The organism is Chitinophaga silvisoli (assembly GCF_003412465.1).
GTDB lineage: Bacteria > Bacteroidota > Bacteroidia > Chitinophagales > Chitinophagaceae > Chitinophaga > Chitinophaga silvisoli.
In genome coordinates this window covers 1,441,785-1,488,488 of the sequence record NZ_QTJV01000001.1, presented here as the reverse complement: position 1 = coordinate 1,488,488, position 46,704 = coordinate 1,441,785, and the positions used below count along the sequence as shown (strand labels likewise).

The 46,704-nt window shown below is 40.3% G+C and carries 32 protein-coding genes and 1 pseudogene (1 of these 33 cut by a window edge); 13 read left to right on the top strand and 20 right to left on the bottom strand.

All coding sequences use genetic code 11. The annotated features are described in order from the left end of the window. Nucleotides 1-434 precede the first annotated feature (434 nt). Nucleotides 435-1,613 (bottom strand): phage exclusion protein Lit family protein, encoded by a 1,179-nt coding sequence (locus tag DXN04_RS06020; protein ID WP_116852375.1) that lies wholly within the window; start codon nt 1,611-1,613, stop codon nt 435-437. Between the two features lie 837 nt (nt 1,614-2,450). Between DXN04_RS06020 and DXN04_RS06010 the strand changes: the two genes are divergently transcribed. After that, entirely contained in the window at nt 2,451-3,545 is a 1,095-nt protein-coding gene (locus DXN04_RS06010) for a site-specific integrase (protein WP_116852373.1), read from the top strand. A gap of 46 nt (nt 3,546-3,591) precedes the next feature. Here DXN04_RS06010 and DXN04_RS06005 read toward each other — a convergent pair whose 3' ends face one another. The 5 genes and pseudogenes from DXN04_RS06005 to DXN04_RS35740 form a co-directional block, all read right to left on the bottom strand. Next, nucleotides 3,592-3,840 (bottom strand): hypothetical protein, encoded by a 249-nt coding sequence (locus DXN04_RS06005; RefSeq protein ID WP_116852372.1) that lies wholly within the window; start codon nt 3,838-3,840, stop codon nt 3,592-3,594. 195 nt (nt 3,841-4,035) lie between these two features. Continuing rightward, nucleotides 4,036-4,224: a MerR family transcriptional regulator gene (locus tag DXN04_RS35745; RefSeq protein WP_394337835.1), complete on the bottom strand. Its 189-nt coding sequence runs from the start codon at nt 4,222-4,224 to the stop codon at nt 4,036-4,038. Nucleotides 4,225-4,404: 180 nt separating this feature from the next. Beyond that, nucleotides 4,405-5,871, bottom strand: a complete 1,467-nt coding sequence (locus DXN04_RS05995; RefSeq protein WP_116852370.1) for an aminotransferase-like domain-containing protein — start codon at nt 5,869-5,871, stop codon at nt 4,405-4,407. A 373-nt stretch (nt 5,872-6,244) separates the two neighbouring features. Continuing rightward, a complete protein-coding gene (locus DXN04_RS05990) occupies nt 6,245-7,795 on the bottom strand; it encodes a T9SS type A sorting domain-containing protein (RefSeq protein WP_116852369.1) in 1,551 nt (516 codons plus the stop codon). 13 nt (nt 7,796-7,808) lie between these two features. Then, nucleotides 7,809-7,997, bottom strand: a pseudogene (locus tag DXN04_RS35740) (T9SS type A sorting domain-containing protein); the annotation flags it as partial. Nucleotides 7,998-8,219: 222 nt separating this feature from the next. Between DXN04_RS35740 and DXN04_RS05980 the strand changes: the two are divergent. The 7 genes from DXN04_RS05980 (at nt 8,220) to DXN04_RS05945 (ending at nt 15,179) form a co-directional block, all read left to right on the top strand. Beyond that, a complete protein-coding gene (locus DXN04_RS05980) occupies nt 8,220-9,344 on the top strand; it encodes a hybrid sensor histidine kinase/response regulator (protein ID WP_147319849.1) in 1,125 nt (374 codons plus the stop codon). Nucleotides 9,345-9,646: 302 nt separating this feature from the next. Continuing rightward, nucleotides 9,647-10,216: a hypothetical protein gene (locus DXN04_RS05975; protein ID WP_116852366.1), complete on the top strand. Its 570-nt coding sequence runs from the start codon at nt 9,647-9,649 to the stop codon at nt 10,214-10,216. A 1-nt stretch (nt 10,217) separates the two neighbouring features. Next, a complete protein-coding gene (locus DXN04_RS05970) occupies nt 10,218-10,541 on the top strand; it encodes a hypothetical protein (protein ID WP_116852365.1) in 324 nt (107 codons plus the stop codon). A 451-nt stretch (nt 10,542-10,992) separates the two neighbouring features. Beyond that, nucleotides 10,993-12,234, top strand: coding sequence for a hypothetical protein (locus tag DXN04_RS05960; RefSeq protein ID WP_116852363.1), 1,242 nt, complete (start codon nt 10,993-10,995; stop codon nt 12,232-12,234). 2 nt (nt 12,235-12,236) lie between these two features. Continuing rightward, entirely contained in the window at nt 12,237-13,235 is a 999-nt protein-coding gene (locus DXN04_RS05955) for a hypothetical protein (protein ID WP_116852362.1), read from the top strand. Nucleotides 13,236-13,373: 138 nt separating this feature from the next. After that, the gene (locus DXN04_RS05950) at nt 13,374-14,105 is read left to right on the top strand and encodes a TIGR02391 family protein (protein WP_199414988.1); all 732 of its coding nucleotides are present in this window, start codon (nt 13,374-13,376) and stop codon (nt 14,103-14,105) included. Nucleotides 14,106-14,222: 117 nt separating this feature from the next. After that, entirely contained in the window at nt 14,223-15,179 is a 957-nt protein-coding gene (locus DXN04_RS05945) for a hypothetical protein (RefSeq protein ID WP_116852361.1), read from the top strand. 41 nt (nt 15,180-15,220) lie between these two features. On the opposite strand, the gene DXN04_RS05940 is transcribed toward DXN04_RS05945, so the two are convergent. The 4 genes from DXN04_RS05940 to DXN04_RS05925 form a co-directional block, all read right to left on the bottom strand. Then, nucleotides 15,221-16,513, bottom strand: coding sequence for a hypothetical protein (locus tag DXN04_RS05940; RefSeq protein ID WP_116852360.1), 1,293 nt, complete (start codon nt 16,511-16,513; stop codon nt 15,221-15,223). Between the two features lie 66 nt (nt 16,514-16,579). After that, nucleotides 16,580-17,389 carry a hypothetical protein gene (locus tag DXN04_RS05935; RefSeq protein ID WP_116852359.1) on the bottom strand — a complete coding sequence of 270 codons (810 nt, stop codon included), beginning with the start codon at nt 17,387-17,389 and terminating at the stop codon, nt 16,580-16,582. A gap of 748 nt (nt 17,390-18,137) precedes the next feature. After that, entirely contained in the window at nt 18,138-18,860 is a 723-nt protein-coding gene (locus DXN04_RS05930) for a LytR/AlgR family response regulator transcription factor (RefSeq protein ID WP_116852358.1), read from the bottom strand. A 1-nt stretch (nt 18,861) separates the two neighbouring features. Next, entirely contained in the window at nt 18,862-19,908 is a 1,047-nt protein-coding gene (locus DXN04_RS05925) for a sensor histidine kinase (protein ID WP_116852357.1), read from the bottom strand. Between the two features lie 397 nt (nt 19,909-20,305). Between DXN04_RS05925 and DXN04_RS05920 the strand changes: the two genes are divergently transcribed. From DXN04_RS05920 to DXN04_RS05910, 3 genes are all read left to right on the top strand, one after another. Next, nucleotides 20,306-22,681, top strand: a complete 2,376-nt coding sequence (locus DXN04_RS05920) for a TonB-dependent receptor (protein ID WP_116852356.1) — start codon at nt 20,306-20,308, stop codon at nt 22,679-22,681. Nucleotides 22,682-22,712: 31 nt separating this feature from the next. Then, the gene (locus DXN04_RS05915; RefSeq protein ID WP_116852355.1) at nt 22,713-23,534 is read left to right on the top strand and encodes a DUF4249 domain-containing protein; all 822 of its coding nucleotides are present in this window, start codon (nt 22,713-22,715) and stop codon (nt 23,532-23,534) included. A 133-nt stretch (nt 23,535-23,667) separates the two neighbouring features. Beyond that, entirely contained in the window at nt 23,668-24,417 is a 750-nt protein-coding gene (locus DXN04_RS05910; RefSeq protein WP_116852354.1) for a phosphatase PAP2 family protein, read from the top strand. A 1,072-nt stretch (nt 24,418-25,489) separates the two neighbouring features. On the opposite strand, the gene DXN04_RS05900 is transcribed toward DXN04_RS05910, so the two are convergent. The 5 genes from DXN04_RS05900 to DXN04_RS05880 form a co-directional block, all read right to left on the bottom strand. After that, nucleotides 25,490-31,060 (bottom strand): DUF6443 domain-containing protein, encoded by a 5,571-nt coding sequence (locus DXN04_RS05900; RefSeq protein ID WP_116852352.1) that lies wholly within the window; start codon nt 31,058-31,060, stop codon nt 25,490-25,492. A 6-nt stretch (nt 31,061-31,066) separates the two neighbouring features. Next, nucleotides 31,067-35,308, bottom strand: coding sequence for a DUF5977 domain-containing protein (locus DXN04_RS05895; RefSeq protein WP_116852351.1), 4,242 nt, complete (start codon nt 35,306-35,308; stop codon nt 31,067-31,069). A 548-nt stretch (nt 35,309-35,856) separates the two neighbouring features. Beyond that, nucleotides 35,857-36,279 carry a VOC family protein gene (locus DXN04_RS05890; protein ID WP_116852350.1) on the bottom strand — a complete coding sequence of 141 codons (423 nt, stop codon included), beginning with the start codon at nt 36,277-36,279 and terminating at the stop codon, nt 35,857-35,859. Nucleotides 36,280-36,333: 54 nt separating this feature from the next. Next, nucleotides 36,334-37,752 (bottom strand): SDR family oxidoreductase, encoded by a 1,419-nt coding sequence (locus DXN04_RS05885; RefSeq protein WP_116852349.1) that lies wholly within the window; start codon nt 37,750-37,752, stop codon nt 36,334-36,336. Nucleotides 37,753-37,826: 74 nt separating this feature from the next. Next, the gene (locus tag DXN04_RS05880; RefSeq protein ID WP_116852348.1) at nt 37,827-39,050 is read right to left on the bottom strand and encodes an FAD-dependent monooxygenase; all 1,224 of its coding nucleotides are present in this window, start codon (nt 39,048-39,050) and stop codon (nt 37,827-37,829) included. Between the two features lie 500 nt (nt 39,051-39,550). Between DXN04_RS05880 and DXN04_RS05875 the strand changes: the two genes are divergently transcribed. Both DXN04_RS05875 and DXN04_RS05870 read left to right on the top strand, forming a co-directional pair. Then, complete coding sequence (locus tag DXN04_RS05875; RefSeq protein WP_116852347.1) at nt 39,551-40,579, top strand: DNA/RNA non-specific endonuclease; 1,029 nt, start codon at nt 39,551-39,553, stop codon at nt 40,577-40,579. Between the two features lie 231 nt (nt 40,580-40,810). Then, complete coding sequence (locus DXN04_RS05870; RefSeq protein WP_116852346.1) at nt 40,811-41,179, top strand: hypothetical protein; 369 nt, start codon at nt 40,811-40,813, stop codon at nt 41,177-41,179. Between the two features lie 148 nt (nt 41,180-41,327). On the opposite strand, the gene DXN04_RS05865 is transcribed toward DXN04_RS05870, so the two are convergent. The 5 genes from DXN04_RS05865 to DXN04_RS05845 all read right to left on the bottom strand — a co-directional run. Continuing rightward, complete coding sequence (locus DXN04_RS05865) at nt 41,328-42,185, bottom strand: hypothetical protein (protein WP_116852345.1); 858 nt, start codon at nt 42,183-42,185, stop codon at nt 41,328-41,330. Nucleotides 42,186-42,592: 407 nt separating this feature from the next. Further along, on the bottom strand, nt 42,593-44,158 hold the full coding sequence (locus tag DXN04_RS05860; RefSeq protein ID WP_147319848.1) for a DUF6770 family protein: 1,566 nt from the start codon (nt 44,156-44,158) through the stop codon (nt 42,593-42,595). 19 nt (nt 44,159-44,177) lie between these two features. Beyond that, nucleotides 44,178-45,539, bottom strand: a complete 1,362-nt coding sequence (locus DXN04_RS05855) for a M48 family metallopeptidase (RefSeq protein WP_116852343.1) — start codon at nt 45,537-45,539, stop codon at nt 44,178-44,180. A 157-nt stretch (nt 45,540-45,696) separates the two neighbouring features. After that, a complete protein-coding gene (locus DXN04_RS05850) occupies nt 45,697-46,239 on the bottom strand; it encodes a dihydrofolate reductase family protein (RefSeq protein WP_116852342.1) in 543 nt (180 codons plus the stop codon). 165 nt (nt 46,240-46,404) lie between these two features. After that, a protein-coding gene (locus DXN04_RS05845; RefSeq protein WP_116852341.1) for a flavin monoamine oxidase family protein crosses the window boundary here: on the bottom strand, nt 46,405-46,704 show its 3' end. It continues 1,362 nt past the right edge of the window; 300 of the gene's 1,662 nt are visible here — the last part of the coding sequence; its start codon lies beyond the right edge, outside the window; its stop codon occupies nt 46,405-46,407.

The following is a 46,704-nucleotide window of genomic DNA, read 5'->3' as shown; positions in this document are numbered from 1 at the left end:
TCTTTTGCATAAAATTGTTTTTGCAAAAGTCTGTAGTTTTTAATTCAATTTGGGAATGGTCAGCTCCGAATCATTACCTAGCTATTAACTACTCCCAATTTTCTAAGAGGTAAATTCGATGTCATTAAAACTAACCTCATGACAACATAAGTTACAAGCCAAGCTTGAATCAGTTCAGAAATTTGTATTACAACCTCCGTATGAAGCGATTGAGTACCAATTCAAAGACGGTTATCTTTTAAAAGAGGGAAAGCCATTTACTGAATATTCAATAACTGAAGGACGTTTCCTAAAAATTGGATCTTGGGGCTTTATAATCTGATTTTCTGAACTGGTTATCATCAAATCAAAAAATCTATAAAAATCAATGTTATAGTAGAGGCTAAAATTTGTATAAGCGAAAGCATAGTTATTTGTATCTCACTAAATCAATATCACTGCACTTGATCGCCAGAAGAACCGTTATCAATTAGCCCTGAAAGAGCGGTTATAAAATCTGAAATTTTCGTCGGATCAATATACTGGTCGTTCATTATGGGTTTTACTGTCCCTCGTAATTGGTCTGCTTCAAACCAAACACCAAAGCCATCTATTTTGGTATAAAATTGCCTTCTATCTCCCACATCATAGCAGGTAACGCCATAAGTTCCTTCCGGTACAATAACTTCGCAGTATTGAACTAACGTTTCCTCTTTAAGCTGTTTGCGAATTTCGTCATATATGAGCTTTGCCGAATCCAGGTTTTGAAAAAAGAATATACCATGCCCATAATGATCTGCCCAAAGGCGGTAAGCAAGAACAGCGATACCCCAAAGATGGCTATGATTGTCAACAATTATATGTTCTATGAAAGCGCCAATACGGTCGTCACTATCAGGATGCCCCCCTCCAGAAAGTTCGGATTTCATAAGTAGTAGAGTACATAGAGCCGCAAGTACTCCAAGTTCAGCCGTGTCTTTATTAATTGTAGTCATGCCATCTTTTATCAATTCGACACTGCGGGCATCAGCCTGTATTTCCATGTCAAGTTCGGTTAGGTCTAAAGCTGCATTGTCAGTAACATGATCGAGCTCGATATGTGCCACTTCATGAGCGATAACGAAATTCATCGCATGCAGATATACGGCATTCACCTTAGTAATCGTGTCATGCATCTCATCCGAATAGTATGCCGGATTAGGTAAACTAATATCCCAAGGATGATAGCCTTTTAATAGACTTTGTGCATATTCCATCAATTTCATGGCAGTTTTCAGTTTCTCCATATCGACACCATCCATAACATCATCATTTTCTTCATCTCTGTTTGCTTGTCGTTTTACGGTCATTTCGGAATGATACACGACAAAACAATAACACATACACCAAAGGTACATCTGAAATCCATCATACAGCAATACCATGCCGACTCCCGCCGCTGGTCCCTTCGTCGCAGGGTATTCACTGTCACTAAATTGAATATTACTGGGATCCAACTTGCCTTCCGCAGCTGCTTTACGGAGCACCGCAATAAAGGAAGGACTTAGTCTAGAAAGTTCCTGGTAAACATTACCGCGCAATACGCGAATCGGATTTTCATTAAGGTTGTCTGGATCGGAAAAGAAATTTTTCATTTTATTTTTTAAATATTGGCTTTAAAAAATCTACGACAGCAATTCAAAACTTATTCATGATGGACATATAACTCATTCCAATCACATATTGGCCATACTTCCCTGAAAGACTGTTTCTAGAACATGCCCTCGCTACGTCCTTACAAAATTGTAATGAGAGAAACATTACGTTGGGCCAAATTTTATCAATTGCATTGATGACTTTAACGTAACACAATTTATTCGAGTTATTGAAATTTTATTTAATCTAAAAAAGGAGACGCTGTAACTTGCAAATACAACAAAAATAAATTATATGAAATATCTTATAGTTGTTGATTTCCAATCCTAACCATTGAGCATCTATTGAAGATATATATGCATGCAATTTCTTTATAATCAACACAAATTGGTTCGAAAACCTACCGTTACTGGGCACGCTATAGGGTTGTAAGTCTTTGATTTACAACCCTTTTTTATTTCTTTGGGTGTCAAAAAATCACGCATTTTATCGCTTCTTCCCACTATTCTTGACACTCAAAAGACACTCGCAATGACACTCAGTTTTGCAAGCATCTTATCTGCTCTCCGCAGATGCACCGGGAAAAAGTTACAATCAAAGCATGTCGTAAAGACCCCATGCACAAACTTCATCCCTATTATTATTTTTGGCAGTTACAGAAACGCCGAAATGTCACATCTGACATGTGTTACAGAAGACTTTTTAAAAAAAATCTTTTGTTCGCCTTTTCACAGATTCTACCAGCAACAAATGAAAGTGTTAGCAAATGATCTTTCTTTATTTGGCATGGCACATCTGTTGCTCATCTTCTTCAATAACCTCAAAACAGCTAACCTATGAATATTGGAGAAAAACTTAACAAGAAGGGAGACAAAATCTTTTATTTCTATGATTATGGTAGAAAGCGCGGGCAGCGACCATCAACAGGAATTTTTACCTACGTTAATCCCAAAACTCAGGAACAGAAGAATTTCAATAAAGAAGCATTAAAGATTCTTGAAACCAAGAAAGCGCAACGAACAATCGAGGAACAATCTATTGGAACTCCAATTATTCCGGCACATAAGTTTAAGACTAACTTTCTTGAATACTACGAAGAATATGTGAAACTGAACAAAAGGAAAGGAAACAGGCACCTGAATAATTCATTCACTCATTTTAAGGCATTTATCGGACAGGATTTTATTTCTCCCGTCGATATTACCGAGAATTTATGCAAGCGCTACCGGCGATACCTGCTTGATCATTTTACAGGGTATACTCCTGCAAACTATTATGCCCGATTTAAATGGGTGCTAAAAGCGGCAAACAAAGACAAATATTTTACTATTAATCCTACAGAGGAGATTGCAGCTGAAAGTAACCCGTGTACGAACCTGAAAGAAAATCTTGAAGTGGATGAATATATTGCTTTATTGAATACCCCTTGTTTTAATCAACAAGTGAAACTGGCCTTCTTGTTTTGTTGTTATACTGGTTTACGATGGGTAGATGTAAATAGAATGGAATGGCAGGATATTCAGAACCGTAAACTAATTACAAGAATTATTCAGAAAAAGACGGGCAGACCGGTGGTACTTACACTTCATCCAGTGGCTTTAGCAATACTGAACCAAGTTAGAGGGTTAACATTTGGTGGCTCTGAACTTACAGGAAATATATTCGACCTACCTACAGCAGACGGAGGTAACAAAGTTCTTCAGCAATGGGTAAAAGATGCAGGGATCAACAAATATATAACATGGTCTTGCGCCCGGCTTAGTTTTTCAATTCTACTAAAAGATCAGAATGTTGATGATCCAACAATTGCCTATTTATTAGGGCATACAACCACAGAACAGGTACAGAAAACATACAAGAGGCACAGACCCAAAGACGAGGTAGAGGCAATTAGTCATTTGCCATCGCATAAATCTGCGTTACTTATATAGAATGAAAAAATTGGGCTATTCCGGATGGAATAGCCCAATTTCATTTTTATGCAGCCTTCGGGCGGCTCCTTCTATCGGATGCTATCATAATTACTTTCTCACCAGCAAGCATTTTATCAATATCGTCTTTCTTATAATACCCGCTGTTATTCTTGTACACGCCAGATTCTTCGCATTTCTTGGCAAACTGTGTTCTGCCAAGATTAGTATAAATGAGTGCTTCTTCTGGCTTCAGGAAGGGCTTGAAGCATATGGCCACTGCCTTCATAATAATAAGCTCATCAGGTTTTATCATACAATTAGTGTTTAGCTTGCTAATGTATGGCAAGTGGGAAAACCACTTTACAATACATGCGCTGTTTTGCCAACAATGTAAAACAATATTGCTTATTGGTAGATAATTGCTGATGGCCAGGTAAGGCTGTAAGCAGTAGTGTGGAAAAGGGGCGTAATAAATACTTCCTTACATCGGCATTAATGAATAATGAAATCACATTGGCGGAGGGCCGATCTTTGAGTATATAATAGTTATTTGTGCAACTGTATAATAGTAGCCCTGCCGTGGGCCAATCTCAACTTCAAATGGCTTTAACCATGTTTTAATAATAGCCCGGCTGACCCCATACAAATCGGCGAGTTCCTTGATTGTGTGCGCAGTTACTTTGTAGCTGTTAGGCATGTGGTTACGTTGAACATTGTTCATCTTCATAGTTTAGAATATGATTAGGAATGGTATAGAAAAGGTGCATCGTCAGCAACGGTTGACGATCAGATAAGGTTTACATAACGGACATAACTAAAGGATGCGTCAATGAACGCGCAGGCGAGATACAGTCAAAATTTAGGGGGCGAGGTCAGACTACTTTTTAAAATAGTCTGCAATAGCTATAATAGTATTTTCGGCTTCACTTCGGGAAAGGGAAGCATACCCTATTCGTAACGCATTTGGTGATATGCTTTCATATGCGACAAGGTTTGTGGGTGGTAGCCAAATGTTTTGTTCTGACAAACGTTTACGCAGATTTTCGATATTACTTTTTTTGTCAAAAGTTAGCCAGAAAGAAAGACCGCCGTCAGGTAAATTATAAGAAACATAAGGACGCAGATATTTTTCGATGTATGATGCCATGTTATTACGCTTCTTTTCGTAAGCTCGCTGGCTGGAACGGGCAGCGCGTCCTATTACGTCAGTGCGCATCATATCTGCAACAGTTAGCTCCAGCACTGCATCAGCCCTCTGATAAATACTGTAAAATAATAGGCTTAGTGATTTGATAAAGGCTGCTGGGCCAGCAACACAGCAGATTAGATTTAATGGTGCCATCATCCGGCTAAGATTACCGATGTAGATAACGTTACCTTCAATGTTTTTCGTTGCAAGTGGTAAGGTTATAGTAGGACTATAGTAAAATTCATGGTCATTATCTGTTTCTATAATGGCAAACCCATATTGTTCTGATAGCTTTAGAAGGTGATCCCGTCGTGGTTTTGACAATGTTACCGTAGTTGGGTACTGACAGCCGGGCGTAACATACACAGCCTTGATTTTCTTATTCTGCAACTCTCGTTCCAGTATATCAGTCCGAATGCCCTCATTATCCACAATGATCGGAAACAACTCAGCACCAGCCCGCTGAAAGGTCTGCCAGCATATTGCTGCGCCGGGTTCTTCCACTACGACAATATCTCCTTTCTGTAGCAGGACTTGTGCTACCATGTATAAAGCCATTCGACTACTAATAATTAAGCAAAGGTTGCGATCATCCATATTTAGGCTTCTGCGGCTTTGCAACCACCGGCATGTTTCTGATGTAAGTTGCTTGAAACTATTACCGCTATTGTATTCTGCCTTCTTTTGGCGGGTAGTGCGGAAAGCCATTTGCTTATAGGTCGCAACAAATCTACCGCTGGGGGCCAACTTTGGATCAGGATACCCATCATCAACTTTTATGCGCCAATGCCCTGGCGGCACTTCTGTATTTATTATATCCCCTGTAAAATTATTAAAGGGAAAGGAACAGCCTTTAGGATGTTCAATTTTTTTAGGCAGAGAATTCTTATTAAGCATTGCTTCAGCAACAAATGTCCCTTTTCGTTTAACGCTTTTAAGTATCCCTTTACTCCCAAGTTCCGCATACACCAAGGCAATTGTATTGCGGCTTACCCCCAGGTAGGCTGCCAACTCCCGATAGCCCGGTAACAGCATACCAGCTCTTAGTCTGCCATTCTCGATTTCACGCGTTATACCTTCTTCGATTTGATTGCCAAGGTTCTTTTTTCTGTCTAAGTCAAAATATAGGATGTTTTTCCACTGTCTTAGTGTCATGGTTAAACTCGGGCTTCATGTTAACAAAATAAAAGGTTATGGTACTTTCTACGTAGTTGTATTCTTTCGTTAAGACAGGGGGGAAACGCTCCAGGTGATAGGGGAAAGTTATGTCCCTGATTCCGGCTTTAGATTAACTGACCTGCTGATAGTCCTGTTTTGAATATTCTCATCGAAAGAATATGATTTTCAGATACAAAGCGCTGGCCCAAGTTGGAAAATGTGGAACTGGCCCAGCCATGTAAGGTATTTTCAGTGGAAAGTGGTATAACAAAAAAGGAGTGCCGGTTTGTTGGCACTCCCTCGCTACAGTATAGCGATCAGAGAAAATTTTAAGTATTAAGTTTCCGGTCTTGATAGAGCAGCATGTGGATTAATGCACCAGCACCAGCTTGCCGACGTTTTGGCTCCTGTTAGGTACAATGTAGCGATAAATATAAATGCCGGAGGATAAATCCTGTAGGTTTACATATTGGGTACCTGCCGCCTGTGGCAATAGTATACTTCTTACTACCCTACCTGTTAGGTCTGCCAGTTCCAGTATCCCTGTCTTACTGTAGCGGATGGTAATCTCAGAACGTGCAGGATTAGGATAAATACTAAATACTACGGGTTCCGGCTGCACTTCTGTAATACCTACCGGACAAGGATTGCCCGGCAGTGGGCCTAAACGGTAATTTGGCATACAAGGTGGGGCATCTACCCCGCCACCTATTACTGATGGAGTGAAATGGAATTTTGGGAACCGTAAACATTTGGGACAAAAGGAGCATCCAATGCCTTTAATATCTGGATTGTTAATCACGCTCATTTCCGATCCCAAGCCGTTCCAGTTACTGATATAAAGTCTGTTATCCGGGCCGAGATACATAGAAGAATACATCTCAAAAGCGTTAAGTACAGTATCCGTATCCGCGACTTTTACCCATGAGGATTGAGGATTTGAGGCCAGTAAATCTATCTGCTGTATGTTACTCCAGCCGTTAACGTATATAAATCTTCCACTGGGAGAAAATGCCAATCCTTGCGTTTGGTCATTCTGCGTCGTATCCGGCGCGTATTTTTGTGTCGGTACATCATATACCTGAGGGTTAGAAAGAGTACCTGTACACCTGTCAAAATCGGCAACAAATATTTTATATGCTCCCCGACATGTTGTCGCGTATTTAGTCCCATCCTGGCTGAATATAGATTGCCCACTCTGATCCCACTTAGAAAAGTGAGGATCGGGAAAACCCTGTATATATGGCCCATACATGCTATCCTGCGCAAACAGAAATTTATAAATCATATTGGTATCGCTGGCCTGTTTCAGCAACCACCAGCTTTTCCCATCCGCGTGTTTACACGCCATCATCTGCGTTTTACTCAATGTAACATTCTGCAACATCGGCACCATTCGGCGCGTCACTTTACCCGCTCCATTATTGGCATGCATGTCAATAGTATTATAGTACATTACATCAAACAACGCTCTACCAGAGTTCGGATTATTCCAATAGGTATTTATCTCATGGTCACTGGCAGTTGGTGTAATAAAATAATATTTCCCATTGTCCATTGGTAAAAATATTGACGATTGTGAAGCCGGGCTCCAGCCATCTTGCCGGTTGAATATGGCATGCGGCACTAGTGTATCACTGCCATCGATCACACTTACATTTTTATCGTACACTTGATACCCGTCACTACATAAAAGAAGGTTGCCGAATGAGTCACAAATGTTGGAATTTCCATCAGCAAAATAAGGACTGTATAAGGTATCGAGATATTGGTTGACTATACCTGTCGAATTGAATGTTGTTGTAAAAGAAACACCCCCTCCCTGTACCCAAACTTTATTAAAGTTGCTGGCAGATTGGGAGATAACCGTGCTGCTGTACAGCAGCACGGTTATAATAAATGAAAGATTAAAGATTCGCATAGGACGAAACGGATTAACGGGCAATGACTAATTTACCACTTTCCATTAACTTTCCCGCTACTATATACCTGTAAAAATAAACCCCTGGCGTATAGCCCGCTACGTTAAATGTGACCTTACTATTTGCGCCGTTGAGTCCAACGGTCTGCATCAGCTGTCCCAAAGTATTGACCAGCTCCAGCTTCCCGCCCTGTAAATATTTAGCAGTAACCTCAAAAGAGCCAACATTCTAAATCGTCTCTGTTGGCTCCTTATTTCCTTAGTTCTTATCTATTATGTCTTTCTTCTGCCCAGGCTCTCCCTGTCTTACCTGATTTATACCCGTCCTTGGCCTTTGCTCTCACTATTGATATTGATTACTTGTTTTTTGTTTGTCTATATCTATGAGAAAGAGAAGATCAGGCAATCCATAGAAAAGGATGAGATGATTAAGGAACAGGCGATTGCTTTGCAGCAGGCAGATGCGAAAATAGACCACCTGCTCAAATTGATCCACGATTTGCGTTCACCACTGTCAGCAATTTTGAACGCGCTGCCACTACTGGAGAGAAGCCAAAATATTATTTCTTGGTTGAAAGGTATCCGATCAAGTTGTACTTACCTAATAAGTCTTATCAGCAATATAACAACAGCTGCCAAGATAGACGCTGGCCAAACGGATATATTGCATTATGAGCCGTTGTTGTTGCGTTGTTGGATAGAGAACGCATTGGACATGATGACATCCTCTGCAAAGGCAAAAGAAGTGACATTAGAATTGGAGATTGACCAGCAACTCCCTGACTATATTAATACCGATCGAATCGCCATAACCCGCATACTGACTAATTTATTAGACAATGCTATTTCTTTTAGTCCCATAAGGAGAACCGTAAAAGTTAGCTGTCAGAAGGAAGAACAGTCATTATCGCTGCGTATAGTTAATGAAGGACTTACTGATTTGCCACGGGATTTATTTGAGCCATATGTATCCCAAAAGGAGGGAGGAACAGGTTTGGGATTGGCGATCGTAAGAAACTTGGTACAGAAAATGAATGGTGAAGTAAGTGCTTATAAAACAGCTGGTGGCGACTGTACCACTTTCTTGGTAAACCTGCCATTGGAATCCAATGAAACGCTGATACAATGCGAACCGGCAACAGAAGAACCGGTTACAAGGCACATGGGCAATAATGGACTGAATATACTCATCTTTGAAGACGATCTATTTCTGCGATCTGTAATTACAGAACATTTGCTTCAACATCCTGCTATTAAAAAAGTAACTACAACAGGAAGCGGGCAGCAAGGGCTACGTCATGCAACCCTTACGCCTCCGGACGTAATAATTATTGATGACAAGCTCATAGACATGGATGGTCTTACAGTTGTCAAACAATTTCAACTTAATAACCGGCTGGCAAATATCCCGATAATTATTGCAAGCGGTGGTCTAAATGACCAAGACCAAATTAGGTATTTGGAATCAGGTATACAGGAGTACCTGCAAAAGCCATACAATATGGATATACTGATCAATACTATTCAGCGGATAACTTCAATAATATAAGGTCAGATGATTTCAAAGCATCATTTTTATGGCCCAATACCCAAATTGCTTTTGGTTAGCATCAGAGAAAAGCCATCTGCTGATGAATCACAATAATCTTTGAATAAACAATGGCCAACGGCTCAATTAAATTAAGAATGAAACTTGCTTGCGCAACCAGCGTTTCCATTTAATACAATCAGCTTACCCATGTATTCAGGTAGATGGATAAGTGTCTATATAAACTTTACTGTCTTCTTTCCTGCTTTCTTAACAGTATAGCATTCATAAAGTAAAGCAACTTTTCAAAAACCTACTTTACAATGAAGCAAATGAATAGTGAAATTTTCGCATTCTCCCTCGATCTGGGAGCAAAATATCCTGATGCCATTGAGTACATGGCCCAAAATCTGAACATAGATACAATTGAAAAGGATATAAAGGAATTACTCGATTATGTATTTTATCACGAATCAGCGCCGCTGGAAAGCACAAGGAAAGATGAAATTCTTTTTACCATGATATGCCTGCTGAATGTTTCTAAACAGATTATCGCAACAAAGGGGATTTTTTGTTTTGATGATGAGGCTGAAATGGAAAAATCAGCAGATGATCAGTTAGACACAAATGTAGAAGGAAATATTCTTCAACAGGTACATACTTTACTTGTCTGCTGTTCTTTGTATTTTAGAAAGAACTTAATAGAGAGGTGTAAATGGACTATTCCCGTCTATTATAGAAAGATGATCTCTTTCACAAATGAGAACAGAATGATGATCCAGCTATTAACTGAAGATGAAAAAGGGCCTATCATTTATGGATTGGATACTATTGCAAATTGCCTGAAAGGGTTCTCTGATGAGTTAAAAAAGAATAACAACATACATCATTAATATGAAACTAACACCAGAGAAAAATGCCCTTTATATTATACAAACAAGGCTAAGTGAGATTCCTATTGCTTTCAGGAGTCTGGTCTGTAAGGATAATGATTGGAGCATTCCAACTTTTTACAGGAAATTCAGATTTTACAAGGGTAAAGAAATCTTGATGATAAGATTAAGTCCATCCGAAACTAAAAGTATAATAAGTCAAGCACTGGTTACTTTTAACGATTTAGGAGAATTTTTAAAAGAATCCAGCTCCACGGTAGGTATAGACTTCATGGAAGAAACTAAATTGCTTTGGGACGCAAACAAAATTATTAAGAAGAAATAGATTGAAATAAGTAGTGCCCCAATATTTTAAACTCAATAATCGGGATCGGGATAATAGTTATTCTAAAACATATCCGCAAATTATAAAAGCAAGGGTTTATGCACCCTTAGCGTATGCAGCTTCAAAATGTAATAAAGTGTACAACAACGACGATTGTCCCCAAAGCCGCCCTCTTCGTAATCGTCATAAGAGGTAACAAATTGCCCTATAACTTTGAATTCAGTCAAAGTAATCACTTATTAAACAAGGAAGAGGCCCATTTTGGCCTCTTCCTTGTTTATCCACTTTAATTGAATTTTATCAATAAAAGTGAAAATTATTGATATGGGCAAAGCCATTTTACATTTTCCAATTGTCAGATATCCCCTTTTGACCGATAGTCTTTTTTTTTGTATTTTAGTCAAATGGTTGTAAATCAACCACGTCATGAAAACTATATAATTCCTTAACCATGAACGAAAGAACCAAGGGGGCATGGATAATACATCATGCAAACAAACTAAAGCAAATTGAGGATCATGATTTTGATGATATCGATATTGCAGGAAAAGCAGGTAGGTTATTATCTGGCTTAGTGGCTTCTAATGAAGAAAGTACATTAAGTAGCGAGAAAGTAAATGTGATTGCTAAGGGCGCTGGGGTTGGTAAGGCCGAACTTCCTACAATTCTAAATCACTTACACTCCCAGCATCTCATAGATCAATCATCTACGGGAGAAATAGTTGCTTTAGGTGTAACAACTTCTTCTGTATTGTCACATACTACAAACATCTTTGACAATTTAAACCCAAATGAGACCCAAATGGCGGCGTTGTCTCTCGCGGAAATAATTTCTTCGGAACCCCAACAAGAGAGTTGGGCACGAGAATATGTTTCAGACAGTCATAGCCTCACAAAACAGCAAGTCAGTGACCTGTTTCAACAGGCTGAAGAAATAGGTTTTATCGACAGCGAATTAGTAGATGATAAAAAATTATTATTCAATGGCAATCTGTTCAAAACTAACAGTCTTCAAAAAGCGAGAAAGGTCTTGGATTCACTTACTCCAAAAGAACGGAATGACATTGCCAATATTGATACTGAAATTTCCAAATCGGGAGTTATACCATTTGATACAGCAGTAAGAATTGCCGGTCAAACGCTGCTTGAGAAACTCCAGAGCATAGGAATGTATGAGTTTAATAAGGTAAGTAACAACGTTGAAACAAAACTATTTGTTACAAAACCAGAATCCTTCTCTAAGTATGGAAATCCTTTTGAGGATGATGCTTTAGACTTAGCGAAGGCATTTGTCGCTTCATTATCATATGGAATGAATTATAGTAGTAGTTCCAGAGGACGTATTGACCTGCTTGAACTGTTACTAAGGGCGTTAGTTAACGGTCGGACTGTTGGACCTGTTCGTGCAATTGGACATGATTACAAGTATCTTGAAATTAAAAGGGTCGTACAGATAATTCCAGAGATTAATGGAAAGTATTCTATGAGATTGCTGAAAAAAGAAGTGGGTGAATTAGCCTTACAAGTGATGCAACAAGGGAGTGCTACAGAAAGTGTACTATTCAATTCTTCAAGTGATGTGTCCATCTATGATGGACCAGAAAAAAATAGAAGAAGAACAAGGAAAAAAAGGCAGATAATGCAAAGCGATGCCGAAGTAGCAAACATTTTAAGAACACTTAGAACTACCTGACAATGGAATCGAAGACAGATGACTTATTTAAAGGCGAACAAATGGAAGAGCTATTAAGGTTATACTTCCTTGATTTGGGTTATTACGTTATTAGGGGAAGCAAATTGCGATTTCATGAAGTTGAAGTTACGGATGTTGACCTTTGGTTATATCATAGGTCAAATCCAATCAGCAGAGAAAGAATCAATGTTGATATTAAAAATAAGGTCAGGCCTATGGCTATTGAAAGAATTATTGTTGCGAAAGGTATAATGGATATTTTGGGCTTTGATAGGTGTATAGTTGCAACTTCAGACAAAAGGGATGAGGTTATAGAATTTGGGGAAAAACGTGGAGTGACTGTGCTAAATGGAAATTTTCTAAACAAGATTAAGTCATTAACATCTCAAAGGCTCTCTGAGGAAAAATTAAATTCACTTTTAAAAGATGAGTTTACAAAATTCACAACAAACTGGTATCTGAAAAATGAATCTGCCAAAAGTGGAATTTTAGAAAATTTGGATTTTGTAGGTGCAAACAGCCTGCTGATTGATATAAAGGAGATTTTAATACAATTTCATTCTACACCTTTAAAGAGAGAAGGATTAACGCGATTATTATACTTGTTCGTCTCCTATATTCTTATAACGGTTGATTTCATTTTAAAAGACATGGCTTTTATTGAAGCCAGTGCAAAAAATAAACACCTGGAAGACGGCTTTCGTTACGGTATTACAGGGAAAACTAAAATAAAAATTAGGATAGAACAAATGGCTACTGCTTCCAATCGTAGTCCCCAGTCTATAATTGGTGCAGTCGAAACACTTCCTGTAGATATTTTGAGAGATTTTTTCGGGAAGAATGATAATGCAAAAAACTTATTTAAACTTGCTAAAGAGTTTGAGAATTATGCGTATTTAAATTCTTTAACTAAGCCGCTTGATTTACCTCCTGAGCTTAAAGGAGTTATTGGTCTTCTATGTGATTTTTCCGGGATTGATCGAAAAATGATTTTTGGTTAGCAATTACGTCTTTTGATACACACATTTTAAATAAATTACACATAAAAACTGATATACATATGTGGTTTGATATCTTGTTTCAAAGTCAACTGGTCAGTTCCCCGGCTGTATGTTTATCAGGATTAAATTTAAACATTTATGCAAACTATCAATTACAGACATATTGCTACCCAGATTGGTGATGCTCTGAAGTACTCTACTTCTGTTAATGAAATAGATCGAATAGGGCAAGCAATTCTTCAAGTAAATAAAGAAAGTTTTCCTAATACCTCAATTAGCTCTGTTCGAGCAAGAACGCTATACGATTGGGTACTTTCTCTCGCCAAAACGCCAATGGATAACACAGAGCGAACCAAAAGGCTTATCGGATTTTGTTTAGAGTTAACCCCAAAGGAGAATCATGCAGGCACAATAGAGTTTTTAGAAAAGAATGGTTGTCCTTATAGCCTATTATATAAAGATGGCCTTGATGAGTTTCTAAGAAGGAACTTTCATTCTGAAGTTGTAAGACATTCTCAGAAACTCTTTATCCAAGGCAATTTTTTTCACGCAGTATTTGAAAGTGCAAAGGCATTCAATAAAGATGTAAAGATAAAATCACAAAATGAAAAAGACGGTCAACCTCTAATGCTTAACGTTTGGGGCTGTGATAGTGGCGTGTTAAAGATTACGTCTTGTCAGACACAAACTGACAAAGATTTCCAAGACGGCATTAAATTTCTTTCAGGTGGGCTTATGAGTGCGATCAGAAACCCTACTGCCCACGAACCTGCAATATCATGGCCTATTGACAAGCAGGACTGTCTCGATATACTTAGTCTAATATCCTTTTTATACAGGCAGCTTGACAAGGCAGTTTATTTTAAATAATGAATACTATTCAATCTTCCTCCGAACGCTCACTGCAATATTTTGTAATAAAATGCGAAATCTTGCTTAGGCCAGTGTTGGCTCCCCTGTTTTATATCTAATAAACTGGTAATAAAAATGATAAAGAAACAGAGATATGTAATCAGTTCTACTCATGTGGACAGTCAAGGACAACGAATGGCAAAGTCTGCACTTGAAAGTGCTTTGCCGCAATTAAATGGAAAAAGGAAAGTAAGATTAGGCTTAGAACATATCAGAATTTTCCCACCTTTCGGCGTTATGATGAATGCTGAGATTTTTCAAGGGGAAGACGAACATTTCTATTTAGCTGCTGATAGTGTATTTTTTGACAAACAAGAAATTTTCAAGTTAGATGACGGAACTAAACTAATGAAAGAATGCTTCAGTGAAGGTGCTCACCCTTTCATAGAGTGCGATGAAGATGAAGTGGATAAATTAAAAATTTCGACAGACCCCGCAAACTTTGAAAGCGTCCGGGAAATTTCAGAGATAAATAGAATTGTAGCTGAACAATCCGGTATAGAATTTACGCCATCAGTCTTTGGGAGAAAATCGGCGTTACCTGATCCTGAAACAATAATCACAATAACGAAATCGTTAGCGATTGCCCTGGGAATTATTAAGTCAAAAATACCTGAAAAGATTGGCGAAGCGATTGGGGATGATTTAGCCAAATTCTATAAATGTATTTCAACCTTAGCTATTGAAACAATCAAAAGGGTGAAACCAGCCAATAGACCTAAGAACTTCGTTATAGAATATCCAAATACAGAATGTATCATCGAGCTTGTGATAACAACGCATAAAGCAGATAGAGTATTAAACGCACTTGCAATAGACAAATTGGCAATAATCGAAAAAAAAACAGAGCAACTTAAAAATCTCAATCCGGAGAAAATTCAGTTTGTATACAACGATGATGACAATTGGGAATTTAATTATTTACTTTCAAGAGATGGTGCTTCTATTGGAACCATCAAGGCATTTAATAAAAGGAATATGCTCTATAATCAAATATTGAAGGCTCAAAATGATCGAGAAGAAATGCAGTAGCTTTGATTCTATCAGATGTTCAAACAGAATTCATTCAAAAATTATTGCAACATAGCGTGCGCAAGATTGTTCCATTTGCTTAAATCAGACATGGTTTTATTCTTGCCAAGCATTTTTGCTAAGCCGTCATAGGTTTTATCGTCTGGATAAATCATCCGTCTATAATTCGCTCCAATGCCTGAAAATGATATTGGAAACATGGAATGCCAAGATATTCCTGAATTGGGAAATTTATAAAACCATCCTCCATTTCGGGGAAAGAGTTTATTAAAGCAATCAAAGGCATTGGGAATTTCGTCTACAGGAATTCCGGTCTTTTTAGAGAGCACTTCATATTCCTTAGCTTCAATATCTGTCAAAATAAATCCCCCAAATACGTAGGTGAAAAATTGCCAAAATCGCGGGTACAAATAGAAATACTTGTCTTTAATTATTTCATTTAGACCTTCCTTAATAGTCTTAGGCAAAACTAAATAATTAAGCCTATCGATTAAGTCATTTTGATTATAATCACCCTTTAACTTGTCAATTAGGTGTTCTATTGCACATTTCAATATAGTTACACGAGCTAAATGTTCTACATAAAGAGATATTTGTAGAATATTGTTCTCAGCTTTATAAAACGTATTAGCATAGCATTTCACTGAAAGATTAGTTACATTTTCATCAAAGTCTCCACCATTGAGCTCATTACATATTTTTGCAGTAATATTCTTATATTTTATAAATATTTTAAAAAGCTTATTTATTCGATCAATGGGGTCACGAGAAAAGAATGAGCCACTATTTATTTTAAAAAAATAGTCATCTAAAGCAACATCACTTTTCCGAGATAATCTTTTCTTCAGGGTTTTAATTGTTTTAAGCTGCTTTCTTTCTAATAAAAATGCAAATCTTATCGTTTGAATCTCGGCTTCTTCCGGCTCAATTTGCAAGAATTGTTTTAAGGTTTCTTTGGTTTTACTTAAATTAGAATTGTCTACTAAGTTTATATCAAGCTCACGGGCTTTCTCGCGAAAATAGTCAAAATGCTCTCTTGACTTTTGAACTATGAAACAACCACTCTGAAAGTTTAAGTATGTTAGCCAGCCCCTAATTTTAAAAATGTCAGAAAACCCCCAATCTCCACCTTTAATCTCAATCAAATTATTTTCTGCACTACTCGGTTGGAAATCTGTAGTCAAGATATCCAGTTCTAACAATTCTTCTACTTCTCGATGAATTATACTACGTTCAACATAAAGACCGCCAGCTTGCATAAATGCGCACAAATAGTCTTCATAATCTTTTTCTTTAGGGATTTTTGGAAGTTCTATTGCTGTCGATTTCTCCATTTTTAAACGTGGTTTTTATAGTTTTTTTAAATAAATGGGAACTGCAAGTCTGTTGTTGTCGAAGACCTAATTAGGAATTTTCCGAATGATCATACGCAGCATTATACAGGATAAATATAAGAAAGATTCTACTTCTGCATTATCAACAGAATGCCGGTCAGGATTTCGTCCATGTCGACCAAAATCATTTGCGTATTGTACGAACTTTACTAAAAATTGTCGCCAACTATCTGATACTAACATATTTTTAAACAGCGCTTCCTGTAACTTATTTTCGTGTAAAGGAGACTTTAATCCAGTTTTCATATGGATTACATTTTCGAGAGCCATGTAACATGGTGATAAGACCTGTTCCGTCTTACCACTTGAGAAATTGGAAAAAGCATTTTGCATATCTTTTTTTGCCGCCGGAAAATCGGAGAGCCATGATAACGTTTCATCAACAACAGCGTAATCTATTTCAGGAATATTGTTAGGATAGAAGAAACCATCGACCCAGCGTACACCAATGTCTGTAGTTGAAAGGCCAATAATATGGGAGATTGCCACATCGATTTCATAACAGTTCACCGATTCACCAATTCTTTTAAAATAATGATATAAAGCACACGTAACTTTCATGGCCTCGTGGAAGTCTCCTTTTGCGAGTGTTTGTAAGTCCGGGTATCTGGCAGGTCCAGTCAATTGTGGTTGTTCAAAAGTTGCTGGATTTAGACCAAGCTCAAAACAAACACCCTTGAATATATTACTATATATGTATCTATCATTGAAGCTCGACGCTTCATCAAGAAAAAAAAACAATCTATTCAAAAATTCAGCTCTACCTTGGTCCTCGGAAGATTTTATATTAAATGTTTCGTAAAATTTTTTCAACATATAACTTATATTACCCTATAAAAATACCACTTTTAGGAAATCAAATTGGTAACTTATCAATGTACTTACTTATATTTGCTCTGACAGGTGAAGAAGTGATAAAAAGTATGTGAAAAGAACATGCTTTCAGGTATTTGAAATATTGCGACATTTATTTGACGCTCAAAGAATATAACTCATTATAAACCAGCGTGATAAGAATCCAGTTCTGTTTTACCGTATTTATAGCCATTTTATAAGTCATTTACAATCATGCTCCTGTGGGTTCGATTCCGGATTCTCCACTGCTCTCCAAAGTCCCCTCTGGAACTGGTTCTAGTTGAATACGTTTATATGTGGAACCTAATCCTTTGGCATAAATCCCCTTCTTTCAAACAACGCTTTTGGAATACTTTTATCTCTTTTTCGAACCGATTCAAGCCAATATATTGCTTCCTCTCCCAATGAGGGCAATTCCTCTACCAGTGCATAATCATAAAAAAAGTAATCTTATCATTGCGTCTAAATATTCCTCAATGAAATGTTCAAATTCTATGATTAAATCATCGTAATAAAACATTTGTAATTGCTGGCTTACATAGATCGCCATACACAATTGATCCGGGGTAGGGCGATTCGCTGCCTCCCCGCTCCCCACAGCCACATACCGTAATTACGGAATATCAGGTGATAATCTTCTATAAGACATAAGCTATTCCATACAGCATGCTTATTATCTTTCCCATCGACATACTTCTTTATAAATTTATCACTTACTTAAAATTTTTCTAGTTACAAATTCACTAAAGAAGTAATCCCGGTAAATATTACCGATCGGAATTTCGTTCTTCCCTATGTAAACTGTATTGTTATCTACAGAATCTATGTTGTTTACATTAATGATGTAAGATTTACTGACCCTGACAAAAAAACTTTTTGGAAGCAATTCATGAATAGTTTTAATATTCATAAGCGTGATCACTTTTTGATTCCCTAAGTAAATGATCACATAATCTTTTAAGCCTTCAATATAAAGTATATCGCTGAAATGTATTTTGAATATTCTGCGTTCTGATCTTACAAAAATATAATCAGTGGTTATGTTTTCTATATTACTGTTGGTATGATCAGTACGGAATAATTTACAATACGTGTTTGCTTTTTCGACCGCCTTTTGAAAGCGCTCCAGTTTTACAGGTTTGATCAGGTAATCAATAGCATCGACCTCATAGCTCTCAGAAGCAAATTCATGATAAGCTGTGGTAAATACCACTAAGGTGCTTTTGGGAATGGTTCTGGCAAATTCGATCCCATTCACTCCCGGCATTTGAATGTCCAGAAACACCAGATCTACGGCATTTGTTGCCAGAAAATCTTTAGTAGCTTCTGCTCCGTTAAATGATGCGATAACTTCCAGATTTTCTGTCTGATGAACCAGTTTTTGGATCGCCTTTCTTGCTAATGGCTCGTCATCTACTATTATGCAGTTCATTTTATAGTTTTAAAGTTAAGGTGACGCAGTACGTTTCCGAATTGTCTTCTATTATCAAATCATGTAAAGATGGGAAGAGCAGTTCTAGTCGTCGTTTAATATTGGCCAGACCTAATCCTCCTGATTTATTTACGGCTTTCAACGCTGGTTTCGAGTTTACGCATTTGAAAAAAAGCTCATCATGGCATACATCAAAATACAAATTCAAGTAGGATAATTTCGCAGAGTCGTTATTATGCTTTACAGCATTTTCGACAAATGAAATAAATAATAAGGGAGGAACCTGAATACCGCTCAATTCGCCTTCCTTTGATATTAAAAAATTGAAATTATCCCGTCTGACCTTTTCCAGGTTCAGAAAGTCTTCTAAGAAATGGATCTCTGAAGTGAGTAGAACCTTTTCTCTAGAGCTGTCATAAAGCTGATAACGAAGGAGGTCACTTAGTTTCACCAAAACCTGAGAAGCTTTTTTAGGATCATCCTCGATTAACACGTTAGCATTATTAAGCATGTTAAAAAGAAAGTGTGGATTGATTTGATTCTTGAGCTGTTCCAATTCACCATTGGCATTTGCCAGTTCCAGGTCATGGATCAGTCGCGTATCAGATATCCACCGCTGAAAAAACTTAACTGCGGCTGATGCTACAATAAGCACTAATGTCATAAAGGAAAAGGTAAAAAAGTTAATGTTATCATCCTCGTTAGGTAATAGATCTCGTTCAAACGAATCAGCAAAAACTTCGTGAACGTAATACGAAAGGACCATGCCAGAAAGCAGGAAGAGGCCATAGCTCAGGTATTTGTTCCTAAACAGGAATTTAGGAACGAAAAAATACATATTACCGTAGGCTAACAGAATTATCTCGAAAAAAATAACCAGTCGATTGTAGGTCTCGAAAGGTTCTACATAGTCGGCCGGGCTATAATACAAAACCAAAATGCAAAAGGCAATCAGCGACAGATGCCTTTGAAACCGGTATTTTTCCGAAATAACTAACTGAAGAATCCAATTGGCATCCATTGTTTCTTTATGTAAAGGTTTATACATAAGACTAAATTTAGAGCAAATCAAGTGATACCGCAGAAATAAAAAAACTTACTATACGAAAGTGCCTTAATAATATACGAAAATATGGTTTACAGGTGGTATAATGCCTTTAGGGTTTGAAATAATGACTTACAGCCCATCATCCCTTGCGTGTGGGTATATCGGGCCGGCCGTTTCCCTGGCCTTTAGACTTGCTGCAACACGACCTAAAGTATTCTATTACTATGGAAGACCTTCTGTTTCGCTTTTTTGCTGCAATCTCAGGTCGTATTTATTTTACTATACGTAAAAGCTGCTTTTCTATATAAAGAAATACCTTTTGTATATATAAAAATTGCGGGTTCTGTAAAAATATAGTTTAGCCGAAAATATAGCATTTAATTCTAAACTCTTATAAATGAAAAGCAGAATCCTATCCATGCTGGTATTCCTTTTTGCCTCGGTATTCCATGCCTATTCGCAGGAAAAAGTCACCCTCAGCGGCACGATCACTAACAAGTCCAATTCCGAAACACTCATCGGCGCAAGCATTTACATTCCGGAAGCGAAAGTAGGTATTACGACCAATTCCTACGGATTTTATTCCACAACATTGCCTAAAGGAACTTACACCATTATCATAAGCCATGTGGGTTATGATCGCCAGGAGGAAAAGATCACGCTGACCGAAAACACAAAACGGAACTTCGGAATGACGGAAAACAGTAAGACGCTGGATGAAGTTTTAATTAAGACCAATACGCCGCAAGTGAACATCCGCAAACCTGAAATGAGTACCAATAAACTATCCATCGCCACGATCAAAAAGATGCCGGCCGTTCTGGGAGAGGTAGATGTCCTGAAATCGATCTTACAGCTTCCCGGGGTAACCAATGCCCAGGAAGGTGCGACGGGATTCAACGTAAGAGGAGGATCTGTTGATGGAAACCTGGTATTGCTTGATGAAGCCGTTGTTTATAATACCTCACATCTATTCGGTTTCTTTTCTGTCTTCAACGCTGATGTGATCAAAGACCTGAAACTTTACAAGGGTGGTATACCCGCTAATTTCGGAGGACGTATATCATCGGTACTGGATATTTATCAAAAAGAAGGAAACAACCAGAAGTTCCATGTTAACGGCGGGATCGGATTAGTTTCCAGCCGATTGCTTGTTGAGGGTCCCATCGCTAAGGATAAAAGCTCTTTTGTTGTCGCGGGAAGAGGATCATATGCCCATCTTTTTTTAAAAATGGCCAATGAACCCAATTCAGCCTATTTCTACGATCTGAACACCAAGTTCAATTACAAATTCAATGATAAGAACAACGTATTTGTTTCAGGATACTTTGGCACTGACAACCTGAATTTCAATAACAGTTTTATCAACACCTATGGTAACAGACTTTTCAATCTAAGATGGAACCATATATTCTCCAATAAGATATTTGCCAATGCATCTGCAATTTACAGTGACTATGACTACCAGATCAAGATTAAGACCATCGGTATGGACTGGAAAGCAGAGGTAAAAAATTATAATTTCAAATATGATTTCAAACATTATGTTTCGAATAACCTCACTTTAAACTACGGTATTAATTCAATTTATTACGATTTCAATCCCGGAACGATCAAGCCATATGGAGTGAGTTCAGCGATCAATCCGGACCAGTTAGCCAAAAAGTACGCTTATGAAAATGCAGCATATATTAGTGCCGACCAACGCCTCAGCGATAAATTGTCCGTGAATTATGGACTCCGTTACAGCAACTTTCAAAGAGTAGGCGCGCAGGAAGTCTACACCTATGCCAATGATCAGCCGGTCATTTACAATAAGGAATTTCATATTTATGAAGAGGCTGATCCAACCGGAGCGATCAACTATAAGAAAAATAAAAAAATAGCCAGCTTCGGCAACCTGGAACCAAGGGTCGCCATTGCCTACTCGCTAAACAATGATAATTCTATAAAGGCGAGCTACAATAGAATGAGCCAGTATGTTCATTTGATCTCCAATACCGCATCTGCAAGCCCACTTGATATATGGGCCCCTTCTGACAAATACCTTAAACCAGAAATTCTGGACCAGGTAGCACTGGGCTACTTCCACAATTTCAAAGACGACAAGTATTCTCTGGAAGCTGAAACATTCTATAAAAAAATAAAGAATAAAGCAGATTATATCGACGGCGCAGATCTGTTAGGAATCGATGCTATAGAAAGAGTGCTTTTGAATGGCGAAGCAAGGGCTTATGGCCTGGAACTGATGTTGAAAAAAAATACAGGTAAGCTGACCGGCTGGGTTTCCTATACACTTTCTAAAGCGCAACAAAGAACACCGGGCAGAAATGCAGATGAACCTGGTATCAACAACGGAGAATGGTACAGGGCGAATTATGACAAATTGCATAATCTATCTGTTACAGGCGCTTATTCAGTAAGTCCGAAATGGTCTTTGGGAGCTATTCTCACTTTCCAAACCGGAAAAGCGGCGACATTCCCCAATGGAAAATATCTATACCAGAATGTTACTGTTGCGAGTTACGGCGCAAGAAATGAGAATTCTTTATCTGCTTACCACCGTTTAGATGTCTCTGCGACCTACACACCTAAGCCCAACAAGAAAAAAGGATGGCAGGGAGAGTGGAATTTCAGCATCTACAATCTTTACAACAGGAACAACGCGGCATCCTACTCTTTCAGACAGAACGAAGAAACCGGAAGAAACGAGACAAGAAGAATATCCATTTTCGGCATTGTTCCAAGCGTAGCCTACAATGTGAAACTTTAAAACAACTATCCAACTTTAAAAACGATACTTCATGAAACTACTTAAAATAATGCTCGTACCATTTGTATCATTGCTTGTAACAGGATGCGAAAAGGTTATTACTGCGGATCTTACAACAGCAGCACCAAGACTGGTTGTGGATGCCTCTATTGACTGGGTGAAAAATACCACCGGCAATGAACAGAAGATCGTATTGTCGACAACAACTGGTTATTACAATTCCGAATTCCCGAGTGTTTCGGGAGCAGTGATTACGGTAACCAACGCGACAAATACTGTTTTTAACTTTGTAGAAACGCCCGGAACAGGGCAATACATTTGCAGCAATTTTATTCCTGTTATCGGCCAGACCTATAACTTAAAAATCGTTTTGAACGGAGAAACCTACACCGCCTCAGAAACCTTTACCCCAGTTTCTAAGATCGAGGATAACATTGATCAGAATAACAAGGGAGGCGAGGCCGGTGATGAGATCGAAATAACATTTTACTATCAGGATGATGTCAATCAGAAGAATTCATATCTGAACAGCATTACCCAGCCTCATTCAGTGTTTCCCGAACTGGAAGTTGAAGACGATGAACACACCAATGGTAATTTAAATCAGGAATCGTATTCGCATGAAAAATTAAAGACAGGGGACCGGATAGACATTAAACTGTACGGGATTTCGAAAAACTATTACAACTACATGTTCAAATTGATAGTGGCTTCGGGTAATGATGGTAATCCTTTCCCTACTATACCAAGTGCCGTTCGCGGAAATATTATCAATCAAACCAATAGCAAAAATTACGCTTTGGGATACTTCAGGCTGGCAGAGGTAGCTACTAAAAGCTATACGATCAAATAACCAGGTTTAGTGAGCGAAGTAAAGGTCACAGGTCATCTGCCCGATAGAAACTTCGCTCACTCAATAATTAGAACAGGTTCAGCAATATCATAATGCTTAGCGACATAGTATGCTATGTACAATTGGGTAAAAAATGAGTAAGATAATAATTGCCCTTTCCCTATTCTTTTCCGTCTTTAGGGTTAATGGACAGAACGCTTCAATTGACTCGACAGGTTACAAAGGCGACATCCGATTCAATTACAGATCGCTCATCATTCCAACTGTTTTGATCGGGTATGGCGTTGTTGCCCTTGCAAGCCCTGCTTTGAAAGATGTAAATACCTGTATAAGAAAGGAGTTGAGAGCGCAACATTTCAGGAAAGTTAAACTTGACAATTTTACTCAATACGCACCGTCCCTATCTGTATATGCCTTAAATGCGTTCGGTATTCATGGAAAGAATAATTTTGAAGACAGAACCATCTTGATGGCAACAGCCTACATCATTATGGGGTCCTCAATTGGCATCATTAAAAATATCTCAAAGGTAAAAAGACCAGACGGGTCGAACACCAAGTCATTCCCGTCGGGACACACTGCTAACGCTTTTTTGGGAGCTGAATTTTTATATCAGGAATATAAAGATGTATCGTTTTGGTACGGTATCACGGGCTATGTGGTCGCTACAGGTACAGGGATTTTAAGAATGACCAATGAAAAGCATTGGCTTACCGATGTTGCCACAGGGGCAGGGATCGGGATCTTAAGTACCAAAATCGCTTATTGGGTACATCCATTTTTTAAAAAAACTTTCTTTAAAGACAAAGAGGACCTAAATGGTATGGTTATGCCATTTTATAATGGAAGGGAATATGGTTTGGGATTATCAATGACATTCTGATATTAGCTACTATTGGAAAACATCTCAATAGCCTGGTTTATGATAATCTGAATTAATTGGTTCGACAACTTACCGCTACCAGGCACTTTTAGCCTTACAATTCTTTGATTTGTAAGGCTATTTAATTTTTTCGAGTGTTTGATTCTCCTACTTTATAAGAGATTAGCACTGTAAAACGATTAATTAAGGCATACTTGACGGTAAAATAATTATTTAAAATTTTTTTAACTGTAAAATGGTTACAACAATAACAATTTTACCGAGAAGAAAAGGAATTTACTGCGAATGCTGATATAGTTTACAAATTATCAAACTAACCTGGTTCGAAAACGCTCCGCTAATGGGCACAAAATATCTCCGTAATCAATTGATTTACATGGCCATTTTCAATTTATGCCTGTCAATAATTCATAGGTTTTAACACATTCTACCACTATTATTGACAAGCAGCATGACAAACGGATATACGCTTAATTTTTAATAGCCTGTCAGGTCTGGTTGTAAATGAGATGAAGATCCATTTCAGTGTGGAGCGCTCTATGCGTTTTTCAATCATCGCCGCAGGCAGGTCTGGAGTTTAGGTTGGGATATAGATGGTCTGGGCATCTTTATAAGAGATTGTTAAGAGGTATGAATATTATATATTAACACAAAACCTGTTCGCATTACTGAAAAAGTGAATAGAATAATAAAGAGGGCGCTTCAAAACTTTTGATGCCCCCTTTATTTAGCACTAAACTATTGGAATAATTGGCTATCCACGATTGTACATGTTCTCTTCGAAATCTCAAAAATCATTCCTCCTCCGTTTCTGATATTTCCATCTGAGAGTAAACGTAATACAAAGATGGATGTATCGTTTTCATATACCTGTGTTTTATATAAACCTGCCGGTGTTTTACGTTTCTTATCCAGCTTTTTAAAAGCTATCTCACTTTGCTTCCTGACAGAGTCAATGTTACATCCTTTGGAAATAAATCTATCCTCAAAATGACGCGATGAGCTACAGGATAACAACAACAGAAAAGTAAAACATATCAAAAGCAATAATAAATTCTTCATAAAAAAAAGGCTAAAATTTAAGGAATGTATTATATGGAAATGGATTAAAATATCTGATACGCAGGAAAGGGTCAGATAAATAAGGGAACTCAAAATTTGTAACATCATGATAGTATATTTGAGTTCTGCCAATAACTATTGAACTATATTGGTGGTCGGGGTGTAGGATGTCTTTAAAATCCGTTGCCATATCACCTACTCTTATATCTCCTTCTCCTGGAAGATGTATTATACGGTCACTATGCCCAACAGCGTATGCTTTATCAGGATCAGTATTAGGAGGAGATAAATTAGGATGCGTATGCCAGGATATAGAACCGTTTCCACCGGCAGGCGTTCCATCCAGATACTTATCATATACGTTACTTTTTGAAGCATAAATAGATCCATCTTCATTAAGCCATCCCCCATATTCTTTCCCGTTTACAAGAGAACGTTGATTAAGCCTTGACATAACATTAAATTGTTTTCTTGAAAGATTCCAATTGGCTTCTTTTTTGAATGCTTGTTTGGCAATTTTATAATCGAATGCTGCATTAATCTGGTATGCTCCCCATGCCATTGTGCCACTTGCCAGGCCAGATGTCAATATACTGCCAAAATCACCTCCACCCGTCAATGAACTATTAGTTATACTACTTGCAAATCCACCTACGAATGCTCCTCCACCACCAGCTATACTCGTTCCAACAGCGCCGCCAACAGCACCACTTAGGGCACTGATAGCTGTCGTTTTTAATAGATTGTCAGAACCAGATAATATACCAAATCCAAGACCTGAAATAGCGCCTCCCGTTGTGCCACCTAATATCGCGGCGTACAATCCGGCATGTGCTACAACACCTGTTGCATTTGTAATAGATAACCCGGCAGCAATTCCAACAGCACTACCCGCATAAGCCGAAGCCCCTCCAATCACTGCACCACCACCTATATACCCAAACCACTCCCAGAAACCCTGCGCATGCTTTGCTTTCGCAATACTATACCCTGAAAATGCTCCCATCGCCGCACCAATACCAATTATTACCCACACAAATCTGCCATCCGGATCCACAAACATAGCAGGATTATTCCCCATGCCACTATACCCATTCGCTGTGAACTGCCTGCCGGGATCTATACTGATAAAACGACCCAACTGCGGATCATAATATCTATAATCAAAGTAATTATAATTTAAGCTATTTTCCTCATCCAACTCCTTACCCTGATAAACATATTCATTCGCCGCTTTCATTAACGCCCTGCTACTCTGCGCCGCAATATTGAGACCATACGGATACAACGTATTCTCCTGTAATAACGGACCACTCCGGTGACTCACCGCCAAATCATCAAACCACACATCCACCGGACTCTCATTACTTTCATACACATACAGGAACCCATTTTTAGGAATCTCCAGACTACCCGCATAATTCAGCAACGCATCTGATCCTTTATTCACCCGCAACACATTCCCACTTACCATATTAAAATCCTCATCAAACAACACGTAGTTAATATAAGCCTTAGGATAATTCACCGGTGTATTATTATCCTGCTGTGTCTGATTCAGGAACGTATTCATCGCCGATGTATTCAGAATCGTATTGTTCCCCTGAACCAGGTTACCGTGCCCATTATCAATCACCGCAGTACTACTCCCCAGCATTGCATTCATCAACGCACTAATCATTTCATTCGCAACGGCACCGGAATTGGAAGCTTCCATTTGTTTATAATAAGCCTTTGCTGCTACATCAATCACATCACCCGCCATCACTTTTAAAACGATAGAAGTCCCCACGCGTTTTGAAGGATCACTACCATTCAGCTTAGACCAAAGCTTATTTGTAGATGAATTATAAAATGAATAGGTAGTCGGGATATTATCAATCGTTTCATCCCGGTTTGAAAACAACGCATTTTCTACCGCATCACGTGCCGTTTCAAAAGTTGATACATATACAGCAGTATCTTTTTGCTCTGTAATTACCGTACGGATATTACCCAAATGATCATACAGGAAATAATCATTTGCATAAGTATACACCCCACTGTTAGCTAGCTTCGCCCAACGTACGCGGCCTGTTTCATTTGTATACTGTATCAGAGAGCTGTCATTTTTGTAAAGGAACGGTCCATTGTAAGTATATACATCTGTATTGGTACCATCCTTCACAATCTTTTGCCAGCGATAACCAGACGCATCATACACATAACTGATCGTCTTATTAGTGTTGCCATCAAAAGTAATGCTGGTTGGCTTTTCAATGATGTTATTCCATTCCAGCTGAATGTTTTTATTGGCATCTGCAGTCAATGCGCCATTCGTATTATAACTATAATCATCCGCATCACCATTACTCAATTCTTTAAAATCCTGCTGCTGATTATCACCCGCTATATCTTTTACTTTGATCAGTTTATTTGTATTCGCCTGATAAGTATAAGTCAGATCATCCACTGCTTTTGTCATACCCAGATAGGTTGACTTACTCCGCATAGTAAGAGTATTCCCGTTTTCATCATATTTCAGATTATCAACGGAATAATCCTTCTCCTGGGACCAGCCACTACCTTTGTTTTGCGTAAAATAGGCCTGGGATAAACGTTTTACATTGTCATACTGATATCCGTAGGACATGGCTGCATCCGCATCTCCTTTCCTTCTCCACGTTATCCCGGAAACGGTACCGTCCAGCGTGATATTTGAATAACCTTCATTGTGATGAATGCTCGTACCGAAATAATGATTGCCAGTTTTATTCTCAGCATAGTCAGCATTGATACCTTTCAGCATCCCATTGATATCATAAGTATAATCCAGGGTTTCAATACCATTACCCAGTATCTTTTTATTTACCTGGCCAAAATCATTGTAATAGTTCGTCTCCATCAATTGTTCAGGATTGTTATTGATGGTCATCCAGCTTTGTAATAACTGTCCGTTGTCATAATAGCTATACCTCTTCACAACATCGTATTGTTTATTAGGTATCCCAAACGGATTATAATGGCTGGTATGTGTACTCATCGCTTTTCCCGAATAACTGTATGCCGTGCTTTGTATATCTGTACCACCTAAAATATTATCTGCCTGAGTCTGGATGATTTTTCCGCTTCTATCATAATAGTTGACAGTGGTTAACCATTCAGGTCCTGTTACGCCGGTCGGATAAAACACTTTGATTCTGGAACCAGTGATAAATCCTATGGGAATCAGCACACGTTCTGGTGTCACCGCATCTGAGCCTCCTTTCAATTTGGAGATACTGGCTGTATTATATGCTTTGCTACCCGCACCCGGAAAATCATAGTTATCGTAGTAATTGTAATTTAACGGTGTTGCATTTGCACTAGTCGTTAAACCCAATACATCCTGGTCTGCGATGATCTGTGAGAGTGTCACGACATCCGGTAAATTAGTATTAATGTTGAACTGTATTTCTGCCCCATCCACTGTTTCAAATCCAGTCGTCAATGAAATACTATTCTTTGCTTCATACAGACTTTTCCCTGTATACTGATTCAGGACTAAATCGACAGCACCGGGTTCTGTCAACGTAATAGCGACTGTACCGGGCGTTGCCTGATCTACCTGGGTCTGTAATTGGTCCCGTGTAGCAGTATTCTTATAAATACCTGATATGATGATATGACCTTTCAGATCATATACCAAATAGCTCCACTGACCTGATTCACGTTGAATACCTGTCTGGGTAAGGATTGGCCGGCGTTTTTTGTCATATACAACAACGCTTTCTTCCGTACCAGGGTCTTTTCTCGCGATACAACGATTTAAATAATCATAGCGATAACCTGTACATAAGTTCTTTCTAACATCATTATCCAGATTCCATACGGTAGCAGTTGGAATCGTACTATAATTATCCTGGATCCATTTTACCGCTTTGGGAGAGATTTCCTGTGCTAACCTGCCATATCCATCATATACATAATACTGGTACAACCAGCTGGCACCATTCTGTGAGATGTCCAGTAATAGCTGTCCCTGCCGGTCCCTGTACTTTATATTTTTCCGGCCATATACATCTATCAGTTCTGTTACTTCTATTTCACCGGCATCATAGAAACGGTCTGTGCCAGCTGCGAGTGCTGGCGTATTATCATCTACCATTACCCAACGCCATACCTGCTCGCCACTATTCAGTGCTCTGGTAATATTGCTGCTACCTGTATTGGAACCAGCCCAGCTATTACCCGGGATAGTGCTGATAAGTGTATTACCTGCACCGTCGGCCGCACTTTTACTATAGAAGAAGTTTTCCTGTGGGAATACATTCTTGTAGAATGTTTGCTGGCGGGTACCCGCCGTCGTGCGTAATTGTCCGATTTGTGTGCTGTCTATATAAGGAAGATAGTGTTGTCTTATCCTTCCCAGATCATCATAGTTGACCTGATGTATGACATCTTTATTTCTGCTGGTTGCCTGTACACTTATACTTTGGATCTCTCTGCCCAAACCATCCTGCCAGGTCTTGGAAATACCCGTTTCTTTTGTCGTGAGAGCAGCTACGCCGGCAGCGTCTTTGACATTTGCTTTCAATATGTCGTATTCTATCTTAAAAGTACTATTGAATGAAGTAAGCGTACCTGGAATGTCAGGTTGCGTTTGCAGTGGCTGTGTGTAACCGGTCGTTACCGCAGCAGGTGTATTATTGTCACCTGTTCCTGCAATAGCGACGGCAGATATATTACTGTAAAGGGTAGCGGTGGTGGCAGCAAATGCAGATACTACTTTCCGTCTGTAATATTTGGTTGTTGTAGCCGCTGCAGGCGTATAATCCAGGGAGGTCGCGTTGGCGATGTCCGTCCATGTACTCTTATCCGAAGATTGCTGCCACTGATAGCTGAATTTACCTGAATCACCTACAGCTGGCTCCCCTTTAATGGTATTGGGAGTAGCATTTGCTGCTACCCGCTGATAACCATATATATCTCCTGCAGCAAATTGTTTATGTACTGTGACAGCCACCGGTTTACTATAGACAGTCGCATCATAGGAGGTCACTGCTACGCGATAGTTGGTATTTCTGGTAGCTGCCGGTGGTGTAAAACTAATACTGGTTGCACCGCTCACAGTTTCCCAATCCAGGTTATCATTCTGGCGCTGCCATACATATGTATACGTACCGTTGCCGCCTGTTGGAGATGCCATGGTAAATGCCGTGCCGGCTGTATTATATTTTACATCCTGCGTTTTTGGGGTAATATCAGACAGCACTAAAGGTGTTACCAATATTACATTGAGGGTAGCTGTAGTCGTACCGTAGGATGCTTTGACCGTACCACTGGTGCCAGATGAATTCCAGGTTACCTCTACTGAATTACATTTGGTACAAAAATCTTCCAGGCCCGGTTCATTGCAGCCCGTAGATGGATAAGCCATAGACCCTCCGTTTGCTTCAAAGCAAATAATAGGATTGGCTACAGTGGAATGCAGTATTGCATTATAAGTAGCCTTCTGACCTTTCCTGACGGTGGTGGGGCCATATATTTCAATATCCTGCGCATAGGTGACCGCACCTAATAAGCTGAATAGTATGAGTAAACAATATCTTCTAAGTATCATAATGATTTATTTTACGATATAGTTAGCATTTGGGGCCACAGTATATGTATAAGTGTTCTTATCATAATCCGGGCTTGGGTTTTCCTGGCCGTTTACAAATTCGTCATATATAGCCGATTGCTTTTCTGTAACACCAGTTGCCACAGTAACGACACTACCATTACAGGAGTAAGTATCCTGCGAAGTAACTGTACTATTGTGAACAGTGCCGTTATAAAAAGACTCTGTATCTCTTTTTACATTGATGTATACATTATACCCACTTACAGAATATGGGATCGTACATGCGGCATCAGAGAAAAAACTCACTACAAGGTCTACAGTTGTGGTACTTCTACTTACATTGGAAGTAGAAGTGGAAGTCGTTTTTCGGTTAGCTAATGCAAACTTGATATATAATATACCTGGCATACAGGTCCCAACAGTATTTGCATTTGTCTGACCATATGCTGTTATTTCCGCAAGTGCTTTATTATTCGCGTCATTCAGTGAGATATTGGAACTATAGGTATGTGCAGCCACAGTATATTTTACCACAGAGCCCTTATATCCCGTCGTACATGCTTTGGTAAAGTCCTGACTCTGCACCTGATTCCACCAGGTACAGGTACCATTTGTATTGGCATATTCCTGTCCGTACAGCCGCATGTCTTCCTGCGCCATATCATTCGCATCATCCTTTGAAATGTAAGACTTATACTTACCTGCAGCAATGTTATAGGTGACCGTAGAACCTTCCCCACCTGGACAATTTTTCACAAATGCCTGGCTCAACGGATCGTTTTCAAAAGCCGGTTGTATGGTATTATATTCATTCCATTTTACGATATTTCTATCCTGATCTCTTACGGCTTGTAACCTGTTTACACCATCAAAGTCATACCACATGATTCTGTCTGTAATATCACAGGAAGTAATTTTACCTATGCCCTGTACATAGCAGGAAGTCTCCATGGTACCCACTTCCGGATAAATACGCAGTTCATCTATTCTGGCTGTACCGCTAATGGAGATCGCTGTACCGCCGGCTACTTTATAGCGACGTAGTTCCCATCCAGTTGCACTATTGGCAACACTGTTGAGGAGTGTACCGCCGCTTACCGTGACGGTGCCGGATTTGGTCCAGAAGGACATGAGATAGTTTTTACCCGTCGGTAATGCTGCCTTGGTGATGGTGCCATTGCTCAACACATAATCTTTTATACCGGTTGCTGCTGTCGCATTTGCCTGAGGTGCTCCGCTATATGTCCATTGCCCTTTTGTATCCGACTCAAAACTTGTATAAGCGATTTCAGAAATAGTGGCATTTGTGGCTAAAGCAATAGGTGTCTGGAAAACATCATCTAAAATGTTTGAGCTGATAATGCCGGTTTCTGAATTAGTAATCTGAAGTGTATTCCCTTTGCTATTAAATGCATCGAATGATGCTTTCTGTTTTACATAGGTAGGAATGCGATTCAGTGTGGCTGCGCTGAAATTTGGCACAGCAGTACTTTCCAGCGGCGCTTTGGCATATAACTGATATACAGCTGACGGTCTTACCATAGTGGTACCTGACACCACTTTGTAGTCAGTGATATTCATGTCATATAGTTTACTGACACCATTACCTGTGAGCCATGTTTCAGTAGCAATGGTTGCAAATATGCCGGCAGTTTTTAAACTGGCAATACCACCCGATACGGTATAGTCATAAGGATAATAAAATGCTTTTTCCAGCTTCAATCCTTTGGAGCGGTCGTAATCCGTAATAACTTTTTTAATGGTCAGATAGGTCGGATCATAGGTATAGTTCGTCTGACTGACCTTACTTGTTCCATTGTTGTAATAGATCGTTTCTGAAGCCGTATTGAGTTGCGCATTTCCGTACAGCGGATAATATTCTTTTGTCACGTAATTATTGGTACGTGTAGTACCGGTTAGAATTTCCCTGTCTACTCCAACTCTGAGACATTTAAAATCGGCGTAGGTGTAATTTATCCGCGTAGTCGTATAGTAATTAATAGTTTTATGGGTTATTTTCCCATCAGGACCATAGGTGGATGTCACAGTAGGCAGGCCCAGCATCCAGTCTGCTTTATCTTTTGGTATAAAGGGAAAACTGTTCGGATCCGTATAGTTTTGATAGAACCAGGGAGGCGTATCTCCATCCATCAGATCTTTCAATGAAGTAAACTCATACACCACCCTGCCGTTATTTTTTTCCGGTGTACCACTTATTACTTCCACTCTTGCATAACCGGAAGGACTGCCCTGTACATAGGTCAGTCCATTAAATGGTTCGCTCATACGCACATCTGCGGGATAGTACTTGTCGGCAGTTACACCCGTGCGGTAGTAGTAAATGGGGGCTTCGGTGTCATAACCGGAGCTTTTACCGTTTTCATTTACATACTTGTATTCGGTGACGATGTCATTATTATGAGAAAGTCCGTCATAAGCTGTCTGTCGCTTAATGCGCAGACCACCGACTATTTTCTGATCATCTTTTACTACATCATTTTTCCAGGTAAATGCCAGGGAAAGATAGGAGCGTTCGGCAGACGTGAAGTTGTTGATTGCCAGCCGCGCAATATAGTTGCCGTTGTAGGGCAGATTCATGGTGATGTAAATATCCGTCTGGGACAACTGTATAATACTGATGGTACCGGATGATATAACAGAGGTCTTATCACTACTATAGATCGTATATTGGATCGTACCGGGGTGAGAAGTATTGTTACGGAAATACTGTTTACCTGCATCATCTGTCAGCTTAAAAGTCAGTCCCACGTGATTGGTAAACAGTTTGTTGATGTTCATGGTCAGATCGACATTGTCTGCATAGTAGAAGTTCAGGCTTTTGTCTTCTGTTTGAACACTGAAGTTCTCATTGCCTTCATACTCCAAAAGGGTATAACCACCGGTGGGATGATAAATCTTTCTGAGACAGCCAGCGCGGGCATAATAGAAGTCGGGAGATCGGTCTGCCCCGGTTGTAATGGTACCATAAGGGGGAACCAGCGTTGTATTTTCTTTCCCGTTGTAATATCCCCAATAGTCAATAGACCTGGAATCCCGGGAAGGTAGTACTACATCTTTTTCATATTCATAGATGGTAGGAGGGAGCTGTGTAGTGCCGGTATATTCAGTGATCTGCCTTAGCATGAGCCTTCTTTCCTTGGCAATGCCCGTACATAGCGGCCTGTAAGAGATATAACCGGTAGGGGTGCTATACTGATAGTCTAACAATACACCTTTTCGTAACTCAGTATCTCTGATTTCGATTTTACGCAGGGCAAAATCTGTATTCTGGTCACACCGTGCTTTCGTATCATAAATAAAGTTGACCGTACTTTTGTCAGGCAGGTCAATGCGGGTAATTTTTGGAGAGGTGACATATACATCCAGGTACCTGGAACTATTTTGCAAAACTTTGTTGGATTCATTGGGATCCGTTACCGTAAATTCCGGTACACGAGAGGTATAGAGTGTGCTTCGGTTTGTATAGTTAAAGTGAATGGAGTCTTCTTTATAAGGAGTCACGATATCACTAATATACCAGGCGGACACGTAGAACTTATTTAGGTACACAGAGCTGTCTCCCGTGGACTGTATTTTAGAAAGCTCTCTGTCTTTGAATACATACCGCGTGCCATCCTCTGCTGTAATGCTAAACGAGATAATTGTGCTGGCAGGAGCATCCGTCATGGTGCCGGTCACCGTTTCAATTTTCAGCTTTGCATCGGGTACTATCAGGATTTTGTTATTCTTACCCATATAAAACTTACCCGGACGGCCATTCAGGCTAAACTGAAATACATCTAGTTCTGCATCCATTTTATCTCTGTAAAAGGAATCAAGCAGGCTACCCGGTGAGGTAGGAATTGCGTCAGCATACATATAGCCTTTTACCGGATAATCATCTGGGAGGCCCCTTACCGTTCGGATAATGACTCCACCGGCACTTAATGACCAGCCAAGACCGGTATTAGTAGCCATTTCTTCTACTTTATGGCCGCCAGCGAAGTAATTCAGGCCTATCGAAAGAGCTAGGCCATACTGATTAAAATTGTAAATGGGATAACTGATCTGAGGTATTCCCGTGTAGTAGTTAACGGGGATTTCTGCTATCCTTGCCATGGCAGATGCTTCTGCTGATGGAGATACGCTGCCTGCTGTGGAGTGTACCCCTGTGGGGGAATTTTGTGACCGGGTCACTGCAACAGATAATAGCAGGAGAATGAAGGTTAAATAAAATGTCCGCATATGTCAAATGGTAATTGCATAGGTTACGCAATGGGATATTGGATTCCGGTATAAGCAGTACAACAAATTTGGAAATGTTGAGCTGCAAAACTTCGTTCAAGAATGATTGATCATTTTTGAATAGAATAAAGGGAAAAAGGAAACGGTAAATCGCTACAATTAAATATCACAAGTATAGACTTATAACTTACACTCGGGATCCCCCTTTAATAATCCAGTTATCACAAGGCCAACAATCAAACAACTAGGTTGCAAAACAAAGCTATGAAAAAAGTATTCAATTCCTAACAGAATAAGAAATAAAAAACAGTGACAAAATATTATGAGGGGATTTATAAATGATAATTAAAGAAAGTTATAAAAATAGCATTTTAAACCAGTATAGTATCTAATTTGGCATTTAGTATTAAAAGCGTAAACAGGATACCGTTAATGACAAGTAACGTTAAAATCAGTTCTTATGGATCTGTGAGGTGAGAAAGAGGGACTCCCGGCACTACTGAAAGTCCCTCTTCGCATTTCAATGCGTAATCACTTGTCAAATTCCCCTACCCCTCAAACTCCACTATCCACTCTATCCCATACCTATCCCTAAACATCCCCGCATACGTCCCCCACGGACTCTCTCCTATAGGCCCTTCCACGTCTCCCCCCTCCGACAACCCACTAAATATCTCCTCCGCCTCCTCCCTACTCTCCGCACTCACATAGATCTTAGACCTATTTTCACTCTCACTCACCCTTCCCAAAAACGCCGGCACATCATTACCTATCAACACATTATTCTTCCCCAGCGGCAAACCTATATACATTATCTTATCCGCCTCCTCTTCGTCTACCTGGAACTCAGGACCCGACAAATCTTTAAACCGGGTGATCTTTGTAAACTCACCCCCAAAAACCGACTTGTAAAAAGTGAATGCTTCCTCAGCATTGCCATTGAAGTTAATCCAGGGATTAATTGATCTCATGATGTTTACTTTTAAGTTATTTTGTTGCTCTCATTTCTGCAAAATCCACTTCGCTTATCCAGCTATCTTCCTGATCATCCCATTAAAGATAAAGTAATGAAATGGTAAGACAACATACCAATACAACCTACCCGCCAAACCATGCGGACGAAAAGTAGCCGTCTGGTGCACAACACCCTCTTTAATATTAAACTCCAGCCAGGCTTCTCCAGGTAATTTCATCTCCGCATACAATAACAAACGCCGCTCCTTTCGGTCAGCATAAATCACCCGCCAAAAATCAACAGGATCACCCACATTCAATAGTTGCTGATTCTTACGCCCCCTCTTCAACCCCACACCGCCAAAAAGCTTATCCAGAAGCCCGCGAAACTCCCATAACCAGTTGGCATAATACCACCCTGTAAACCCTCCAATTGAAAAAATCCGTTCTAATGCCAGGTCGGGATTATCCGTCTTACGAAACTTTTTATCGTTAAACACGCCATATTTTGGCACCTGGATGAGCTTTGCATTATTTAATTTTTGCATTGAAAGCCCTAATGCATCTTTCCAGGTAGACAATACCAGGTTCTGTTCTATCCTGTCAAAAGCAATATTGATCGCTTCCTTATACGACAATAAGTGTATGTTATATCGCTCCGCCAGTGAATTCTCCCTGGCCACTACATCTACCTTCATACTTTCGACCAGGTTTTGGGCTAAAGTATAAGATGTGGAGGTAACGAAATATAACCAGTAGGAAGACAATCTAGGTGTCATAACCGGCAGCGTAATTATCGTTCTCTTCAGCTTTCTCACCTCCGCAAATGAAAGCAACATTTGCTTATAAGTCAGGATATCAGGACCATAAATATCAAAGCTCTTCCCATAGCAGTATTCATCGCCCATCACCGCTGTCAGGAACTCGATCACATTTTTAATCGCGATCGGCTGCGTCCTGGTTTTCAGCCACCTCGGCGCAACCATTACCGGCAGCTTTTCTACCAGGTCCCTGATAATTTCAAAAGACGAACTCCCGGATCCGACAATAATCCCAGCTCTTAAAGTTGTTAATGGTTTATTGGCAGCACTAAGGATCTTTTCAACGTTGCTCCTGGAACTAAGATGCCTGGAAAGTTGCGCTGCATTCGTAATACCTCCGAGATAAATGACCTGCCGGACCGAACTTTGGTTCACATAGTTAACAAAATTATGCGCTACTGTCTGCTCCAATGATTCAAATTTCCCGGATACGTTCAGGGAATGTACCATGTAATAGGCAATGTCTATTTCTGCCGGCAACTTCTTATCAAGATCTGCATCAAGCAGGTCTGCTTCAATTGCAGATAAATTACCATTACTTTGAAATTTACCCAGGTCGAACCTGCTGCGATCCCTTACTACACAATAAACCTGGTGACCCTGCTCCAGTAAAACAGGCAGTAAACGCTGCGCGATATATCCCGTAGCACCGGTTAATAATATCTTCATTAACTTCTATTTTCAACGAAAAAAACACCCTACACCAAACAACTTACACAACATGTATACCCCCCGCAAAAAATTTACCTCACCTCATAATCCGGTAAATGTATTTCCTCCTTTGCCTGCTTTTTATCCTTACTAAAAAACTGCATAATAGATTTTACCACCCTACTTCCCGCCAGCGAGAAAAACGAATTGAGTATAGCTACACCCAACCTTGTATCCGGATAAGCCAATCGCGGTACTCCCGGAGCCAGTCGCTGCGCCTTCGTCACATAAGGGCGCATTAATCGCTCATAGGCCTTAAAAGCCTCCTCATGACTAAAAGCCCCCTCAAGATTGCTACGCCGTGCCAGCTCCCCTGCAAGGATATAGGCACCTGTAACGGCCAGATCCGTACCCTTACCGGCAATCGGTGTAGCACAATATGCAGCATCCCCAATCATCGCCACCCTCCCCTTATGCCAGCGCGGCGCTTTCACCTGGCTCACCCTCTCAAAATACAGATCATCCGTTTGCCGGATCGCTTTTGCTATACGCCCTGCTTCCCATCCAACATTCTCTATTTTCTTAATCAACAGTTCTTTTTGCTCAGCGATTGATAACTTCTCATAACCGCGCTCAGGCGACCTAAAGAAAATACAAACCCGTGTTTTATCGTAATTATCCGGGCGCACAAGAAAAACAATGGCACCGACAGCATTACACCATCTTGCCCAAGGGCCATCCTGTGGCAACCTTTCCATTGTTAAATAAGCACAGTAAAGGCCTAAATAATTATATTTAATCTCATCGCCAAAAACAAGCTGCCGTGTATTCGAACCAATTCCCTCCGCAATTATCACCAGGTCATACGTTTCTTCCTCCCGTTTATTGAAAAACACCTTGACACCTTCTCCTTCCTCCACTATTTTTTTAACCTGATCGCCAAAAATAAAAGTTACATCCTGCTTCACCCCGTCATATAAGATCTTAACCATATCACCACGCAGGATCTCTATCTCCTGCGTCATGCTGAGGGCATTGTCTTTGGGGAATTCTGCTACAATTTTATCTTTAGTATCAACGAAACGAATGCCTATTTCGGTTGTATTAGCCGCCCGGATCTTTTCCGAAAGGCCCATCTTTTTAACAATTTCCCAGGCAGGCCCTTTAACGTCTATATTCTGACCACCTAGGCGCAATCCGGCACTCCGCTCAATGACGCTTACTTCAAATCCGTATTGGTGTAGCCAATATGCAAGCGTTAACCCTGCGATACTTCCACCGGATACCAGTATTTTCTTCCGTTTATTTACTTTCATAATTTGGGGTTTATGGTCTGCTACAGCTTAATACAAAATTCAAACAAGATCCAGGCCACAATGAATGTGGAATTAATACCACCAAACCTTCCCCAAACCTGCTATTTCAATTACTAACATTGCTGCTTGTTTAATTGTTCATCACCAAAAAGCAGGTTCTGCATTAGCACTAACAAATCACGATTTTAATACCGAATCCAAATAATCAGGCCCTCTCAATTTCCCCTAAGCCTCACCCCCAAAGCATCCAATCAAACCCCCATGACCGTTATAATACTTAATCCCTTATATTTGCGCCCACAAACCGAATAAGCCAGGAAGCACCTTCCTCTTCATTCAATCTTTGACAAGCCATCTTTTTGATCTAAAGATCCCGGAGCGTCCAGCTACCAGGCATCGCACGGCTCTGTAAGCCTTAAATTTACAGCGCCTTTTTATTCCTGTTTGCACCTGGCATTCATCACATGCCATCGTTCAAACTTTTAAGACAAGCCAACTAAATGAAAGAGAAAAAACTACTATCCCTCGCCGTTACAGTGGCACTCATCGTATTTGTAACCTGTATTAGACTTCGCGAATCTACAGGCAATAAAACAGGGGATACACCTAAAAAAGCCAATACAGAGAATTCTTCTCACCATAAATCAAAATCCGCTCACAATAAATCAAAGTCGTCTCACAATACCAGCACCTCCTCACAGGCTACAACAGCCACCCGGACGATCGTCACTTCCTCTTCCGACAACTGTGATACACACATCAAAAACACAAGTGATAACAATCACCTTTTATTAGGCAATCCATCCGATGCACAACCATGCATGCAGCTTGTCAACAACTACCTGATAGACAGAAGCTACTACGTAGCATCGTACAATAGCCAACGCGGTACTCCTAACTGGGTAAGCTGGCACCTGGATGCCAATGACCTTGGTAAGACTTACAGAACGGATAATTTCAGGGCAGATCCTGAACTGCCCGGCAATTTCTACCATGTGGAAGGAAGCGACTATATCAGCTCCGGTTTTGACCGCGGGCACAACTGCCCTTCCGGTGACCGTACCAACAATACAGACGCTAACGAATCGACGTTCCTCATGAGCAACATGATCCCGCAGGCTCCGAAAAACAACAAACGTACATGGGCAGGCTTTGAGGAGTATACAAGAAATACCCTCGTCAGCGCCGGCAATGAATGCTATATCATCATGGGCAGCTATGGTACCGGAGGTACCGGGTCAAAAGGTAAGGTGAAAACCATCGACCAGGGAAAAGTGACCGTACCTTCACGCATCTGGAAAATAGTAGTAGTGATTCCTGCAGGTGATCATGACCTGGAACGAATTAGTAGCGGCGATGTGAAAATCGTAGCTATCGACACACCGAATAATAATAACACGATCGATAACAGCTGGAGGAAATATATTACCTCCGTTAAAGCTATCGAAGATTCTACCGGTTATCATTTGCTCTCCAATCTCCCTAAGAAAGTGCAACTGGCATTGAAGTCAAAAGTGTATGTGCCTTAAAAGAGATTACATAAAAATGAGCCTGAATCAAATGATTCAGGCTCATTTTTGTATATGCCTGCCACAACACCCCCGGTGTCTGTGCTATTAAACTAATCATCTGGTCGCTCGCCTCATAACTCAGCGGCATCATCCCCGGCGGTGGTGGCGGACCAGGATACCCCATTTCCCACTGCGAACACAATGCGTGCTGTCTCAATAGCTTTATCCCTCACGCTAAAATACCCACTTATGCTAAACATTCTCAAACTTGCATTGCTCTTATGCTATTGTACGGCTTCTCCCCTGACTGCAAAAAACACAAAAGCACCTGAAGCTATCATCACTTTTCAGCTCTTTGTAGACTCCCCCAGCCAGTCGTATAGCGGCCTGGATGCATCTATCAAAAACGAGAACACAGGTGTGATTTATACGCCGCAATCCTTTCAAATCATATCCGGCAGAGGAGTGTTCCAGTTTGGTGTGGCCGGGGAGATAGGTGAAGTTTTCAGCCTGACGGTTAAATCAGGTACGACCACTGTCGCCTCTGGTACTTATACCATAACCGCCACCAATACGAATCAGCATTATGTGGCGACAACGGTGTATATGAATTATTGATGAATTTCCAGATAAAAGGGACTTTACTAAAAGTGAGGTCCCTTTTAGATCGACTTCCATCCATCAAAACACTACATGTAACCCGATGTTCAACTCAATAAATCGGGCCACAGCACCCCAAAACCTTCCCGATTATCATCACCCCCATCTACACCACCACCTTCCCCCTCTTCTCCAACAACGACACCCCAAACAACACCACAAACATCCCCAACACCAAACTCATCTCCAACCAATACTCATAAGGCTTCACCCATATCTCCTCCAACACATTCCACCGCCCCATGATCTCCACAAAATTCCAAAATATCACCACCGTCGGAATCGCATACCTGATCGCATACCCCATCTGCCTTACCCTGAACAAATTCCGCAACAAAAACAAAGACCATAACAATGACCCAAACGCTATCAAATAAGTCACCGGATGCCGGTCCCCCAAAAAACTAGGATCATACGCAAACAACAACACCAGGTAAAACGTCCAAAGCAACGCTATCAATTCCACCGTCGTTATCACCGCAAAATTCTTCTGCACCTTTACCGGCTGACTACGCGGCACAGGAATCCTCAGATACTTCTGCAACCAGCTAAAAAACACACATCCCGTCCTGGTACTAAACAAATAATGCAGCATCATTATCACCAGGAACCCCGCCGATGCCGGCATAATCAGGTATTCCGGCTTTGTCACCACCACCCCGTTCTCCACCAGCGGCTGCACATGATACCGATGCGCAATGTAAACAAACCCAAACTCTATCCAGCCCGTCCAAATAAACAAGCCCGCAAATAAACCGGCAAATGTGGCCTTATTTTCCGATCTTAACCTGCTCCCAAAGAGTAACAGCAATAATCCGGCAAATCCCAGCAGGAAAGCTGCCAGGTACACATGCCCATGACCAAAAGTTTTCTCCATAATGATCATCAACGCATGCCCAAGCGGCATCGTAAGCAAAACAGTCAGGAATCCAAGCAGACCCGTGAACCTTGTCAGGTATTTCATTATTATTTTTTTGAAAAGAAAAGGACGGGCAGATGAGTGGAGTATTTCATCTATAGGGAGTAATCCGTCTTCAGCCATAAATGTAATACATTTGTCAGAAAATTGTAACAAAAACTAACTTTGTCATAAAATATTTCATAAGTAACTGATAATGAAAATCGCCATCACCGGTGCGCACAAAGTAGGCAAAACAACACCCGCCACAGCACTCCTCGCCCGGCTCCCTGCATATACCCTTACCAATGAATGATCAACTGCTCAAAAAAATAAACGGCCCCGCATCTCCGGAATCACCATCTGCCCGGTAGCCGCGTACCTCTTAAGAATCAAAAAAAACTTACCCCCTCCATAAACAAATAAGGCTGATCCCCAAAGACCAGCCTTATCTACATTCTTAAAAATTTACCTTATCCCAATTTCTCCAACCTGAACTCCAGCTTCTTATCCTTCTTAAAATACTCTATCACCATCACTGATCCTGCTTTAGCCGGCAATACCTTCATCCTGCTCGCCTTTGACTTCAACTCAATCTTATCCTGCGTAAACTTCGTACCATTATAACGAATTGAATTAAATGTCTCCCCCTTATAATCTGATGACTTCACCCAATCACTATAGCAAATCACGAAATTATTCTCATCAGGATTACCCGTTGTAAACTGGTAATCAAATGAGCCCACCATCTTGATGTACATCGCCAGTGTATGCTGACTTGTATAATCACTCATCGGACCACCCACTACCGTATTATTCGTCTTATCATACACCTTCGCATCCCTGATCTTATAAGTACCATCAAACTCCATCACCACCAGGTCTGTTACCACTACCTTCGTCACACCCTGGTTCTGTACTCCCCCGGCCATCGCACCCAATGCTGTCAAAGCAATACCACCTGCACTCGCCTGCTTCTTATATCCCTCACCTACTATAAATAACTTCCCGTTAGCCGTCGGAATCATCTTATGAATATACAGGTAACCAATATTGTCAATCTTACCCTTTGTATTCATCGGTAAATGCTTTGCAATATCCACCGCCCAACTATTATAAGTCTTGTTCAGGATCTTGCCACTATTATCAATCTCATAAATCGCCAGTCCCTTACTCGCATCCTTTGCTATGTTAGCATCCTTATCAAAGTAGTTACCCATTGCAATGAACTTACCCGTACCTGCCACAGGCAGCACACTGGATGGTACAAAGGTCCATTTATCCTTCTCATCATCTATGTCAAATACCTTCTTCTTCGTCATCGGGTTAATACCTACCAGGTGGGCTGTACCACTACCACTCATTCTCCTGTTCTTCCTGATCACTTCCAGGATCACCAGACTATCTGTCGTTCCCAGGTATTCTGCCATAGCAAACTTCTGATCATCACCATCCGGGATATATGTCCATTGTTTCTTCTTATCTGATGAATACATATCTACTTCATAGGTCTGATCCCTGCCATCTCTCAAAGGCAGTACAGTTATATATCCCTTATCCCCCAGGTTAAACACTGACTGGTTCATACCCTCATCCGTATGCATCGTTTCATACTGGGCCATCAGGCCATCCGTCTTTTTGGAATAAGGACGGGAATACGTAAATTTCAACTTTCCATCCAGGTCATATACCTTCATCTGCAGCATCTTTTCTTCTTCATTCTTGAAGAGGAATGCCAGGCTGCTGCCATTGTAAGCTGACTCCAGCAAACTCAATTTCTTTGTGTCTTCAAACTTAATATCCTGTACCTTGTTCAGGTTCTCGTCTACGATCTGTAAGGTGTACTCGTTGGTACGTCTATCAATTTTATCACTCTGATACAGGTAAAAATAACCCTTGATTTGTCCCTGTTCAATGATGGTACCGCTGTTTTGCAGGTAGGCAGAGTATACCTTGTCAACCGTCAGCCTGGATTGACCATCCGTATTTGTAACAAACATGCATACAAATAAAGCAACTGTAAGTAGTTGTCTAATCATCTTTGGTAAGATTAAATGTTTACTGTAAAATATATTTAGCACTTAAATTCAATTCCTTCTGAAAGCTGGGATAATTGTTTAGTTGGGTCGCATGTGCTTTCAGATAATTGTAACCAATGCCTGCAAAGTCCTCCAGGTAAAGGTTTTGGATAAACTGTAGCAATACATTATAGTTAGCCGGCTGGTAAGGGGCGGGTAGTTCTATAAATTTCCCCAGCGTATGGGTTTTCTGTGCAGCAAAGCATCCATTCATAATCCTGCCCACCTGGGTCACGAGGTAAGGATCCTGTGGATATTGCTGTAGCAGGGTCAGGGTATAATGTAAACTATAGGTATAATTGTCCGATGCAAATGCATACTCCACAATCTCGTATTTAAATACCTGCCGCAGGCTATCAAACATTGCTTTGTTCACCAGGTAGTCCTGCTTCGCAGCAGCATTAGCTATCATTGGCTCCAGCAATACAATACGCGCTTTACAATCAGGATGGGTCTTAAGTGAGTCTTCCAGCGGCAGGTCTTTCTTCAGCTTTGCCTGTCCACCCAGCAGCCCGGTATTTTTTGTAATCCACCTGTTTTGAAATGGGTATCCGCTTGTGTTCAATTCCTTCCTGATACAGGCTTCCATATCTACTGAATCTTTATCAATATCATCCAGGATGGCCAGTGTTTTTGTAGCCCCATTTGCATTAAAGCGGGTATTGAGTAAGAGCGCCACACCCATTGAATCCGCCTGTGCTTCATGGTCCCTGCTATGCCGTCGGCTATTGAAGGTAATGCCCTTTGTCAGCTTTTCAATCGCTTCCCGCTTACCATAATCGGCCTTCTTAATCTTCCGCAATTCATCCTGCACCTCGTCAGAATTCATAGTGGTCACATAGCGGGTGATGCTATTCTCGGTATGCTTTAATATGTAATGCGAAATCTCATGACAGAGTATGAATGCCAGCTCACTTTCATTGTCCAGGCGCTGAAACAAGCCCATATTAAAAAGGATAATTCCCTCCCCGATATAACTGGCATTCGGCACCCCACTCCTGGAAAAATAACAGTTGATCTGGTAGTCTTTTAATACAGGATTGCTCTTTACGATCTCACTCACTACTGCATCCAGGTACTGCTGCGCAGCCTTTGAGGTATAGACTTCTTTCCTGTCAAATACAGATTTGATGTTTTCCCACCTGGACTTATAAATATCTTTATAATCGGCCTTATATTTAGCAGGAAGGCTATTTAGCTCCTCATTGTACTGTAGCTCGTATTTGCTCACAAGACTTTTAAGACCCGCTTCATTCTGGGCAGCAGGGGTAAAGATCTGAGACTGGGCATAACCAACAAATGGCAATAGGCACAATGCTGTCAGTGCTTGTAAAATTTTCATCTTAAGTATAGGTATAGCAGGTAATAATGTAACTTGTCCCTTTTACGCCGTCAAGGTAAAAAATATTTCAAAACGACAAAATGATTTATCTACATATAGATTCAAAAGGGCAAAAAAATCCATAAAGTTCCCCGCAACAAACACAATTCATTAGCAATCAGCACTTTTCATATTTCAAGGCCATAGCTCCGCTACCTAACAATTGAGATCCTACCAGTTGTAAGCCCTGGTTTCCCTCCAATGTCATTTCTGTAAACAATCTCCTTCCCTCTCCAACAATCACTGGATGCACCACTATATGAAACTCATCTACCAGGCCCCACTCAATCAAACGGGCAGGTAGTTCCACTCCGCCGGTAGAAATCGCCTTACCTGCCTGCTGCTTTAGCTGAAGCACCTCTTCGCGTACGTTGTCACGGATCACCCTATCCTCACTTTCTATCGTTTTCGAAACTACCACCCGCTTCAGCCTGGCAAAGGCATCCGCAAATGCATTTCCTGTCTCATCCATTGATCGCGCAATCGCCACCTCCGGCCAGAAAGGCACCATCAGCTCATAAGTTTTCCGCCCGTACAGCACCGTATCGGCCGCTTCCAGCAGTTCCCTGAAATAGTCATGGATATCTTCTCCTCCGCTGAATTTGGTATGATCGCAGCAACCATCCAGGGAAATGTTAATGCCATAAATAAGTTTGCGCATGCCCTAATGTTTACTGTAATTTAAAACAAAAACGAGCTTGTATCAAAAGTAAGGCTCCCGGGGTTTAATTCGGGTACCTGACGGAGAGAATTTTTATTGATGTAATTCCCAATTCCTCCAGGTTACTTTTGGTACAAGCTCGTTTTATATAATATATCGCAGCGTTTACAAGGCCTGCAACTCACTTACTGTTGCCTTCTGCTTTGTATCAGACACCGGCTCCTGCATGAATTTACCCAGCATAATTTCCGCTGTCTGCAATGCACCTTCTACCCATCCCTGTGAATCAGAATACGCCTCGCCACAGATGTATAAAGGCGTACCTGCTATCGGGTGCGTGATCTGGTCTTTTACCTCCCAGCTCTTCACTCCTATATTCCAGCTATTCCATCCACCGCCATACGGATCTTCACCCCAATCCCGGAATGCAGCACTCTTTACCAGGGGCGTATAGTCTAAACCGTG

Bases quoted from the DNA above. Each gene is read 5' to 3' on its own strand.
- DXN04_RS06020 (WP_116852375.1), bottom strand. From the start codon at position 1,613: ATGAAAAATTTCTTTTCCGATCCAGACAACCTTAATGAAAATCCGATT.
- DXN04_RS06010 (WP_116852373.1), top strand. From the start codon at position 2,451: ATGAATATTGGAGAAAAACTTAACAAGAAGGGAGACAAAATCTTTTAT.
- DXN04_RS06005 (WP_116852372.1), bottom strand. From the start codon at position 3,840: ATGATAAAACCTGATGAGCTTATTATTATGAAGGCAGTGGCCATATGC.
- DXN04_RS35745 (WP_394337835.1), bottom strand. From the start codon at position 4,224: ATGCCTAACAGCTACAAAGTAACTGCGCACACAATCAAGGAACTCGCC.
- DXN04_RS05995 (WP_116852370.1), bottom strand. From the start codon at position 5,871: ATGACACTAAGACAGTGGAAAAACATCCTATATTTTGACTTAGACAGA.
- DXN04_RS05990 (WP_116852369.1), bottom strand. From the start codon at position 7,795: ATGCGAATCTTTAATCTTTCATTTATTATAACCGTGCTGCTGTACAGC.
- DXN04_RS05980 (WP_147319849.1), top strand. From the start codon at position 8,220: ATGATTAAGGAACAGGCGATTGCTTTGCAGCAGGCAGATGCGAAAATA.
- DXN04_RS05975 (WP_116852366.1), top strand. From the start codon at position 9,647: ATGAAGCAAATGAATAGTGAAATTTTCGCATTCTCCCTCGATCTGGGA.
- DXN04_RS05970 (WP_116852365.1), top strand. From the start codon at position 10,218: ATGAAACTAACACCAGAGAAAAATGCCCTTTATATTATACAAACAAGG.
- DXN04_RS05960 (WP_116852363.1), top strand. From the start codon at position 10,993: ATGAACGAAAGAACCAAGGGGGCATGGATAATACATCATGCAAACAAA.
- DXN04_RS05955 (WP_116852362.1), top strand. From the start codon at position 12,237: ATGGAATCGAAGACAGATGACTTATTTAAAGGCGAACAAATGGAAGAG.
- DXN04_RS05950 (WP_199414988.1), top strand. From the start codon at position 13,374: ATGCAAACTATCAATTACAGACATATTGCTACCCAGATTGGTGATGCT.
- DXN04_RS05945 (WP_116852361.1), top strand. From the start codon at position 14,223: ATGATAAAGAAACAGAGATATGTAATCAGTTCTACTCATGTGGACAGT.
- DXN04_RS05940 (WP_116852360.1), bottom strand. From the start codon at position 16,513: ATGGAGAAATCGACAGCAATAGAACTTCCAAAAATCCCTAAAGAAAAA.
- DXN04_RS05935 (WP_116852359.1), bottom strand. From the start codon at position 17,389: ATGTTGAAAAAATTTTACGAAACATTTAATATAAAATCTTCCGAGGAC.
- DXN04_RS05930 (WP_116852358.1), bottom strand. From the start codon at position 18,860: ATGAACTGCATAATAGTAGATGACGAGCCATTAGCAAGAAAGGCGATC.
- DXN04_RS05925 (WP_116852357.1), bottom strand. From the start codon at position 19,908: ATGTATAAACCTTTACATAAAGAAACAATGGATGCCAATTGGATTCTT.
- DXN04_RS05920 (WP_116852356.1), top strand. From the start codon at position 20,306: ATGAAAAGCAGAATCCTATCCATGCTGGTATTCCTTTTTGCCTCGGTA.
- DXN04_RS05915 (WP_116852355.1), top strand. From the start codon at position 22,713: ATGAAACTACTTAAAATAATGCTCGTACCATTTGTATCATTGCTTGTA.
- DXN04_RS05910 (WP_116852354.1), top strand. From the start codon at position 23,668: ATGAGTAAGATAATAATTGCCCTTTCCCTATTCTTTTCCGTCTTTAGG.
- DXN04_RS05900 (WP_116852352.1), bottom strand. From the start codon at position 31,060: ATGATACTTAGAAGATATTGTTTACTCATACTATTCAGCTTATTAGGT.
- DXN04_RS05895 (WP_116852351.1), bottom strand. From the start codon at position 35,308: ATGCGGACATTTTATTTAACCTTCATTCTCCTGCTATTATCTGTTGCA.
- DXN04_RS05890 (WP_116852350.1), bottom strand. From the start codon at position 36,279: ATGAGATCAATTAATCCCTGGATTAACTTCAATGGCAATGCTGAGGAA.
- DXN04_RS05885 (WP_116852349.1), bottom strand. From the start codon at position 37,752: ATGAAGATATTATTAACCGGTGCTACGGGATATATCGCGCAGCGTTTA.
- DXN04_RS05880 (WP_116852348.1), bottom strand. From the start codon at position 39,050: ATGAAAGTAAATAAACGGAAGAAAATACTGGTATCCGGTGGAAGTATC.
- DXN04_RS05875 (WP_116852347.1), top strand. From the start codon at position 39,551: ATGAAAGAGAAAAAACTACTATCCCTCGCCGTTACAGTGGCACTCATC.
- DXN04_RS05870 (WP_116852346.1), top strand. From the start codon at position 40,811: ATGCTAAACATTCTCAAACTTGCATTGCTCTTATGCTATTGTACGGCT.
- DXN04_RS05865 (WP_116852345.1), bottom strand. From the start codon at position 42,185: ATGAAATACCTGACAAGGTTCACGGGTCTGCTTGGATTCCTGACTGTT.
- DXN04_RS05860 (WP_147319848.1), bottom strand. From the start codon at position 44,158: ATGATTAGACAACTACTTACAGTTGCTTTATTTGTATGCATGTTTGTT.
- DXN04_RS05855 (WP_116852343.1), bottom strand. From the start codon at position 45,539: ATGAAAATTTTACAAGCACTGACAGCATTGTGCCTATTGCCATTTGTT.
- DXN04_RS05850 (WP_116852342.1), bottom strand. From the start codon at position 46,239: ATGCGCAAACTTATTTATGGCATTAACATTTCCCTGGATGGTTGCTGC.